Source organism: Rhodocyclaceae bacterium (genome assembly GCA_020248265.1).
Lineage (GTDB): Bacteria > Pseudomonadota > Gammaproteobacteria > Burkholderiales > CAIKXV01 > CAIKXV01.
This window is the reverse complement of the sequence record JADCHX010000004.1, coordinates 228,252-284,325: the sequence shown is the minus strand read 5'-3', so window position 1 is coordinate 284,325 and position 56,074 is coordinate 228,252. Positions and strand designations below refer to the sequence as shown.

The 56,074-nt window shown below is 68.4% G+C and carries 58 protein-coding genes (2 of these 58 only partly in view); 30 read left to right on the top strand and 28 right to left on the bottom strand.

Going from position 1 to position 56,074, the window contains the following annotated elements:
* From ING98_05090 to ING98_05070, 5 genes are all read left to right on the top strand, one after another.
* On the top strand, positions 1-1,024 hold the 3' portion of the coding sequence (locus ING98_05090) for an ATP-binding domain-containing protein (protein MCA3101228.1). The gene continues 668 nt to the left of window position 1, outside the view; the window shows 1,024 of its 1,692 coding nt (coding positions 669-1,692); its start codon lies off the left edge, out of view; its stop codon occupies positions 1,022-1,024.
* A 106-nt stretch (positions 1,025-1,130) separates the two neighbouring features.
* Positions 1,131-2,420, top strand: a complete 1,290-nt coding sequence (locus ING98_05085; GenBank protein ID MCA3101227.1) for a Zn-dependent hydrolase — start codon at positions 1,131-1,133, stop codon at positions 2,418-2,420.
* Positions 2,417-3,361 (top strand): polysaccharide deacetylase family protein, encoded by a 945-nt coding sequence (locus ING98_05080; GenBank protein ID MCA3101226.1) that lies wholly within the window; start codon positions 2,417-2,419, stop codon positions 3,359-3,361. The genes ING98_05085 and ING98_05080 overlap by 4 nt, the downstream gene beginning before the upstream one ends.
* Before the next feature lie 97 nt (positions 3,362-3,458).
* Positions 3,459-4,484, top strand: a complete 1,026-nt coding sequence (locus ING98_05075; protein ID MCA3101225.1) for a tripartite tricarboxylate transporter substrate binding protein — start codon at positions 3,459-3,461, stop codon at positions 4,482-4,484.
* A 36-nt stretch (positions 4,485-4,520) separates the two neighbouring features.
* A complete protein-coding gene (locus ING98_05070) occupies positions 4,521-4,961 on the top strand; it encodes a PIN domain-containing protein (protein MCA3101224.1) in 441 nt (146 codons plus the stop codon).
* Positions 4,962-5,063: 102 nt separating this feature from the next.
* On the opposite strand, the gene ING98_05065 is transcribed toward ING98_05070, so the two are convergent.
* From ING98_05065 to ING98_05055, 3 genes are read right to left on the bottom strand one after another with little or no spacing between them, the layout of a single operon-like run.
* Positions 5,064-6,707, bottom strand: coding sequence for a GMC family oxidoreductase N-terminal domain-containing protein (locus ING98_05065; GenBank protein MCA3101223.1), 1,644 nt, complete (start codon positions 6,705-6,707; stop codon positions 5,064-5,066).
* Entirely contained in the window at positions 6,704-7,591 is an 888-nt protein-coding gene (locus tag ING98_05060) for a TauD/TfdA family dioxygenase (protein ID MCA3101222.1), read from the bottom strand. The genes ING98_05065 and ING98_05060 overlap by 4 nt, the downstream gene beginning before the upstream one ends.
* A gap of 10 nt (positions 7,592-7,601) precedes the next feature.
* Complete coding sequence (locus tag ING98_05055; GenBank protein ID MCA3101221.1) at positions 7,602-8,627, bottom strand: tripartite tricarboxylate transporter substrate binding protein; 1,026 nt, start codon at positions 8,625-8,627, stop codon at positions 7,602-7,604.
* 273 nt (positions 8,628-8,900) lie between these two features.
* On the opposite strand from ING98_05055, the gene ING98_05050 reads away from it, so the two are divergent.
* From ING98_05050 to ING98_05040, 3 genes are read left to right on the top strand one after another with little or no spacing between them, the layout of a single operon-like run.
* Positions 8,901-9,890, top strand: coding sequence for a tripartite tricarboxylate transporter substrate binding protein (locus tag ING98_05050; GenBank protein MCA3101220.1), 990 nt, complete (start codon positions 8,901-8,903; stop codon positions 9,888-9,890).
* Positions 9,887-10,873, top strand: a complete 987-nt coding sequence (locus ING98_05045; GenBank protein MCA3101219.1) for a tripartite tricarboxylate transporter substrate binding protein — start codon at positions 9,887-9,889, stop codon at positions 10,871-10,873. Before ING98_05050 ends, ING98_05045 begins: the two co-directional genes overlap by 4 nt.
* Positions 10,874-10,916: 43 nt before the next feature.
* Positions 10,917-11,612: a RidA family protein gene (locus ING98_05040; protein MCA3101218.1), complete on the top strand. Its 696-nt coding sequence runs from the start codon at positions 10,917-10,919 to the stop codon at positions 11,610-11,612.
* A 7-nt stretch (positions 11,613-11,619) separates the two neighbouring features.
* On the opposite strand, the gene ING98_05035 is transcribed toward ING98_05040, so the two are convergent.
* The 4 genes from ING98_05035 to ING98_05020 all read right to left on the bottom strand — a co-directional run bounded on the left by ING98_05035 (position 11,620) and on the right by ING98_05020 (position 15,775).
* A complete protein-coding gene (locus ING98_05035) occupies positions 11,620-11,985 on the bottom strand; it encodes a YkgJ family cysteine cluster protein (GenBank protein ID MCA3101217.1) in 366 nt (121 codons plus the stop codon).
* Positions 11,986-12,019: 34 nt separating this feature from the next.
* Positions 12,020-13,159, bottom strand: a complete 1,140-nt coding sequence (locus ING98_05030; protein MCA3101216.1) for a hypothetical protein — start codon at positions 13,157-13,159, stop codon at positions 12,020-12,022.
* 43 nt (positions 13,160-13,202) lie between these two features.
* Positions 13,203-14,237, bottom strand: coding sequence for a tripartite tricarboxylate transporter substrate binding protein (locus ING98_05025; protein MCA3101215.1), 1,035 nt, complete (start codon positions 14,235-14,237; stop codon positions 13,203-13,205).
* Between the two features lie 155 nt (positions 14,238-14,392).
* A complete protein-coding gene (locus ING98_05020; protein MCA3101214.1) occupies positions 14,393-15,775 on the bottom strand; it encodes an MmgE/PrpD family protein in 1,383 nt (460 codons plus the stop codon).
* 88 nt (positions 15,776-15,863) lie between these two features.
* On the opposite strand from ING98_05020, the gene ING98_05015 reads away from it, so the two are divergent.
* From ING98_05015 to ING98_05000, 4 genes are read left to right on the top strand one after another with little or no spacing between them, the layout of a single operon-like run.
* Complete coding sequence (locus tag ING98_05015) at positions 15,864-16,760, top strand: alpha/beta fold hydrolase (protein ID MCA3101213.1); 897 nt, start codon at positions 15,864-15,866, stop codon at positions 16,758-16,760.
* The gene (locus ING98_05010) at positions 16,739-17,743 is read left to right on the top strand and encodes a tripartite tricarboxylate transporter substrate binding protein (protein ID MCA3101212.1); all 1,005 of its coding nucleotides are present in this window, start codon (positions 16,739-16,741) and stop codon (positions 17,741-17,743) included. The genes ING98_05015 and ING98_05010 overlap by 22 nt, the downstream gene beginning before the upstream one ends.
* Positions 17,744-17,759: 16 nt before the next feature.
* Entirely contained in the window at positions 17,760-18,218 is a 459-nt protein-coding gene (locus ING98_05005) for a GAF domain-containing protein (protein ID MCA3101211.1), read from the top strand.
* A gap of 27 nt (positions 18,219-18,245) precedes the next feature.
* The gene (locus ING98_05000) at positions 18,246-19,178 is read left to right on the top strand and encodes an NAD(P)-dependent oxidoreductase (GenBank protein MCA3101210.1); all 933 of its coding nucleotides are present in this window, start codon (positions 18,246-18,248) and stop codon (positions 19,176-19,178) included.
* A 36-nt stretch (positions 19,179-19,214) separates the two neighbouring features.
* Here the strand turns inward: ING98_05000 and ING98_04995 are convergent, their stop codons facing one another.
* From ING98_04995 to ING98_04960, 8 genes are all read right to left on the bottom strand, one after another.
* Positions 19,215-20,210, bottom strand: a complete 996-nt coding sequence (locus ING98_04995) for a tripartite tricarboxylate transporter substrate binding protein (GenBank protein ID MCA3101209.1) — start codon at positions 20,208-20,210, stop codon at positions 19,215-19,217.
* A gap of 132 nt (positions 20,211-20,342) precedes the next feature.
* Positions 20,343-21,332: a tripartite tricarboxylate transporter substrate binding protein gene (locus tag ING98_04990; GenBank protein ID MCA3101208.1), complete on the bottom strand. Its 990-nt coding sequence runs from the start codon at positions 21,330-21,332 to the stop codon at positions 20,343-20,345.
* Position 21,333: 1 nt separating this feature from the next.
* Entirely contained in the window at positions 21,334-23,055 is a 1,722-nt protein-coding gene (locus ING98_04985) for a CocE/NonD family hydrolase (protein ID MCA3101207.1), read from the bottom strand.
* Positions 23,056-23,124: 69 nt separating this feature from the next.
* Positions 23,125-23,817 carry a cysteine hydrolase gene (locus ING98_04980; protein MCA3101206.1) on the bottom strand — a complete coding sequence of 231 codons (693 nt, stop codon included), beginning with the start codon at positions 23,815-23,817 and terminating at the stop codon, positions 23,125-23,127.
* A 27-nt stretch (positions 23,818-23,844) separates the two neighbouring features.
* Complete coding sequence (locus tag ING98_04975) at positions 23,845-24,690, bottom strand: cupin domain-containing protein (protein ID MCA3101205.1); 846 nt, start codon at positions 24,688-24,690, stop codon at positions 23,845-23,847.
* A gap of 42 nt (positions 24,691-24,732) precedes the next feature.
* Complete coding sequence (locus ING98_04970) at positions 24,733-25,176, bottom strand: RidA family protein (GenBank protein MCA3101204.1); 444 nt, start codon at positions 25,174-25,176, stop codon at positions 24,733-24,735.
* A gap of 32 nt (positions 25,177-25,208) precedes the next feature.
* Complete coding sequence (locus tag ING98_04965) at positions 25,209-26,147, bottom strand: tripartite tricarboxylate transporter substrate binding protein (GenBank protein ID MCA3101203.1); 939 nt, start codon at positions 26,145-26,147, stop codon at positions 25,209-25,211.
* 277 nt (positions 26,148-26,424) lie between these two features.
* The gene (locus ING98_04960) at positions 26,425-27,423 is read right to left on the bottom strand and encodes a tripartite tricarboxylate transporter substrate binding protein (protein MCA3101202.1); all 999 of its coding nucleotides are present in this window, start codon (positions 27,421-27,423) and stop codon (positions 26,425-26,427) included.
* Between the two features lie 192 nt (positions 27,424-27,615).
* Here ING98_04960 and ING98_04955 point away from each other — a divergent pair, with 192 nt between their 5' ends.
* Positions 27,616-28,128, top strand: coding sequence for a carboxymuconolactone decarboxylase family protein (locus ING98_04955; GenBank protein ID MCA3101201.1), 513 nt, complete (start codon positions 27,616-27,618; stop codon positions 28,126-28,128).
* Positions 28,129-28,157: 29 nt separating this feature from the next.
* On the opposite strand, the gene ING98_04950 is transcribed toward ING98_04955, so the two are convergent.
* Positions 28,158-28,961: a class II aldolase/adducin family protein gene (locus tag ING98_04950; GenBank protein MCA3101200.1), complete on the bottom strand. Its 804-nt coding sequence runs from the start codon at positions 28,959-28,961 to the stop codon at positions 28,158-28,160.
* 55 nt (positions 28,962-29,016) lie between these two features.
* On the opposite strand from ING98_04950, the gene ING98_04945 reads away from it, so the two are divergent.
* The 7 genes from ING98_04945 (at position 29,017) to ING98_04915 (ending at position 36,512) form a co-directional block, all read left to right on the top strand.
* The gene (locus tag ING98_04945) at positions 29,017-30,018 is read left to right on the top strand and encodes a tripartite tricarboxylate transporter substrate binding protein (protein ID MCA3101199.1); all 1,002 of its coding nucleotides are present in this window, start codon (positions 29,017-29,019) and stop codon (positions 30,016-30,018) included.
* A gap of 8 nt (positions 30,019-30,026) precedes the next feature.
* Positions 30,027-31,367 (top strand): amidase, encoded by a 1,341-nt coding sequence (locus ING98_04940; GenBank protein ID MCA3101198.1) that lies wholly within the window; start codon positions 30,027-30,029, stop codon positions 31,365-31,367.
* 132 nt (positions 31,368-31,499) lie between these two features.
* Positions 31,500-32,273: an SDR family oxidoreductase gene (locus tag ING98_04935; protein ID MCA3101197.1), complete on the top strand. Its 774-nt coding sequence runs from the start codon at positions 31,500-31,502 to the stop codon at positions 32,271-32,273.
* 49 nt (positions 32,274-32,322) lie between these two features.
* Positions 32,323-33,312 (top strand): tripartite tricarboxylate transporter substrate binding protein, encoded by a 990-nt coding sequence (locus ING98_04930; protein ID MCA3101196.1) that lies wholly within the window; start codon positions 32,323-32,325, stop codon positions 33,310-33,312.
* Positions 33,313-33,345: 33 nt separating this feature from the next.
* The gene (locus tag ING98_04925; protein MCA3101195.1) at positions 33,346-34,176 is read left to right on the top strand and encodes a phytanoyl-CoA dioxygenase family protein; all 831 of its coding nucleotides are present in this window, start codon (positions 33,346-33,348) and stop codon (positions 34,174-34,176) included.
* Between the two features lie 63 nt (positions 34,177-34,239).
* A complete protein-coding gene (locus ING98_04920; protein ID MCA3101194.1) occupies positions 34,240-35,622 on the top strand; it encodes an MmgE/PrpD family protein in 1,383 nt (460 codons plus the stop codon).
* Entirely contained in the window at positions 35,616-36,512 is an 897-nt protein-coding gene (locus ING98_04915; GenBank protein MCA3101193.1) for a polysaccharide deacetylase family protein, read from the top strand. The genes ING98_04920 and ING98_04915 overlap by 7 nt, the downstream gene beginning before the upstream one ends.
* A 78-nt stretch (positions 36,513-36,590) precedes the next feature.
* Here the strand turns inward: ING98_04915 and ING98_04910 are convergent, their stop codons facing one another.
* Genes ING98_04910 through ING98_04900 form a run of 3 tightly spaced genes read right to left on the bottom strand, consistent with a single transcriptional unit; the run spans position 36,591 to position 39,653 of the window.
* Positions 36,591-38,003 carry an amidase gene (locus ING98_04910; protein ID MCA3101192.1) on the bottom strand — a complete coding sequence of 471 codons (1,413 nt, stop codon included), beginning with the start codon at positions 38,001-38,003 and terminating at the stop codon, positions 36,591-36,593.
* The gene (locus ING98_04905; GenBank protein MCA3101191.1) at positions 38,000-38,194 is read right to left on the bottom strand and encodes a hypothetical protein; all 195 of its coding nucleotides are present in this window, start codon (positions 38,192-38,194) and stop codon (positions 38,000-38,002) included. Before ING98_04905 ends, ING98_04910 begins: the two co-directional genes overlap by 4 nt.
* A 22-nt stretch (positions 38,195-38,216) precedes the next feature.
* On the bottom strand, positions 38,217-39,653 hold the full coding sequence (locus tag ING98_04900; GenBank protein MCA3101190.1) for a class II aldolase/adducin family protein: 1,437 nt from the start codon (positions 39,651-39,653) through the stop codon (positions 38,217-38,219).
* A 188-nt stretch (positions 39,654-39,841) separates the two neighbouring features.
* Between ING98_04900 and ING98_04895 the strand changes: the two genes are divergently transcribed.
* From ING98_04895 to ING98_04885, 3 genes are all read left to right on the top strand, one after another.
* Positions 39,842-40,867, top strand: a complete 1,026-nt coding sequence (locus ING98_04895) for a tripartite tricarboxylate transporter substrate binding protein (protein ID MCA3101189.1) — start codon at positions 39,842-39,844, stop codon at positions 40,865-40,867.
* Between the two features lie 63 nt (positions 40,868-40,930).
* Positions 40,931-41,911, top strand: coding sequence for a tripartite tricarboxylate transporter substrate binding protein (locus ING98_04890; protein ID MCA3101188.1), 981 nt, complete (start codon positions 40,931-40,933; stop codon positions 41,909-41,911).
* Between the two features lie 12 nt (positions 41,912-41,923).
* Complete coding sequence (locus tag ING98_04885; GenBank protein ID MCA3101187.1) at positions 41,924-42,715, top strand: alpha/beta hydrolase; 792 nt, start codon at positions 41,924-41,926, stop codon at positions 42,713-42,715.
* On the opposite strand, the gene phnN is transcribed toward ING98_04885, so the two are convergent.
* Together phnN and ING98_04875 are read right to left on the bottom strand one after the other, a co-directional pair.
* Positions 42,643-43,269: a phosphonate metabolism protein/1,5-bisphosphokinase (PRPP-forming) PhnN gene (phnN, locus tag ING98_04880; protein MCA3101186.1), complete on the bottom strand. Its 627-nt coding sequence runs from the start codon at positions 43,267-43,269 to the stop codon at positions 42,643-42,645. The genes ING98_04885 and phnN overlap by 73 nt on opposite strands.
* Entirely contained in the window at positions 43,266-43,976 is a 711-nt protein-coding gene (locus ING98_04875) for a DUF1045 domain-containing protein (GenBank protein MCA3101185.1), read from the bottom strand. Before ING98_04875 ends, phnN begins: the two co-directional genes overlap by 4 nt.
* A 104-nt stretch (positions 43,977-44,080) precedes the next feature.
* Between ING98_04875 and phnG the strand changes: the two genes are divergently transcribed.
* Genes phnG through ING98_04840 form a run of 7 tightly spaced genes read left to right on the top strand, consistent with a single transcriptional unit; the run spans position 44,081 to position 49,790 of the window.
* Positions 44,081-44,548 carry a phosphonate C-P lyase system protein PhnG gene (gene phnG / locus ING98_04870; protein ID MCA3101184.1) on the top strand — a complete coding sequence of 156 codons (468 nt, stop codon included), beginning with the start codon at positions 44,081-44,083 and terminating at the stop codon, positions 44,546-44,548.
* Positions 44,545-45,156 carry a phosphonate C-P lyase system protein PhnH gene (phnH, locus tag ING98_04865; protein ID MCA3101183.1) on the top strand — a complete coding sequence of 204 codons (612 nt, stop codon included), beginning with the start codon at positions 44,545-44,547 and terminating at the stop codon, positions 45,154-45,156. Before phnG ends, phnH begins: the two co-directional genes overlap by 4 nt.
* A 1-nt stretch (position 45,157) precedes the next feature.
* Positions 45,158-46,249 (top strand): carbon-phosphorus lyase complex subunit PhnI, encoded by a 1,092-nt coding sequence (locus ING98_04860; protein MCA3101182.1) that lies wholly within the window; start codon positions 45,158-45,160, stop codon positions 46,247-46,249.
* Positions 46,246-47,118, top strand: a complete 873-nt coding sequence (locus ING98_04855) for an alpha-D-ribose 1-methylphosphonate 5-phosphate C-P-lyase PhnJ (protein MCA3101181.1) — start codon at positions 46,246-46,248, stop codon at positions 47,116-47,118. The genes ING98_04860 and ING98_04855 overlap by 4 nt, the downstream gene beginning before the upstream one ends.
* A complete protein-coding gene (phnK, locus tag ING98_04850; GenBank protein ID MCA3101180.1) occupies positions 47,108-47,887 on the top strand; it encodes a phosphonate C-P lyase system protein PhnK in 780 nt (259 codons plus the stop codon). Before ING98_04855 ends, phnK begins: the two co-directional genes overlap by 11 nt.
* A complete protein-coding gene (gene phnL, locus ING98_04845; protein MCA3101179.1) occupies positions 47,887-48,636 on the top strand; it encodes a phosphonate C-P lyase system protein PhnL in 750 nt (249 codons plus the stop codon). Before phnK ends, phnL begins: the two co-directional genes overlap by 1 nt.
* Positions 48,633-49,790, top strand: coding sequence for an alpha-D-ribose 1-methylphosphonate 5-triphosphate diphosphatase (locus ING98_04840; protein MCA3101178.1), 1,158 nt, complete (start codon positions 48,633-48,635; stop codon positions 49,788-49,790). Before phnL ends, ING98_04840 begins: the two co-directional genes overlap by 4 nt.
* 20 nt (positions 49,791-49,810) lie before the next feature.
* Here ING98_04840 and ING98_04835 read toward each other — a convergent pair whose 3' ends face one another.
* The 7 genes from ING98_04835 to ING98_04805 all read right to left on the bottom strand — a co-directional run.
* Positions 49,811-51,304 (bottom strand): alkaline phosphatase family protein, encoded by a 1,494-nt coding sequence (locus tag ING98_04835; protein MCA3101177.1) that lies wholly within the window; start codon positions 51,302-51,304, stop codon positions 49,811-49,813.
* 10 nt (positions 51,305-51,314) lie between these two features.
* Positions 51,315-52,187, bottom strand: a complete 873-nt coding sequence (phnE, locus tag ING98_04830) for a phosphonate ABC transporter, permease protein PhnE (GenBank protein ID MCA3101176.1) — start codon at positions 52,185-52,187, stop codon at positions 51,315-51,317.
* Entirely contained in the window at positions 52,184-53,062 is an 879-nt protein-coding gene (phnE, locus tag ING98_04825) for a phosphonate ABC transporter, permease protein PhnE (protein ID MCA3101175.1), read from the bottom strand. Before phnE (ING98_04825) ends, phnE (ING98_04830) begins: the two co-directional genes overlap by 4 nt.
* A gap of 2 nt (positions 53,063-53,064) precedes the next feature.
* On the bottom strand, positions 53,065-53,970 hold the full coding sequence (gene phnD / locus ING98_04820; protein ID MCA3101174.1) for a phosphate/phosphite/phosphonate ABC transporter substrate-binding protein: 906 nt from the start codon (positions 53,968-53,970) through the stop codon (positions 53,065-53,067).
* 1 nt (position 53,971) lies between these two features.
* Positions 53,972-54,889, bottom strand: coding sequence for a phosphonate ABC transporter substrate-binding protein (gene phnD / locus ING98_04815; protein MCA3101173.1), 918 nt, complete (start codon positions 54,887-54,889; stop codon positions 53,972-53,974).
* Between the two features lie 40 nt (positions 54,890-54,929).
* Positions 54,930-55,748: a phosphonate ABC transporter ATP-binding protein gene (phnC, locus tag ING98_04810; GenBank protein MCA3101172.1), complete on the bottom strand. Its 819-nt coding sequence runs from the start codon at positions 55,746-55,748 to the stop codon at positions 54,930-54,932.
* Positions 55,749-55,843: 95 nt separating this feature from the next.
* Positions 55,844-56,074, bottom strand: partial view of an MFS transporter gene (locus ING98_04805; GenBank protein ID MCA3101171.1) — the 3' end only. It continues 966 nt past the right edge of the window; only the last 231 of its 1,197 coding nucleotides appear in the window; its start codon lies off the right edge, out of view; the stop codon is at positions 55,844-55,846.

Below are 56,074 nucleotides of genomic sequence, written 5' to 3'. Positions count from 1 at the left end.
GTTCCGGCTGCGCGTGATCGGCACCGCCGGCTCGGGCAAGACCCAGCTGGCACTCGCGGTGTTCCGCGATGCGGTGGCGGCCGGGCTGAAGCCGCTGTTCGTCTGCTACAACCGGCCGCTGGCCGACCATGTCGCCCGCATCGTCCCGCACGGCGGCGACGTCCTCACCTACCACCAGCTCGGCGACCGCGTCGCCCGCTCGCTCGGCTTGCGTCCGGACTTCAGCCAGCCCGGCGCCTTCGCCCGGCTGGAAGAGACGCTCGACGCGTGGCAGCCGGACGAGGCATCCTGCGTCGATGTGCTGATCATCGACGAGGGCCAGGATTTCCAGCCCGGCTGGGCGACGAACCTGCTGCGGCTGCTGCGTCCCGGGGGCCGCGCCTGGTGGCTCCAGGATCCGATGCAGAACCTGTACGGTCGGCCGGAAGTCCCGCTGCCCGGCTGGACCAGCCTGCGCTCGGAGATCAACTACCGTACGCCGCGCAGGATCGTCGATACGCTGAACCGGATGCTGCCGCTGCCGCGTCCGATGGAAGCTGGCAGCCCGGTCGACGGCTACGAGGTCGAGATCCTCACCTACGCCGACACTGCCGAACTGATCGCGAAGACGATCACTGCGGTCACCCGATGCATCGGGCTGGGCTTCCGCCGATCGCATGTGGCAGTGGTCACCTACCGCGGCCGCGAGAGTTCACGCCTGGCGCCGTTCGACCGGCTGGGCCCCTACCCGCTGCGCGCACCGACGGGCCGCTACGACCTGCTCGGCAACCCGACAGTCACAGAAGGCGACGTGCTGATCGATTCGGTGCACCGCTTCAAGGGCCAGGCTGCGCCCTGCGTGGTACTGACCGAGATCGACTTCGACACGCTCGACGAACGCGCGGTGCGGCGCATCTTCGTCGGCGCTACCCGGGCCACGATGAAGCTCGTGCTGGTCGCATCGGAGGCGTCGGCGAAGACGCTGCAGGCCCGGCTCGACGGTTGGTCTTCCGGGCTGGCCGGCACGATGCCCACCCAGCCCTGAACCGTCCTGCGCCACGGCAGGGCCGCGCTTCGCAGCGCCCGGGCAGGCAGGCATGCGTGCACGCCCCATGCGCTAGACTGGCTGCCCGTGCATCAACGGAGCACCGATGAGTCCGTCCACTTCGACCGCACCGATCGAGCTGTCCGCGGAGATCGCGCGCGCGTCGCGCCTGTTCGACGAGATGCGCGCAGGCAGCGCGGATCCGCCCGGGGTGTCGCGTGCCTCCTGGGGGCCCGGCGAGCAGATGGCGCACGACCTCGCGCGCGGCTGGGCGGGCGAGATCGGGCTCGAATGCAGCGTCGACTTCGCTGGCAACCTGTACATGACGCTGCCCGGCCGCGACCGCAGCGCACCCTGCGTGATGTTCGGATCGCACATGGACGCAGTCCCGCATGGCGGCAACTTCGACGGAGCCGCAGGCGTGGTGGCCGGCCTGGTGTCACTGGCCTGGTTGCGGCGCACCGGCATCGCGCCGCGCATGGACGTGACCGTGATGGCGATCCGCGGCGAGGAGCTGTCGTGGTTCCCGGCACCCTACCTTGGCAGCCGCATGGCCTTCGGCCGGGTCGAGCCTGAGGTCGTCGACACCGTGGTCCGCTTCGATTCCGGTCGCACCCTGGGCGAGCACATGCGCGAAGGCGGCTTCGATCCGGACGCAGTGAAGGCGGGCCGGCGCCAGCTCGATCCGTCACGCATCGCCGCCTACATCGAAGTGCACATCGAGCAGGGCCCATGGCTGGTCGACATCGGGCGGCGCTGCGCGGTCGTCACCGGCATCCGCGGCAACCATCGGTACAAGCACGGCCGCGCGCTGGGCCAGTACGGCCATGCCGGCGGCGTGCCCCGGCTGGCTCGACGCGACGCGCTGCTGGCGGCGGTCGAGTGGGCCCATGGCGTCGAGGCGCGCTGGAAGGCGTTCGAGGCAGCCGGGCGCGACCTGGTCTGCACGATCGGACAGTTCCATACCGACGCGGCGCACCACACGATGACCAAGATCCCGGGTGAGGTCCGCTTCTCGCTCGACATCCGCAGCTACGACGATGCGGTGCTGGCCGACCTGCACGCAGCACTGTCGGCCGATGCCCGCCGCATCTCGCAGGAGCGCGGCGTCACGCTCGAACTCGGGCCGTACACGAAGGCCGCCGCGGCGGTGATGGATCCGGCGCTGGTCGCGCTCGCCCGGCGCAAGGCCTCGGAGCTGGGCATCGATGCGCCCGACATGGCGAGCGGTGCCGGGCACGACTGCATGATCTTCGCCGCCGAGGGCGTGCCCTGCGCGATGGTGTTCATCCGCAACGACCACGGCAGCCACAACGCGGACGAGGCGATGGAGATCGACGATTTCGCCGAGGCCTGCCGCCTCGCCACCGGGATGCTCGAGGAGCTCGTACGATGACACTGCCCGCAACCGCCCGCCAGCCGGGTGCCCGCGACCTGGTCGGCTATGGCGGCCGGCCACCATTCGCCGCCTGGCCCGGCGGCGCGAAGCTGGCCGTCTCCGTCTGCGTGAACTTCGAGGAAGGCGCGGAGAACTCGCTCGAAGCCGGCGATGCGGCGGGCGAGGCGATCGGCGAAGTCACTACCGTCATCAAGCCCGGGGTGCGAGACATCGGGCAGGAGCAGCTGTTCGCCTACGGCATGCGTTCCGGCGTCTGGCGCATCCTCGATGCACTCGGGCGGCATGCGGTCCCGTCCACCTGGTGGATGTGCGGCCACGCGGTCGAACGGGTGCCGGAGATCGCGCGGGCCGTCGTGGCCGCCGGCCATGAGCCGGCCGTGCACGGCTGGCGCTGGCGCCCGCATTCGGACTTCACCGATCCGGACACCGAGCGCGCGTCGATCGTGCGCACCGTCGACACCATCGAATCAGCCACCGGCCAGCGGCCGACCGGCTTCTTCTGCCGCGGCTCGCAGAGCGCCTGGACGCGCGACCTGCTGATCGACCTGGGCTTCGGCTACGACAGCAACGCACTGGACGACGACCTGCCCTACTGGGCCGAGAGCGCGACCGGCCGGCGCATCCTCGCCGTGCCCTACTGCTACGACACCAACGACATGAAGTACACGCATCCGAACGGCTTCGTGACGGTGGGCGAGTTCGTCGAGTACGTGACCGGCGCGATCGACGCGCTGGTCGACGAGGGCAGCCGCGGCGCACCGAAGATGCTCACGATCAGCTACCACCTGCGCATCGCCGGGCGGCCGGCGCGGATCGCGGCGCTGTCGCGGGTGCTCGACCACCTGGCGGCGCTGCGTGGCGATGTCTGGCTCGCCACGCGCGGGCAGATCGCTGCGCACTGGCGCGACGTGCATCCGCTGGCGACGCCGCCGGGCTGAACCCGCGGCAGGCGCCTTGCGCAGTGGCATGCAGGTTGCTTTGATCGGCAAGGCGCCCGGCGAACCGGTGCGCAGACGAATGCCCACAGGAGGCAACATGAACCGGAACACCCACCGTCCGAACGTCCGCCAGGCTGCCGGCACCGCTGTGGCCACCGCTGCGGCGGCGCTGCTGCTGCCCGCGCTGCTCGCCTGCGCAACGCCCGCATCGGCACAGGCCTGGCCGGCGAAACCGATCCGCCTGATCAGCCCGTTCGTGGCCGGCGGCGCGATCGACCTGATCGTGCGGCCGATGCAGCCGCATTACGAGAAGGCGCTCGGCCAGCCGGTGGTGATCGAGTACCGCCCCGGGGCGGGCGGGTCGATCGGCGCCGCAGTGGTGGCGAAGGAACGGCCGGACGGCTACACGCTGCTCGGTACCACCACCGGACCGAACGCGGTGGCGCAGAGCCTGTTCCCGGACCTGCCCTACCATGTGGCGAAGAGCTTCAGCTGGATCGCCGCCTGGGGCGGGTTCCCGATCCTGATCGCCGTGCACAACCAGACGCCGATCCGGTCGCTGAAGGAGATGATGGATGCCGCCCGCGCCAAGCCGGGCGCGCTCACCTACGGCACCAGCGGCATCGGTTCGGTCGGCCACCTGGCGGGCGTGCTGGTCGGCATGGAGACGAAGGTCGACATCTCGCATGTCGGCTTCAAGGGCGCCGGCGATGCGCAGCGCAGCCTGCTCGGCCAGGAGATCACGATGCTGATCAACACGCTGGGCGCACACATCGCCCAGCTCGAGCCGAAGGGACCGTTCCGTGCGCTGGCCGTGACCTCGGCGCAGCGGGCCGCGGCGGCACCGCAGATCCCGACCATGACCGAGCTCGGCTATCCCGGAGTGACGGTCACCAACTGGTTCATGCTGGCCGGCCCGGCAGGGATGCCGCCCGACATGGTCAAGCGGCTGGGCGATGCCACGTATTCCATCATGCGCGAGCCCGCGGTGCGTGCAGCCCATGCGCAGATCGGCCTGGAGTCGCTCGGCGAACTGACGCCGCAGCAGATGTTCGCCTTCGTGACCCGGGAAGCCGAGCGGTGGGCGCCCGTGGTGAAGGCGTCCGGCGCAAAGGCCGAGTAGCCCGCCTCCGGGCACCAGGCCCACCCGCGGAGCGGCATGCAGGATCCGGCGCAAGGACCCGTGGTCGTCGACACCAACGTGCTGATCGGCGGCCTGCCGACCGCGAACGGCCCGGGCACGCTCGCGCCGATCGTCGAGGGCATGCTGGACGGGTCGATCGCGTTCCTCGTGTCCGATGCGCTGCTGTCCGAGTACCGGGCGGTGCTGCTGCGTCCGGCCCTGCTCGCCCGCCTGCAGCTGCAGCCGGCCGACGTGCTGGCGCTGGTGGAGCGGCTGGCAGCGCGCGGCATCGCCGTGCAACCAGTGCCCGCGCCGCCGGCACCGGACCCGGGCGACCAGCTGCTCTGGGAACTGCTCGCGGCCTGCCCCGCCGCGCGTCTGCTCACGCGCGACCAGCTGCTGCTGCGCAAGGGCAGGATGCGCCGGCGGGTGCTGCTGCCGGAGGCATTCGACCTCGCGTCCGCGCGGGTGGCATAGCCGGATCCCGTACGACGGAGGCCCGGGCCGGGCATCCATGGCCCCGGCCATGCTCCTGCATGAAGCCCGGTCCATGCAGGATGCCGCCCACCCAGGCCGCGCTCAGGCTGTCGCCAGCGCCTCGCCCTCGACCGTGGCCGGTGCTGCCTTGGTCGAGCGGATCAGGTCCGACGCCTTCTCCGCGATCATGAACACCACCGCATTGATGTGCGCCGATGGCATGTCAGGGATGACCGACGCATCGACCACCCGCAGCCGCTCGACGCCACGAACCCGCAGCTCGGTGTCGACCACGCTGCGCGCGTCGCTGCCCATCGCGCAGGTACCGGCCGGGTGGTGCGCGGTGATCACCGTGCGGCGGATCCACTCCTCGATCGCCGCGCGCGAGTCGAGCTTCGGATCGGGCGCGAGCTGCCGGCCGCGGAAACCGGCCATCGGCGCGGAATAGCCGACCTCGCGTGCGCACTCGTAGCCTTCGTAGAGTTCCGCCAGGTCTTGCGGGTCGTCGAAGGCGTTGAACGAGATGCGCACCTTGTCGCGCGGATCGGGCGAGCGCAGCCGGACGCTGCCCCGGCTGCGCGGATGCAGAAGCGTCGGCCGGATGCCGTAGCCGTCGGTGTAGCCGGGACGGATGCCGGGGAACCACAGGTAGGGATCGATCACCGCGCAGCGGAACATGAACTCGATGTTCGGCACGTCGATGCCGCCGCGGGTGCGCACGAACGCGAACAGGTCGCTCGGCAGCATCGTTGCCGGTCCGGTACCGAAGGCCCAGGCACGCAGCATGTCGACCGCCATCCGGTCGAAGCGCATCTGCGCGCGGAACGGCCCGTGGCCGGTGCGCTCCCAGCGGATCATCACCGCCAGATGGTCCTGCAGGTTGGTGCCCACCGGCAGGTCGGCGCGCATCCGGATGCCATGGGCCTTCAGTTCGTCCGCAGGGCCTATGCCGGACAGCATCAGCACCTGCGGCGTGTTGAAGCTGCCTGCAGAGAGGATCACCTCTGCATCGGCCAGCGCACGCACGGTCGCGCCGTCCTGCACGTACTCGATGCCGGTCGCGCGCGTGCCTTCGAACAGCACCCGCACCGCATGCGCATGCGTGGCCACCGTGAGGTTGGGCCGCTGCATCGCCGGGCGCAGGTAGGCGCGCGCGGCCGATACCCGCTGGCCCTCGTGGATGAAATACTGGCCGAGCCCGAAACCCTCGTTGGTCTCGCCGTTGTAGTCGGTGTTGGTCTCGAAGCCGTGCAGCTTGCCGGCCGCCTTCCAGGCCTCGTTCAGCGGATCGCGGAAGCGGCCGCGCCGCACCTGCACCGGGCCGCCCGCCGCACGATACTGGCTGTCGCCGCCCTCCCAGTCCTCGAGCCGGCGGAAGTACGGCAGTACCTCGTCGTAGGACCAGCCGGTGGCACCGTTGCGCGCCCAGCGGTCGTAGTCGCCGCGCGCCCCCCGGGTGTGGGTCATCATGTTGATGCTGGACGAGCCCCCGAGCAGCTTGCCGCGCATCGCCTCGAGCGTGCGACCGTGCAGGTTCGGCTCGGGCTCGCTCGACAGTCCCCAGTCGAACATCTCGTGCTCGTACAGCTTCCCGACGCCGAGCGGGATGCGCACCAGCGGATGCCGGTCGTCTGCGCCGCCGGCCTCGAGCAGCAGCACGCGCACGGCCGGGTCTTCGCTCAGCCGTGCGGCGAGCGTGCATCCGGCGGTACCGGCGCCGGCGATGATGTAGTCGTAGGTATTCACTGGAGCAGGTCTTCCGTATCCACCGTCACGCGGCGAAGCTTGCGCGCCTCGCCCGCATCGAAGTTGCTGCGTGCATGCAGCACGCAGCGGTTGTCCCAGATCAGCACGTCGCCCGGCGTCCACTTGTGGGCGTAGATGAACGCCTGCTGTTCCTGGTGGTCGAACAGGCTTTCGAGCAGCGCGTCGCTCTCGGCGCGCGGCATGCCGACGATGTATTCGGTCATCAGGCGGTTCACGTACAACGCCTTGCGACCGGTGCCGGGATGGGTGCGCACCACCGGATGGGCCCAGGTATACGCCGTCGGCGACGGCGTTGCCTTGCTGATCGGCGTGGCGTAGGTATCGATGCCGCCGGGCTCGTAGGTGTTCACCGCGGACAGGCCCTCGAGGCGCTGCTGCATCGTCTCCGGCAACGCGTCCCAGGCCTTGTACTGGTTGGCAAACAGCGTGTCGCCGCCCGAGGACGGCACCTGCATCGCGTAGAGCATGGTGGCGACGCACGGATGCTCGACGTAGCACTTGTCGGAATGGAAGAACATCTCGCCATCGGGCAGTGCACCGATGTACTTGCCGTCGGCCTTCTCGTTGGTCACGTACATGATGGCCGGATGCACGTTGCGCAGGATGTCGAACGTACCCAGCGTGCGCCCGAGCGCGCCGAAGCATTCGCCGAACCGCACCTGCTGCGCTTCATCGAGCGATTGCCCGGGCACCAGCAGCACGCAGTGCTCGTACAGCAGTCCGCGGACCAGGCCGACCGCCTCGCGGTCGAGCGGCACCGACAGGTCGAGGCCGCGCACTTCCGCGCCCAGCGCCGGCGACAGCGCACGCACGGCCACGCCTGCCGGCAACGCGACCTTCGTCATTTCAGGGATGCCAGCCATCAGTGCCTCCTCACTCGACCACGATCGAACGCTGGCGGGCGATGCCGCGCCACTTCGCGATGTCCGCACGATAGAACGCGTTCGACTCCGCGGCATTCATCGCGGCAGGCTCTGCGCCTTCGCGATCGAAGGTCTCGCGCATCTCGGGCGAGCCGACTACTGCGCGCAGCTCGCCGTTCAGCCGGTCGAGCAGCGCCTGCGGCGCCGTGCCCGGCGCGAACACGCCCCACCAGATGTCGACCTGGTAGCCGGGCAGGGTCGCCGCGAGGGTCGGCAGTTCCGGCAGGAAGCGCGAGCGGTCTGGCGTGGTCACCGCCAGCGCACGAAGGCGGCCGCCCTTGATGTGGCCGATCGTCGCCGGGATGCTGGCCACCATCGCCTGGATGCGTCCCGCGATCAGGTCCTGCACTGCCGGTGCGCTGCCCTTGTAGGGAACGTGCGCCATCTCGACCTTCGACAGCGCAGTCAGCAGTTCGCCCGACAGGTGGTGCAGCGATGCGATGCCCGCCGAACCGTAGTTGAGCGATCCCTTTGCCTGCCGGGCCGCATCGAGCAGCTGCTCGACGCTGCGGTAGGACGAATCGCCACCGACCACCAGCAGCATCGGACCGGTGGCCACCATGCCGACCGCGGCCAGCCCCTTCTCGGCATCGAACGGCAGGGTCTTGCGGGTGGCTGCACCGGTCGACAGGTCGGATGCGGTGAACATCAGCACCGAACCATCAGGTGCCGCCCGGCTCACGTACTCCGCGCCGACCATGCCGCCGGCGCCCGGCCGGTTCTCGACCAGCACGGTGCCGCCGGTGCGCAGCGCCAGCCGCTGCGCGAGGACGCGGCCGAACAGGTCGGTGCTGCCGCCGGGTGCGAACGGCACCACCAGCTGAACCTGCTTCGGCAGCTGCGGCCCGGATGGCTGTGCCAGCGCAGGCACCGCCGCCAGTGCAGGCAGCAGCGCGGAGACGGCAACACCGAAGGCGCGCGCAAGGCAGCCGGGCCGTGCAGGGTTGCAGCGCGTGTACTGGACGGTCGCATGCATCGAGGCTCTCCCGGGTGCTGCACGCGAGCGCGTGCAGCGTCCAAGGTACCGCGATGCACGTCGGCTTGGCAACTGTTGCCACCGGGACTGTGATCACAGATTGACGGATGCACTGGCACGGGCACGCCGGCGGCGGGGGTGCACCAGCGTGATGCACCGGCGTACCATGGCGGGCAGGGTCACGGCCCCGGCCTGCACGGTCGGCGCCGGCATGGACCCCGTGGTACGCATGTTGCTTTTTTGCTCGCAGCGACCATAGAGAGGAGCACCGCCATGACTGCCCGCAAGCGTTCCGCCGAAGCCGTCGCATTCCTCCTCGCTGCCGCGATGGCGGCCCCTGCATTCGCACAGAGTGCAGCCGGCGCCTATCCCGCCCGGCCATTGCGCCTGATCGTCCCCTACGGCGCAGGTGGCGTGTCCGACATCCTCGGCCGCACGCTCGCCGCCAAGATGTCCGAGCTGATCGGGCAGGCGATCGCGGTCGAGAACCGCGCCGGTGCCGCCGGCGTGATCGGCTCCGACTTCGTGGCGAACTCCACGCCCGACGGCTACACCATCCTGTTCTCCAGCATCGGCGCGCATGCGATCTCGCCGCACATGCTGAAGAAGCTGCCGTTCAATCCGTCCACCGCGTTCACCTCGATCGGCGGCGTGGCCCTCTCGACCAGCGCGATGGCGGTCGGTGCGAACCAGCCGATGAAGACGGTGAAGGACGTGATCGCGCGTGCGAAGGGCAACCCGGGCAAGGTGATCTACGGCTCGTCCGGCGTCGGCAGCATCGGCCACCTCACCGGCGAGATCCTCGGCCTGTCGGCCGGCGTCGACATGACGCACATCCCGTTCAAGACCGTCGCGGTCGCCTATCCGGATGCGATCAGCGGCTCGATCACGATGGTGATCGATACGCTGCCGTCGATGATGCAGCACCTGAAGTCCGGCAGCATCCGCCCGCTGGCGATGCTTTCCCCGAGCCGCTCGGCGGCCTTCCCGGACGTGCCGACGATCGCCGAGGCCGGCTTTCCGGATGCCACGCTGATCTTCTGGTCTGCGCTGCACGGCCCGGCCAACCTGCCGCAACCGATCGTGCAGCGGCTGGCGGACGTGCTCAACAAGTCGCTCGCCTCGCCCGACCTGCGCGAGCGGTTCGCGACGCTGGGCGCCGAGCCCTGGGTCGCGACGGCCAAGGAACTCGACAACCGGGTGCGCCTCGATTTCGATCGGCTGGGCAAGGTGATCAAGGCCGCGGGAATCCAGCCGGAATGAACGCCCGCGCGGCGGCGCTCGCGGCGACGGGCTTGCTTGCCGCCGGGCTGCCGACCTTGGCCGCCGCAGCCGATCCGGCGGCTGCATGGCCGAGCCGCCCGGTGCGCATCGTCATCGGCTCCTCGCCCGGCGGCGTGGTCGACATCTCCGCGCGCGTGGTCGGACAACGCCTCGCTGATTCATGGAAGCAGCAGGTGATCGCCGACAACCGTCCCGGTGCCGGCGGCATGGTCGCGGCAGCCCTGGTCGCCGGCGCCAACCCGGACGGCCACACCCTGCTGTCGATCTCGGCTTCGCACGTGATCGCCCCTTCGCTGTATGCCCGGGTGCCGTACGACACGCTGAAGGATTTCGCCGGCGTGGCGATGACCGTGCTGGTGCCCTCGGTGCTGGCGGTGAGCCCGGCGCTGGGCGTGCGCTCGGCGAAGGAACTGGTCGCCCTGGCGAAGGCGAAGCCGGGACAACTGCTGTTCTCCTCTGGCGGCATCGGCAGCGGCACGCACTTCGCCGCCGAACTGTTCGTCAATCTGTCCGCGATCGAGGCCCGCCACATCCCGTTCAAGGGCATCCCGGAAGCGATGACCGAGGTGGTCGCAGGGCGCGTGCAGTTCACGCTTTCACCAGTTTCGACTGTCGCACCGTTCATGAAGGATGGCCGCGCGCTGGCGCTGGGCGTGACATCGGGCAGCCGGATCGCCGCGCTGCCAGACGTGCCGACCCTGGCCGAGGCGGGCGTCGCCGGCTACCGCTGGGATCCCTGGTTCGGCCTGGTCGCCCCGGCAAGGACGCCACGGCCGGTGGTCGACCTGGTCAATGCCGCCGTGCGGCGCGCGGTCGCGCTGCCCGAATCGATGCAGCAGTGGGCATCGATGGGCGGCGAACCGATGCCCGCGATGTCCCCGACTGAGATGGACCGCTACCTCACCGCGCAGCTCGCGATGGTGGCGAAGCTCGCCGAAGCGGCGGGGATCCGGCCGGAATAGAATCGCAGCGCCGCCGCCCGCCATCCGGCCGCCGGGGGCCTGCATGGAGACCGCACCGATGCGCCTGAAGCTGTTCCCCTGGCTGGGCCGGGATTTCGTGTCGCTGTCCTGCGAGGGCACCGGCGAGGGCAGCGTCGAGGACGAGACTCGCGCCCTGCTCGCCCGCTTCGCGCAGGAACTGTCGGCGTTCGGCTTCGGGCTGGAGCAGGTCGTTCGCACCCGCATGTTCACCCGCGACATGGACACCTGGGTAGCCGCCAACCTCGCCCGCCGACGCGTGCTGGACGGCCCGGCCCGTTCGGTCAGCTCCAGCCATATCTGGACCGGACGGCTCGGCGACCGGGCAAGGATCTCGATCGACCTGCTGGCGATGGTGCCCCGCCCCGGTGACGGGCCGAAGGTGATGAAGGAGTACGACCCGCCGACCGTCGTGCTGCGCCGGATGAGCTGGGGCGGCATCCTGTTCCTGTCCGGTGTGACCGACATGACGAACCCGACCTTCGACGGGCAGTTCCCGGTGATCATCCAGCGCATCACGGATACGCTGGCCGACGGTGGGGCACGCTGGAGCGACGTCGCGAAAGCATCCTTCCTGCTGCACCATGACGAATCGCTGGTGATGCTGAAGACGCGCTTCGCAGAGGCGGTACCGGTCGCGATCCCGCAGGTGGACTACACCTTCGTCGGCACGCGCCAGGGCAAGCGGCTCGAGATCGAGGTCACGGCCAGGCTGACCTGAGCCGCGATCACTTCATTCCGTTCGCGATCTTGTAGCGGCGAACCAGTTCATGGCCCTCGGCGGCCGGCAGCGGCTCGAGCGGACCACGGCCATGCGGGCAGCGCATGTCCTCCACCGCGCCGTACAGCCGGCACATCAGCGGACGCCGTTCGTGGATGCCGCAGTGTCCGGCCAGCGAGAACACGCAGGCCTGGTCTGCGCGCTCGGCAGGGGGCTCCGCCAGCCCGGCCTGCTTCAGCTCCCACGCACTCCAGGGCACCGGGCCGCAGCAGTCGGTGCAGCCTTCGATGCACTCGAACGACGCGATCGCCGCATACAGGCGCTGGTGGAGCGCTGCAGCCGTCCCGGCCGCGGCCACCTTCGGCTTCTTCATCGCCGCAGGCAGCCGCAGGTCGGAAGCCGGCCGATCAGTCCGGCCATCCCTCGAGCAGGTCGACCGGATCGCCGAAGCGGCGCGCCGCCTCGATCACCTGCGGGCTGCGCAGCGCGGTGAGCAGGCCGTCCTGCACCAGCAGGTTCGGCCCGGCGGTGACGGTGGAGTCGAGGCAGACCAGGTCCATGTGGATCGGCGGCTCTTCCCAGTTCGGCATCGCGCGCTGGATGTATGCGCACGGCTTCTCGAGCTCGATGCCGAAGTGCAGCGCGCCTGGCGAGTTGGACCCGGCCGGGTAGATGCCCTGCCGCGGCGCCTTCGGGTTGAAGCCGCAGCCGAGTTCCACCAGCACGCCACCGACCAGCATGTCGCGCAGGATCACCGCCTCTTCCGAACGGCCGCGAACCTCGACGATGCGGTCGTTCTCGAACACGACGCCGATCTTCTCGGCGAACGGCTTCGGGAAGCCGACCGCGCTCTGCGGGTAGACGATGCCGTTCACGTCGTTGCGGGTCGCGCCACGATCCATCTTCTTGCCGAGCGTGGTGCGGTCATAGACGTTCGGCCCGTGCGTCGGTACCCAGTGCACGTAGGCACCGGCTTCCTCGGCCGTGGTCTGTCCACGCCAGCGGTTGGAGCTCAGCATGTTCTCGCGCATCTCGGGCGTGAAGTTCGCCGTCCAGTCGGTGCCGCGCGGGTCGGTGATCTTCAGCGCGAACGACTCGCCCTTCGGATACATGTCGCGCGTGGCGCGGGTGATCTCGCCGACCAGCTCCGCCGGGAAGCGCGCCTGCGGCGTCTTCAGCACGTCGATGTTGCGAAAGTAGGTCATCTTGACCGTACGCTGCCCAGTGTCCTTGCGCACCTTCAGGCAGTACGCATCGCCGATCGAGGCGAACCAGGTCGAGACGACCAGCGTCGCCTTCTCGTAGACCGGCTTCAGCTCTTCCGGGAACACGCCGGTGTTCCAGTCGCTGCTCATGTACATCTCGGGCCGGACGCCGCGTGCACGCGCGATGCCCTCGATGGCATGGAACACGCGCGGGTCGATCAGGAAGTCGGACAGGAACAGCAGCCTGTCATCCGGCCGGATCGCGAACACCTTGATCATGTTGTCCACCGCCTGGAAATACTGGGCGGTCAGGAAGGTCTCGTTGGCGTTCACCGGCGGCATCGCGTTGAATGCCTGCGGATCTGGGGTCAGCATGGTGTCTCCTCTACTCGGCCTTGATCTTCAACTGGCGGATCTGCCTGCCGAAGCGTTCATGTTCGGCCTTCATCAGCGCCGCGAACTGCTCCGGCGTGTCGCTGGTGGGCTCGTAGCCGAGCTTGGCAAAACGATCGCGCACATCCTGGCCCTTCACCGCCGTGGCCAGGATGCCGTGCAACCGCGCGATGATCTCCTTCGGCGTGCCGGCCGGCGCGAGGAAGCCGAAGCGGCCCTCGCCGACGACTTCCTTGTAGCCAGACTCGACCATCGTGGGCAGCGAAGGCTCGGCGATGGAACGGTTACGGCCCGACACCGCCAGCACGCGCAGCTTGCCGGCCTGCACCATCGGTTGCACCAGCCCCAGGTCGGCGAACATCATGTCGACCTCGCCGCTGGTCATCGCGGTGATCGCGGGCACCATGCCCTTGTAGGGCACGTGCACCAGGTCGATGCCGGTCGAGGCGGTCAGCGTTTCCATCGTGAGATGCGAAACCGAGCCGGCACCCGAGGTGGCGAAGGTCAGCGCCTGCGGCTTGCTGCGCGCGATCTTCATCAACTCGGCCACGGTCTTCGCCGGCACGCGCGCGTTCACGGTCAGCGCATACGGACCGAGCGCGACGTTCATGATCGGCGCAAAGTCGCGCAGCGAATCGTAGGACAGCTTCGCGTACAGGTGAGGCGCGAACGCGAGGCTGCTCTGGCCGGCCACCAGCAGGGTGTAGCCGTCCGGCGCCGCTCGTGCCACGTAGGCAGTGCCGATCGTGGCGCCAGCGCCACCCCGGTTCTCGACCGTGACCGCGACGCCCAGCGCCTCGGCGAGCTTGGCCGACATCGTGCGCGCGATAAGGTCGTTGGCACCGCCCGGAGCGAACGGCGACACGACGATGATGCCCCTGGCAGGCCATTGCTGGGCTGCGGCGGGCAGGGCCAGCGCCAGCGTCGCTGCTGCAGCGAACACGGCGCAGAGCAGCGGCGACGGCCGTGCGACATCGCGGCATGACCGGGCCGGTACCGGGAGGAGCCGGTTCACCGGCGAAGACATGTGCATCATCATCGGGCCAGCATAGCACCGCGAAAGTCAAACCGTGTGGGGGTCAGGTCTTGAGTTTTGCATCCTGGCCCGGTTGGGTTCTTGGGCCTTACGCCTGCGATGCAAAACTCAAGACCTGACCCCACGGCAGGTGACCCCACGGCAGGCTAAAGCCGGTTTTCGTCGGCGAACGCCTGGAACGAAGCACCGGGCGCCGCGCCCATGATCGCATCGTGCACCCGTGCCGCATGCGCCTCGCCCCAGGTATCGCGCGTGATCCGGATGAACTTCCCGCGCAGCGCCTCCGGCGGATGCGGGTTCTGCGGCTCGCCGCGGATGTAATCGGCATGGGCCTCGTAGGTGCGCCCGTCGCGGAAGGTGATCTTCATGTCGGTCTTCTGCATGCCGAGCGAGACCTTCGTGTACTCCGGGTTCTCGGTGACGAACACGCGCCGGGCGAGCGACTGGATCACCGGGTTGGCCACCGCCGCATCCTCGAAATTCTCGAGGTCCGGACCACCGTGGTAGATCATCGTCGCGACGCCGAACGGGATCGAGAAGCGCGCGCCGAAGCTGGTGTCGATGTCCTGCCGGTCGAGCATCTTCGCGTGGAAGTAGGTGCTGAAATCGATGCGCTCGATCGATTCAGGATCGATCTTCCCGCCCGGTGCGTCGCGCACCGCCTGCTCGGCGAGGTCGATGCCCGAGTGCGCATAGCGGCCGGACGAATGGATCTTGAAGTAGCTGCGCGCGATCACCCAGAACTCGCCCAGCCGCTCGACCACATGGTCACGGTCGATCACGTCGGAGAAGCCGCCCTTGCCATGCGCGCTGGCCACGCCGTCGAACTCGCCGGTGAAGCCGCACTGGACCATCTGCCGCGAGAACAGGCCCATGTAGTTGCTCAGGCCGGCATAGGCGTTGCGTACCGTCACGCCTTCGAGGATCGCATTGCGCGAGGTGGCGATGCCCAGCGTCGCGCCCACGTTCAGGGTGGTCATCATCTCGGCAGCGTCGACATGGTCGAGCTTCGCAACCGCCACTGCCGCGCCGATCGGGCCCGAGGTCGCATGCGGATGGAACACCAGCTTCAGCTTCGATGCACGGCTCACCCGCGACGAGGCCTCGTAGCCGAGGATGAACGCAAGCAGCATGTCGCCGAAGCTGGAATTGCGCTGCTGTGCGGCGGCGAGCGTCGCGGTGGCGAGCTGGATGCCGGGGTGGCCGCCGCCGGCATGCAGGTTGCCTTCGTCCTGCTCGAGCCAGGTGCCAGCCATGCCGTTCACCAGCGCGGCCTTCAGCGGTTCGGTGCGCCGGCCGCTGGCCAGCACCGAAGCCGGACAGGGTCCGCCGTCGGCGAGGTGCTTGTCCATGAAGGCCTGCATCTCAGGCACGCGCAGCCCGCCGACCACCGCACCGATGCAGTCGGCCATGATCCAGCGGCCGCGCTCGACGATCTCCGGCGGCAGGTCTTCCAGCCGGGTGCGCGCGAGCCAGGTCGACAGTGTCTGGAGGTAGGCAGGCCCGCGGGGCAATCCGTCGGCACTCATCATGGCGTCCTTTCCGTCGGTCTCGTGCGTCCGAGCGTACCGTAGTATGCTGATTCGTTCACAGGGACGGGACAGTACGGGACAACCCATGGCCGACTCCGAAGTCTCCTTCTTCAGCGATGGCCTGCGCATCGTTGGCTACCTCCACCAGCCGCCCGACTGGAAGGTCGGCGACCCGCCCCGTCCCGCCATCCTGGTGCTCGCCGGCTACGGCGGCAACCCGCACTTCGACTGCATCCACCTGGTGCGCCGGCTGTGCGCCGACGGCTGGTTCGTGTTCACCTTCGACTACCGCGGCCATGGCAAGAGCGAAGGCATCCGCGGCCGACACCGTCCGCTGGAGCAGGCACAGGACGCGTTCGATGCGCTGTCGTTCATGCAGACGATCCCCGGCATCGATCCGCAGCGGCTGGGCGTGTTCGGCACGAGCTTCGGCGGCGCGCACGGCATCTGGGTCACGGCCCACGACGAGCGGGTGAAGGTGCTGGTGACCAGCGCGGCCGTGACCAACGGCGAGCGCTGGCTGCGCCTGCTGCGGCGCCCCTGGGAGTGGCTGGAATTCCGCGACCGCGTGGACGCCGATGCGCGGCGCCGGGTGCGCGAAGGCACGCCGGCGATCGTGCAGCGTGGCGAGATCATGCTGCGCGACCCGGATGCGCTGCGCACCCGCGCCGCGCAGTTCCCGGAGGGACAGCCGCTGCCGGCGGAGGACATCGACCTGGAGAGCGCCGAGGCCTGCATGCGCTACCGCCCCGAATGGGTGGTCGACCGCATCGCGCCACGGCCGGTGCTTATGTTCTGGGCCGACCGTGACGCGCTGGTCCCGGTCGAGGAACAGCTCGCCTGCTTCGAGCGCTGCCGCGAACCGCGCCGGCTGGTGCGGCTGCCCGGTGCCGGACACTACGATACCTACGAGTTCCGCAACCCCGCCACTGCCAGCATCATCCACCAGGAGACCGCCGCATGGTTCAGACAGCACCTGTAGCAGGCTTCGCGAACACCGGGCTGGCACTGCTGGCCGGCCTTGCAGGTCTTGTCCCGCTGGCACCGGTCGATGCGCTGGCACAGGGCTTCCCCACCCGGCCGGTGCGCATCATCGACGCATTCCCGGCCGGCGGTGCCGGCGACGTGATCGCGCGCATCCTGTCGCCGCGGCTCGGCGAGGCGCTCGGCCAGACGGTGATCGTCGAGAACCGCCCGGGCGCGGGCGGCAACATCGGTGCCGAGGTCGCGGCGAAGGCACCAGCCGACGGGCACACGATGTTCATGGGCGTGAGCGTGGTGCTCGCACCCAGCCGCAGCCTGTACGCGAACCTGCCGTACGACGCCCTTCGCGACTTCATGCCGGTGTCGCGCGTGGGCACCGGCGCCTACCTGCTCGCCTCGCATCCGTCGCTGCCGGTGAAGACGGTGAAGGACGTGGTCGCGCTCGCGCGCGCGAAGCCGGGCGCGCTCAACTATGCATCGGGCGGCATCGGCTCCGGCCAGCACCTGGCGGGAGAACTGTTCAAGAGCCGGACCGGCAGCGCACTCACCCATGTCGCCTACAAGGGCGGTCCGCCGGCGGTGGCCGCGGTCGCGGCGGGCGAGTCCGAGATCGGCTTCGTGACCGTGACCGCCGGGCTCGGTCAGGTCAACGCGGGACGCCTGCGCGCGCTCGGCGTCAGCAGCCCGCAGCGCCTGCCGACGATGCCGAACGTGCCGACCATCGCCGAGTCGGGCTACCCCGGCTTCGAGGTGACGCCGATCTTCGGGCTGTACGTGCCCACCGGCACGCCGAAGGAGGTGATCGCCACGCTGAATGCAGCGGTTCGCAAGACCGTGGACAATGCCGAGGTCCGCGATCGGCTGGCGGCCCAGGCGGTGGTCGCGGGCAGCAGCACGCCGGAGGAACTGGGGCGCAGCCTCGCGGAAGAGATCGCCCAGTGGGCGAAGGTCATCAAGGCCGCCGGCATCAAGATCGAATAGACAACGGAGGCAGCACGTGGCAACGACAGCATCACTGGTCGCGGAATTCCAGGCACTGATGGACGACCTGCTGCGCAAGGTCGGCGCGAGCCGCACGACGATCCGCCTCGACGTGCCCGCGCACGGCTTCGCGGTCAACGGCGTGGTCGCGGAAGGGCGCGGCGAAGGCATCAACTCGATCGCGGTCGAGACCTCGCTGCAGCAGCGCAAGACCCAGACCGCGTCCTGGCTCGAGCGCGAGCGGCGCATCCTGGTGCAGGACGACTGTGCGAACGCCGAGTTCCAGCCGCCGAAGGAACTGATGCAGATCTACGGCACCAAGGCGCAGATCCTCGCGCCAGTGATCCGCGGCGAGGCGCTGACCGGGTGGATCTCGGTGCACTACAACCCGTCGCCGCGCAAGTGGACGCCGCAGGACGTGGCCGCGGTCGAGGACGCGATCCGGACGGCGCATGCGATCCTCGATCGCGCCTGACCGGCGATCGCCGGGCGCGAACCGCAAGTGACCGCTGCATCGGGGCGCCCGCCGGCGCGCCGCGTCGGCTTCATCGGCCTGGGCATCATGGGCTCGGCGATGGCCGGGCACCTGCTCGACGCCGGCTGGACGGTGGTCGGGCACGACGTGGATGCCGCACGCATGCAGGCGTTCACCGCGGCCGGCGGCACGCCGGCGGCAACACCGGCAGCGGTTGCGCGCGCGGTCGATGAAGTCCTCACCGTGCTCCCCGGCGCGGACATCCTGCGCGCGGTGATCTCGGGCGAGCAGGGCCTGGTCACCGCGGGCAATCCGGCGCTGCTGGTCGCGGACTGCGGCACCTTCGATATCCCCGACAAGGAAGCGTGCCGCGAGCTGCTCGCCAGCGCCGGCATGCAGATGCTCGACTGCACGATCAGCGGCACCGGCGCGCAGGCGCGCACGCGCGACCTCGTCGTCTATACCAGCGGTCGGGCCGAGGACCATGAACGGATCGCGCCGGCCTTCGCCGGCTGCGCGCGGGCCAGCCACCATACCGGCGCGTTCGGCAATGCCAGCCGCGTGAAGTTCATCGCCAACCTGCTGGTGGCGGTGCACACCGTGGCCACCGCCGAGGCGATGGTGCTGGCCGAACGGGCCGGGCTCGACCTGTCGGCGATCTACGACCTGGTGCGCAGCGGCGCCGGCAACTCGCGCATGTTCGAACTGCGCGCCCCGCAGATGGTAGAGGGCCTCTACGACCGGGATGTCGCTTCAAAGATGGACGTGTGGCAGAAGGACATGCAGGTGATCGGCCGCTTCGCGAAGTCGCTGGAATGTGCGGTGCCGCTGTTCTCGGCGTCGGCGCAGGTGTTCACCGCTGCGATGGCGCAGGGCATGGACAAGGAAGACATGGCCGCCGTGTGCAGGGTGATGGAGCGCCTGAACGGCATCGATCGCCCGGCGCCGGGCGGCGACTGATCCCGGGCGAGGCGCTGCTGCCTGGCCGACGCGGCGCTACTCGGGCTTGATCCCCACCTGCCGGATGATCTCGGCCATGCGTGGCAGTTCGTTGCGCACCGCGCGCGCGAGGTCCTCCGCGCTGCCGCCCTGCGCCTCGAGGCCGAGCTGCGACAGCTTCTCCTTCACGTCCGGCGACTTCAGGATGCGCGCCGACTCCGCGTTCAGGCGGGCGACGATCTCCGGCGGCGTCGCTGCTGGCGCGAACAGCCCGGCCCACTGCTCGTACTCGTAGCCGGCCACGCCTGCTTCCTGCACCGTCGGCAGCTCGGGCAGGAGGTCGGAGCGGCGTGCACCCGCCATCGCCAGCGCGCGCAGCTTGCCGGAACGGATGTGCGGCAGCGGCGTGGCCAGCCCGTTGAACATCAGCTGCACATGGCCGCCGACCAGGTCGGTGGTCGCCGGCACCGCGCCCTTGTACGCGACATGGGTCATCCGGATGCCGGCCATCGAGCCGAGCATCGCCATCGACAGGTGCTGCGGACTGCCGACGCCACCGGACGAGTAGAGCAACTGGTCCGGCCGCGCCTTCGCCAGCGCGACGAGTTCCTTCACCGTCTTCACCGGCAGGCTGGGATGGACGACCAGCACCGTCGGGATGCTCACCACCGTGGTGATCGGCGCGAAGCTCTTCAACGGGTCGTAGTCGATCTTCGCGTAGACATGCGGCAGCGTGGTCATGATGCTGCTGTTGAGCAGCGCCAGCGTATGGCCGTCGGCTGCCGCGCGCGCAGCACGCGCCGTCCCGGGCAGGCCAGCCGCGCCCGGCAGGTTCTCGACCACGAACGGCTGCTTCAGCACGGACGACAACCGCTCGGTCAGTACCCGCAGCGAGACGTCGGCGGCGCTCCCGGCCGCGAGCGGAACGATTACCGTGATCGGCCGCGACGGCCAGGCAGGCTGTGCCGCGACAGGGCCCGCGACGAGCAGGGTGGCGGTGCCGGCAAGCGGCAGCCAGGCGGCAGCGCGGCGGCTAATCGGACAGTGAACCATGCAGTGACTCCACGGAGATGCATTGCCAATCATCATGCGGCACGGGGCGCCGGCCGTCCAGTCGGGAGTAGTTGGGGTCAGGTCTTGCCTTTTGCCTCTACGAGGCAAAAGGCAAGACCTGACCCCGCCCCGTCACTCCGGCTCTATCGCCGCATCCTTCACCATCTTCGCCCAGCGCTGGGTCTCGCTGCGCACATACGCGGCGAACTCGACCGGGTTCATCGGCTCGACGCTGAAGCTGAGCGAGTTGAGCGACTTGCGCACGCCCTCGTCGGCCAGCGCCTTCGACGACAGCGCCCACAGCTGGTCGATGATCGGCTTCGGCACGCCCGACGGTGCGGCGAGCCCGGCCCAGACCGTCACGTCGTAGCCGGGCACCACTTCGCCGATCGCCGGCACCTCGGGCAGCGTCGGGCTGCGCCTCGCGGTGGTGACGCCGAGCGCGCGCATCTTGCCGGCGCGCACCAGTTGCAGCCCGGCGGCGAAGTCGGAGAAGGTGGAATCGATCTGGCCACCGATCACGTCGGTCACCGCCTGTGGCGTACCCTTGTACGAGACCTCGAGCAGTTCGGCGCCGCCGAGCGAACGCATCATGCCGATCGACACCCGCATGCCGGCCGATGCCTGCCCCGCGGTGAGCTTTCCCTGGCGCGCCTTCGCCAGCGTGATGAACTCGCGCAGGTCCTTCGCCGGCAGGTCGTTGCGCACGGCGAGGATCAGCCCGGTGGTGATGAAGCGCGCCACCGGGGTGAAGTCCTTCTGGATGTCGAACGGCAGCTTGCGATAGAGGCTCACGTTGCCGGCGAAGGTGGTGTTGTTCGCGCTGACCAGCGTGTAGCCATCCGGCGTCGCACGCGCCGCGACCTCGACGCCGATGTTACCGTTGGCGCCCGGCCGGTTGTCCATGATGAACGGCTGGCCCGAGGTCTGCGCCATGTGCTGCGTCACGAAACGCATGATCTGGTCCGGGGCGCTGCCCGGCGGGAACGGCACGATCACGCGTACCGGGCGCGACGGATAGGACTGGGCAAGCACGCCGCTGGACAGGGCTCCGGCCAGCGACAGCAGGGCCACCGCTGCCACGGTCGATCCGCGCAGGGCGACGTTCTTCGATGAAGCCATTTCAATCTCCTCCGTTCCGCGCGTGCGGGATCACCGGCAGCAGCACGTACGGCTGTCTGCCCGGTTCGAAATGCAGGACATTCGTGCCGCCGAAAACTTCCGGCGGCCGGTCTTCGGGATGGTCGTGCAGGAAGGGCCCGACACCGGTCAGCGTGTAGTGCACGCCGGGGATGCTCAGCGGCGGACCGGGGTAGGCGTAGTCGCAACCGCGCACCGACAACGCCAGTCGATACCCGGCCGGCACCACGATGCAGGTCGGCCAGATCTCGACATCGAGGTCCACCGGTACGCCAGGCACCAGTGGCTGCACCTCGTCATGGACATGCCATGGGCGGTACGGCAGCGAACGCGAGGGATCCAGCTTGCGATGCGAGGCACGCAGCCAGCCCAGCCCGACCGGCGTCCTCGGATCGTTCGATCCCTGGAACGCGACCTCGGTGCCGTCCGGTGCGAACACGCGCAGCACCAGGAACACGTCGGCATCGGTGCTGTCGGAACTCAGCCGCAGCTTCGCGGCCACCGGCCCGGTGATCTCCATCGGCGCCTCGAGCGGCGGCGTGCTGAACAGAAGGCCGTCTCCCCCGGTCTGGTAGGCGAGCGATGTCGCCACGCCGGGTTCACCGGTGCCGAACGCCATCGTCGTCGGATCGAGGTAGTACTTCGTCCACTGAGTACGCGCGATCGGCCATTCGCCTTCAGCCCGCTCCTCGAACCGGTCGGGATGGCGAACCTGCAGCAGCACCCGCGGCTGCGTATCCCAGCCGGTATCTTCGCCCTTCAGAAAGTGCCCGAAGAAGCGCTTCTGCATCCGTTCGCAGCGCGTGGTGTGGAAGCTTTCCCAGTGCGCGCCGCCATGCGCTTCGAGCCACTTCTGCTTCGCCGGAGCGCACACGAAGGCTTCGAAATTGCCGCGGGTATGAAGCCCCTGCCCGCCCCAGTTGGCCGCAGTGAGGAACGGCACCTCGACCTGCGACAGGTCGGGCGATCGTTCGCGATGCGCCTCGTCGTCGAACGGATGATCGAGGATCCACTGGTTGAAGTCGATCCGGTTACGTGCCAGTTCATCGTCCGGCAACGTCTCCGACCCGGCGATCAGTTCCCCGGTGGCCCGGCTTCGGAAGCCGCGCTCGCCGTAGCCGTGCTGCGACCGATGCACCGCGCGCGGGAACCAGTTGGTGAGGAAGCGCGAGAAGATGCCGCCGTGGCGCGTCGCCTCGCGATAGAAGTCGGACGAACCTTCCCAGGTGACGATCGCCGTGAGGTGCGGCGGCTTCAGGCACGCCACCTGCCAGGCATTCATCGCGTAGTACGAGATGCCGTTGAGCCCGACCTTGCCGCTGCTCCACGGCTGCACGCCCGCCCACTCGATGCAGTCATGGAAGTCGCGCGTCTCGCGCGGCGACCATGGATCGACAGCGCCCGGCGAGCGACCGGTTCCGCGGCCATCGACGCGCACCACCGCGTAGCCATCGGGCACCCACTTCTCTGGATCGACCAGTTCCCAGGTCTGGTAGAGGTTGGTCGAGCCCTCCGCCACGTCCGGGTGCAGGGCGATCAGCCGCTCCCATGCCGCCTTGTTGCCGTCCTGGAAGGCGAGTCCCTTGCCGTATGGCCCATAGGACAGGATCACCGGATACCGGCCCTCGCCCGGTGGCAGGAATACGTCGGCGCGCAGCACGATGCCGTCGTCCATCGGGATCGGTGCATCCCACAGGATGCGCATCCCGTCGCGCAGTTCAGTCTTCTCCAACACCTTCCCCCTGCCGTCGGCTCCCGCCGTGCCGGCGCCGCCTCAGCGATTCCACGTTGCGCGCAGCTCCGCGATCGACGGCGTCACGCCGAAGAAGCGCCGGATGTTGCGCATCGTCTGTACATGGTCTTCCGGCACGTAGGCGGCACAGCCGTCCTCGGCCATCACGACATAGTAGTCGTGTACGAAAGCCGCACGCGCCGTCGTCTCGACGCAGACGTTGGTGACCACGCCGGTCAGCACCACCGTGCGGATGCCGTGCGAGCGTAGAACGAGATCCAGGTTCGTGCCCTGGAACGCGTCGTAGCGGTTCTTGACCACCACGATGTCTCCGTCTGCCGGTCGGATGTCTTCATACCAGTCACCCGCCCACGAGTCCTTCGTGCACACCGGGATGGTGGTGAAGCCACCCTTGCGTTCGCGCACCGCCTGCTCGAGCCAGGGGTCCGACAGGTAGGCATTGCCTTCCGACGTGTACTCGCAGCGCACGAAGATGCACAGCACGCCGGCCTCGCGCGCGGCCGACAGCAGCGGCGGCAGGCGGGCTGCCATGCGCTGTGCCTCGGAGATGTCGCGCCCGTCCTTCGACACCATGCCACCACTCGCACAGAAGTCGTTCTGCATGTCGATCACCAACAGCGCGGTGTGCGCCGGCTCGACCTTCTGCTCGAGCGTCACCAGCAACGGGCGGTGGGCGAGCCGCTGCGCGGCTTCAAGGTCCTGTTCGATGCTCAACGGTGGCTCCGGCGCATGCTGCGGACTTCAGAGATCTTCCGGTACGGCCACTGCCGCTGCCTTCGAATCGTGCGCGGCGATCTCGCGCGAGGGCTTTCCACCACGCGAATCGCGGCCGGTCGGCGTCCAGGTGCAGACCCGCGCATCGTCCACCCAGACCGTACGGTACTCGGCGGGCACGAAGAATTCGATGAAGGTCTTGCCCACCGCGCCGGTCGATGTGTAATGGCGTTCGCCGTCCGGATGGTAGACCAGGTCGCCGGCCCGGTACGCATGCGGCACCTCGTCCGAATAGCCGGTCGACTCGCCGGCGATCACGTACATGAAATGCTCTGCACCCTCGTGGTGGTGGTTCGATCCGTCGGTGTTTGGCGGATAGACGATGATCTCGGCCTTCAGCGCCTTGTTGCCAGTGAGCTTCGGCGTCGCGACGTAGATGCGCCGGCGGGCATCGTGCTTCGAATCGAGCACCGGCTCGTGCGCCCAGTCGACGATGCGCAGCCGGGGCGGGTTTGCGGCGATGCCCGGGTCGAGGCTGTGCGCCTGCGGCACTTCAGCCAGCAGCAGGCGGGCGCCGCCCGATCCTGCCGACAGCGATCCGCGGCATCCGATCGGCAGCACGACCGCATGGGCCTCCTGCAGCGCATGCACTGCACCGTCGAGTTCGAGCTGCAATGCGCCGTCCAGGACGAGGAACCAGCCGAGGCTGTCGGCCGGCAGCGAGAGGTCGAGGCGGCCACCCGCATCGAAGTCGATGCGGTCGGCCAGCACGCGCGTCGCCGGAATGCGCGCCCGGTCGAGCATCGCGCGCCGGCGCACGCCGCGCCCGCAGGCCGTCGACTCGACCTCGCCTTCATGGACGATACAGACCACGTTGCTCCTCCCTTCGTTGCCGGCTCTTCGGCCGGCTGCGCTTCAGCGCGGCCTGACGGCAGTAACGTCGATCTCGATCCGGGCACCCGGCTGGTTCAGGCAGTGCACGCAGATCGTCGTGCTGGCCGGCTTCCAGTCGCCGAGGTACTCGCGCACCGTGTTCGAGGCACCTTCCTGGTCGCGCATGTCGGTCAGGTACTTCGTCATCTTCACGATGTGGCGCAGCGTCAGCCCTTCCTTCTCGAGGATCAGCTTGATCTTGTCCATCGCCCGGCGCACCTGTGTCTCGATGTCCGGCGCATGGAAATGCTCTTCGCGGATGTGCGGATGCGAGTGGTACAGCGGAGCGGCGGTCATGCCGGACAGATAGATCGTATCCACGGGGCCACTGATCACGACAGCCGGTGAGTACGGCAGCTCGGCGCTGCGCTCCGGGATCGGATGGCTGCTGCGGGTGATCTCTTCGATGCGTTTAGTGTCGCCCATGCATGTCTCCGGGAATGATCGGTCGCGGGAGGTCAGTCGACCTGCACGCGTGCGTCGCGCGCCACCCGCGCCCATTTCGCGATGTCGCTCTTTACCCGCTCGTCGAAGAAGGCCGGCGTGCCCCCGACCGGATCGAGCCCGGCCAGCCGGTAGGCTTCCCGGATCTCGGGCGTCTTCAGCACGCGATCGAGCTGGTCGGCGATGAAGGCGATGGTTTCCCTCGGCGTGGCAGCCGGCGCGAACATACCGTACCACGACTGAGCGTCGAATCCGGCGAGGCCAGCCTCGGCCATCGTGGGCACCTCGGGCAACTGTCCGAAACGCGCAGGGGTGGTCACCGCGAGTGCACGCATCCGGCCCGACTGCACATGCGGCAGCACCACTGCCGGGCTGGAGAACATCATGTCGACTTCCCCGCCGAGCAGCGCGATGCCTGCCGGCGCCCCGCCCTTGTACGGCACATGCAGGGTCTTGATGCCGGCCATCAGGTTGAGCAGTTCGGAAGCCATGTGGAAGCCGCTGCCCGGACTGGCCGAGGCATAGGTCATCTTTCCGGGCAGCCGTCGGGCGAGCGCGACAAGTTCCTTCATCGAGCGGGCCGGCACCGACGGATGCACGACGAACACGTAGGGGCCGATGGCCAGCATGCTGACCGATGCGAAGTCCTTCACCGTGTCGTACGGCACCTTCGCGTACACGCTCAGGTTGATCGTGTGCTGCCCGGCGGTGGCAAGCAGGGTGTAGCCGTCGGGCGCGGCCTTCGCGACGGCCGCCGAGCCGATCATCGAGCCCGCACCCGGGCGGTGGTCCATGATCACCGGCTGGCCGAGTGCGATGCGCAGGCGGTCGAACACCGGACGGCCCACGACATCGACCGGGCCGCCGGGCGGGAACGGGTTGATCACCCGTATCGGCTTCGACGGAAAGGCAGGCTGGGCCATCGCGGTGGCGGCCACGAGCAAGCCAGCCAACAGCGTGGACCACCGAACGGAATGCCTCTTCATCGCATGCAGCGCCATGCAGTCCTCACCCAGGAAATGTTGTGATCACACTACACGGGCGCAAAAACCGGGTCAAGGCGACGGCCGGCGGGTTGGGGTCACGGGTTGGGGTCACACGGGTTGGGGTCACACGCGGGTTGGGGTCAGGTCTTGAGTTTTGCGGGTTGGGGTCAGGTCTTGAGTTTTGCATCTGCGATGCAAAACTCAAGACCTGACCCCAACCCGCAACCCGCCCAGCAGCCTGCGCTCATTCGATACGGATCTTCCCGGTGCGGATCACCTTGGTCCAGAGCGCGATCTCGCTCTGGATGAACCGAGTGAAATCCTGCGCGGTGGCCGCCGGCGTCGGCTCGACGACGTCCGCGCGCAACCGCTCCTGTACCTCGGGCCTCTCGAGCACGCGCTTCATCACCTGGCTCATCCGGTCGACCACCGGCTTCGGCAGCCCGACCGGACCCACCAGCCCGTACCAGGTGCTGGACGAGAAGCCGGGGACTGTCTCGCTCATCGCCGGCAGCTCGGGGGCACCCGGCGCGCGCTTTTCGGTGGTGACACCGAGCGCGCGCAGCTTGCCGCCGCGCACCTGCGGTACGGCAGACGCACCGGCGGCGAACGCGGCGGTGATGTGGTTGCCCATCAGGTCGGCCATCGCCGGGCCGTCGCCCTTGTATGGCACATGCGAGAGCTGGATGCCGGTGAGCTGCTGCAGCAGTTCGCCGGACAGGTGCGGCGTGCCGCCGATGCCGGACGACCCGAAGCTCACCTTGCCCGGGTTGGCGCGCGCGAACTCGATCATTTCCTTCAGCGTCGTGATCTTCGAGGCTGGATGCACCAGCATCACCAGCGGACCGATGCCGATCAGGCTGATCGGCGTGATGTCCTTGATCGGATCGAAACTGAGCTTGTACAGCGGTGCGCTGCTGGCATAGCTGGACGGGATCACCAGCTGGGTATAGCCGTCCGGGTTCGAGCGAACCACGAGTTCGGTGCCGATGGTCCCGCCGGCGCCTGGCCGGTTGTCGAGCACGACCGGCTGGCCAAGTTCTTCGGAGATCCGGGGCGTCAGCAGGCGCGCCACGACGTCCGTGCCGCCGCCGGGTGCATAGGCGACGATGGTGCGGATCGGCCGCTCCGGCCACTTTCCGGACTGGGCCGCGGCATCGGACGGGCCGGCGAGCCAGCCAACGCCGGCCGAGAACAGGACGGCAGGCACGACGGCCCGGGCGGGGTGCGGACGACGATGCATGTCACTTCCTCCATTGGCGCCGGACTGTCTGCGCCCGGTCGGCATCCAGTGTAGCAGCAGCGCGCCGCCTCGATCAGGGACGATCCTGAAGCGAGTTAACATGATGAGTGCCGAATGCCCGCGGACGCGGTCGGGTACGCGGCAGGGATGCCAGAGTTGGACGATCCGCGCCTGAATGAACGGAGGAACGACATGTCAAGGCTTGGCCAGGTAGACCTCGATACCGCGCCCGCGCTGTCGCGGCCGATGCTCGAAGGGGTGCAGCGCAAGCGCGGCTTCCTGCCGCAGATGTACCGCGCACTGGGAAATTCGCCGGCTGCGATGTCGGCCTATGCCGCCTTCGGCGGCGCGATGGCCGGCAGCACGCTGCCCGTCGCCGTTAAGGAACAGGTGTCGATCGCGGTCGCCACGTCGAGCGACTGCCGACAGTGCATGGAAGCGCATACCCGCTTCGGCCGCGAGGCTGGCCTGTCCGACGCGGAGCTCGATGCCGCGCGCCGGTTCGAATCCGCCGATCCGCTGGCTGCCGCCGCCCTCGCGTTCGCACGCGCAGTGAAGGATCGCAGCGGCCATGTCCCGGACGCAGCGGTCGATGCCGCGCGCGCGGCCGGTATCGACGATGCGCGCATGGTCGACATCGCCGCGCTGGTGGCGATCAACCTGTTCACCAACTACGTGAACAATCTGGCGAAGCCGCAGGACTGAGACCCGACCGAGCGCCGCGAGCACTCCGCTCAGTCGCGGTACGAAGGATCGGTGCGGTCCAGTGCGCGGCGCAGCGCGCGCCATTCGGTCTGCTTCTTCTTGTACGGCAGGTTGGCGAACTGCGCCGCCACCTTCGCGGCGACAGGGGCCGACGGGATGCGCAGCTTCGAACCGCCGGCGAGTGCATCGACCTGTGCCGTGCAGGCACGCTCAAGGTAGTACATCAGGTCGAACGCCTGGGCGATCGTCTCGCCTGCGGTGAGCAGCCCGTGGTTGCACAGGATCATCGCGCGGTGCACGCCCAGGTCGCGAACCAGTCGCTGCTGCTCGTCGAGGTCGAGCGCGACGCCCTCGTAGTCGTGGTACGCGAGCGCGCCATGGAAGCGCATCGCGTGCTGGGAGATCGGCAGCAGGCCCTGTTCCTGCGCGGACACCGCGATGCCGGCGGCGGTGTGCGTATGCATCACGCAGGCCACGTCGGGACGGGCCCGATGCACTGCGCTGTGGATCACGTAGCCGGCGCGGTTGATGCCCAGCCCGGTCGGGTCGTCGATGATCTCGCCGTCGAGATTCACCTTCACCAGCGAGGAGGCGGTGATCTCGTCCCAGGTCAGGCCGAACGCATTGATCAGGAAGTATTCGTCGGGGCCGGGGACACGCGCCGAGATGTGCGTGTAGATCAGGTCGGTCATCCGGTACAGCGCGGCGCAGCGATAGCAGGCCGCCAGGTCGATACGCGCGGCCCACTCCTCGGCCGACACCCGCGCGCGCACGCTGCCGGGTTCGATCACGTATGCAGGCGGCTCGAAGGCCGGATCGGTCAGGTCGTTCATGGGCTCCTCCGTGCGGTGGCATCATTGTGCACCTTCGAGCAACCAGGGGTCGTCGATGCAGAGCCACCAGTGGTGCACCCGCGCGCGCCGCGCTACCGCAGCACTTCCAGCGCTGGCCGCCGGGCTGCTGGGCACGGCAGCCGCCGCGGCATCTGCGCAGTCGTATCCGTCGAAGGCGATCCGGATCATCGTGTCCGCGACGCCGGGCGGCGGCGTCGACACCAGTTCGCGCATCGTCGGCCAGGGCATGACCGAGCGCTGGGGACAGCCGGTGCTGATCGAGAACCGCCCCGGAGGCGGTGGCGCGGTCGCGGGAGACATCGTGGCGCGCGCCGCCCCGGACGGCTACACGCTGAAGACCATTTCCATCGGGCACGCCGTGCTGCCGAGCACGCATCGTAATCTGTCCTATGACCCCGAGCGCGACCTGGTCCCGGTCAGCGTGATGGTCAACGGTCCGAACGTGCTGGTCGTGCATCCCTCGCTACCGGTGAAGTCGGTGAAGGAACTGGTGGCGCTCGCGCGCGCCAAGCCGGGCGAACTGCTCTATGCCTCGTCCGGCAACGTGGGGCCGCCACATATGGCGATGGAGTCGTTCCAGATGCTCGCCGGGATCCGGCTCGTGCACATACCGTACAAGGGCACCGGCCCCGGCATGGCCGACCTGGTCGCAGGCCGCGTGTCGATGACCTTCGCCAGCGTGATCTCGGTGCGCCAGCATGTCGACGCGGGACGGTTGCGGCTGCTCGCCACCTCCGGTGCGAAGCGCTCGGCGAGCATCCCCGAGGTGCCGACGATGGCCGAGGCCGGCGTGCCGGGCTATGCGGTCGATGTCTGGTACGCGATGTTCGCGCCCTCGGCCACCCCGCGCGACATCCTGCAGGCGCTGAACGGCGAGGTCGCACGCATCCTGAACCAGCCGGCGATCCGCGCGAAGCTGGCCGGACAGGGCCTGGAGCCGGTCGCCGAGGGGCTGGAGCCGACTGCGGCCTACATAAAGGCCGAGACCGCCAAGTGGGCACGCGTGGTCAAGGCCGCGAAGATCACCGTCGAGTGAAGGCATCCATGGACCGTACCCTCCCGTCGTTCTCCTCGGTGCTGCCGAAGTTCCGCAGCCGGCGCGACACACCGAGCGCCTACCTCGAACGATGCATCGCGACCATCGCCGCGCGCGAACCGCAGGTGCATGCGTTCCGCACGCTCGCGCTCGACGGCGCCCGGGCGGCGGCGGCGGCCTCGACCGATCGCTACCGGCGCGGCGAACCCCTGTCGCCGGTGGACGGCTGCCCGGTCGGCATCAAGGACATCATGGACACGCGCGACATGCCGACGCAGATGGGCAGCCCGGCGTTCGCCGGCTGGCAGCCCGCCTGGGACGCAGCCTGCGTGCAGGCGCTGCGCGACGGCGGCGCGGTGCTGCCCGGCAAGACGGTGACCACCGCGTTTGCCTGCGGCATGTCCAACGAGACCACCAATCCGCTCGATGCCCGACGCACCCCGGGCGGCTCATCCAGCGGATCGGCGGCCGCGGTCGGCGCCGGCATGCTGCCGGCTGCCCTCGGCACCCAGACCCAGGGATCGCTGCTGCGTCCGGCCTCCTTCTGCGGCATCGTCGGCTTCAAGCCGACCTGGGGCACGCTGTCGATGCAGGGCGTGCATCCGATCTCGGCGACCCATGACCATCTCGGCGTGCTCGCCTCTTCGCTGGAGGACACCTGGCGCATCGCATCGTACCTGTCCGATGCACAGGGCCATCCGGCGCGACCGCCGCTGCAACGCGCGGCAGAGGCCCTGCCGCGTGCCACCGCACCGAAGCGGCTGCTGTGGCTGCGCACCGAGGCGTGGGCGCGCGAGGTGGACGCAGCCACGTCCGCCACCTTCGGCGACCTGATGCAATGCTTCGCCGCAGCCGGGGTCGAGATTGCCGACGCATCGACCGACGCCGCTGCAGCCACGCTCGAAGCGTCGCTGACCCCGGCCTTCGCCGACCGCTGCCTCGGCATCACTGCCTACGAGATGCGCTGGCCCTATCGTCAGTATGTCGAACGGCATGGCGACCTGATCGAGCAGCGGGTCCACGACCGGATGAGGCAGGCGTTCGCGATGACCCCGGCTGACTATGGAGAACGCCTCGCCGGACGCGAGGCGATGCAGCGCAAGGTCGCCGCGTTGATGCGTGGCTTCGATGGCATCGTCACGCTGTCGGCGTCGGGCCCGGCCCCCATCGGGCTGTCGGCGACCGGAAGCCGCAGCTTCCTCGTGTACGCGACGTTCCTCGGGCTGCCGGCGTTCAGCCTGCCGCTGATGCAGGTGGACGGCCTGCCGGTCGGCCTGCAGCTGATCGGGCGCCAGGGCCGCGATGGTGACCTGTGTGCGAGGGCGCGCTGGATGATGGCGCTGCGCTGAGATGGGGCAGCTCATCCAACCGTGAGCGGATGAGCCCCGCACCTTGAGGCAGTCGGGTTTGTGAGGCATGCTAGCGGACTTCGAAAGCCGCTCGCGCCCTTGCCCCGAAGCAGGCGCAGCCGCGCCGTGGGGATGTCAGTGCCGTCACTCGAAGGCCGATTCGCAATCGTCACCGGAGCTTCCTCCCCCGGAGGCATCGGGCGTGCGATCGCCCGGCGCTTCGCGCGCGAAGGCGCTTCGGTGCTGCTGGTGGCCGATGGCACGCCGGCGCAGCTCGACGATGCGCGGGCCCTGTGCGCGGCCGAGGGCGGATCCGGTCGTATCGAAGTCCTGCCGATCGACCTCTCCCTGCCCGAAGGACCGGCGTCGATGATCGGCGCGGCCGTGCACCTGTTCGGCCGGGTCGACATCCTGGTCAACAATGCGGCCACCCGCGCACCGATGCCCTTCGGCGACTACACGCGCGAGCAGTTCGACCGAGTGGTTGCGGTGAACCTTGCTGCACCCTTCTTCGCGAGCCAGGCGGTGCTGCCGCTGATGCGCCGGCAGGGTGGCGGGCGAATCATCCACATCGCGAGCCAGCTCGGGCACGTGGCTGGCGCGGGCCGCGCGCTCTATGGGCTGACCAAGGCGGCGCTGATCCACCTGACCAAGTCGATGGCGTTCGAACTGGGCCGGGAGAACATCCTCGTCAACGCGATCAGCCCGGGGCCGGTAGCCACGCCTGCCGTGGTCGGAAGCCGCTCGGACGCGGAGCTGGCGGCGCGCTTCGCGCAATACCTTCCGGCCGGCCGCCTCGGACGGCCGGAGGAGATCGCCGAGCTTGCACTGTTCCTCGCCGCGTCGTCGCCAGCCTTCCTGCAGGGGCAGGACGTGCTGGTCGACGGTGGCTACACCCTGCACTGACCCGGTCATCGTTCACAGTTCCTCTTTTCCCTATCGACAGGAGAGCCTCATGGATTCCCTGATGCGCAGTACCGGACGCTGGAGTTCAGCGCTTGCCCTCGGCGGCCTCGTCCTGGCCGTGGCGCCAATGCAGGCTACGGCGCAGGCCTTCCCGTCGAAGCCGATCCGCTGGGTAGCGCCGTTTGCGCCCGGCGGCACCAGCGACATCGTCGCGCGCGCGGTCGCGCAGCGGCTGTCGGCGACGATCGGGCAGCAGGTCGTCATCGACAACCGCGCGGGTGCCGGCGGCAACATCGCCGCCGACCTCGTGGTGCGCGCACCGGCCGATGGCTACACGCTGCTCACAGGGTTCCCCGGCCTGGCGATCAACCCTTCGCTGTACGCGAAGCTCACCTACGACCCGCTGAAGGACCTCGCCCCCGTTACGCTGATGACCTCGGCACCGCTGGTGCTCGTCACTTCGCCGGCCATCGCGGTGAAGACGGTGAAGGAACTCGTCTCCCTCGCACTGGCGCAGCCCGGTACCCTCAACTTCTGTTCGGCAGGCAACGGCACCTCTTCGCACCTCGCTGGCGAACTGTTCAAGAGCATGGCGAAGATCGACATCGTGCACGTGCCGTACAAGGGGTCGGTCGAATGCATGGCCGACCTGATGGGCGGGCGCATCAGCCTGATGGTCAACCCTCTGCCCGAGATGCTTCCGATGATCAAGTCGAACAAGCTGCGCGGCATGGCGGTCAGCAGCCTGCAGCGCGCGCCGAGCGTCCCCGAACTGCCGGCGGTGACCGACGCGGGCGTGAAGGGCTACGAAGTCAGCACGTGGAACGGCGTGATGGTCCCGACCGGCACGCCCGGGCCGGTCATTTCACGGCTGCATGCCGAGATCTCCGGGCTGCTGAAGGGCGAACTGCGCAAGCAGCTCGAGGAGCAGGCGCTGACGGTGATCGCCAATACACCCGAGGAATTCGGCGCCTTCCTGCGCGCCGAGACGACCAAATGGGCCGCCGTGGTGAAGGCGTCCGGTGCGCGCATCCAGTAGCGCCCTGCAGCGCACGGCAGAGGAGGAGCATCGATGAAACACCTGACCGAGGCACAGGCCGAGGCCTACCGCACCCAGGGCTTCGTCTCGCCGCTCACCGCGATGAGCGAGACGGAGGCCCGGCGCTTCCGCGACCGGCTGGAAGCCTCGGAGCAGGCGTTCGGGCCGCTGAAGATCGGCGGCATGGGCTCCAAGTCGCACCTGCTGTTCACCTGGGTCGACGAGATCGCACGCCATCCGCGCGTACTCGATGCGGTCGAGGACCTGATCGGTGGCGACATCCTTATCTATACGCTGACCCTGTGGCTGAAGGGCGCGAAGGACGGTGCGTTCGTCGATTGGCACCAGGACGCGTCGTATTTCGGGCTGGAGCCGAAGGAGCAGGTCACCGCGTGGATCGCGCTGTCGGAAAGCTCGGCCGAGAGCGGCTGCGTGCGGGTTATCCCGGGCAGCCACCTGACCGGTGGCTTCCGTCACAGCATCCGCGAGGGCTCGGGCAACCACATGCTGCCGCGGCGGCAGGCGATCGACACCCTGGTCGACGAATCGAAGGCGGTACAGATGCCGCTCAAGCCCGGCCAGTTCTCTCTGCACCACACGCTGGCGATCCACGGCTCGGAGCCGAACCGTTCGGACGATCGCCGGCTCGGGGTGGGCATCAGCTACATCCCGACGCGCTGCCGCTTCACCGGCAAGACCCGCCTCACCGGCATGCTGGTGCGCGGGGCCGACCACCACGGTCATTTCGACCACGAGCGCCGTCCCCAGGGCGACCGTACGCCGGAGTCGATCGAGTACCACGCGGCCGTGATGAAGAACTACTTCGGATCGAAGAAGGAACTGAACCTTGCAGATGCAGAATGAGAATGCACGCCCCGGGCGCGTACCGATGAGCGCCGCGCCGCCCCGGATGCAGGCGGCGTCCCGATGAGCGACCGCACCCCACCCGACTGGCTGGTCACGCTCGCCGACTTCGCCACCCGCACGCCGCTGTCCGCCCTGTCGCCGGCCGCGCTGCACAAGGCACGCTGGATCCTCGCCGACTGCATCCCGGTCATCGCCGCCGGCATGGCGCAGCCCGAGATGCAGACCTTCGTCGAGCGCCACCTCGAGGGCCGCGCGCCCGGCCGTGCCTGGGTGATCGGCACCGCCCGCAGGGCCGATCCGCTCGATGCAGCGCTGCTCGGAGGCAGCGCGGGCACCTGGCTCGAACTCGACGAAGGCAACCTGTTCGCCCACGGGCATCCGGGCATCCAGGTCGTGCCGGGTGCGGTCGCACTCGCGCAGCAACTGGGTTCGAGTGGCGCAGACCTGCTGCGCGCGGTGGCGCTGGGCTACGAGGTCTCCTCGCGCGTGAGCCGCGCCACCGCGACGCGTATCGCGGTGCATCCGCACGGCACCTACGGCGTGATCGGCACCGCCGTCGCCGCAGCCTGCCTGCGCGGCTTCAGCGCCGCGCAGATGCTCGAGGTGCTGAACGTCTCGGCCACGATGGGCATGGCCTCGAGCCGGCAGACGCTGCTCGACGGTGCGACGGTACGCAACATCTTCACCGGCCACTCAGGCTTCATGGGGCTCACTGCGGCACGCCTGGTCGAATGCGGCTTCACCGGAGAGGTCGACAGCTACCGTACTGTCTACGGGCGCATCTACGGCGAGGCCTTCGATCCGCAGAAGGCCGTGGACGGCCTTGGCAGCGAATGGCTCATCGCGCTGAATTACTTCAAGCTGTACCCGACCGGCCGCTACGCACACTCCGCGATCGATGCCCTGCTCGACCTGCTGCGGGCGGTGCCCGGTGGCCGCCTCGACCCGGCCGCGATCGAACGCATCGAGGTTCGAGCCTATGCACGCTGCGCGATGCTCGCCGAGAAGGCGGTGGTGTCCAGCTTCGGCGCGCGCTTCTCGGTGCCGTTCATCCTGGCGACGCTGCTGCACCATGGCCGTTCCAGCCTGGCCGCCTACGAGCAGCCCGCGGTCGACAACCCGGCGATCCAGGCGATCGCGAAGAAGGTCGACCTGCAGGAAGACCCGGCCTACAGCGCGCGCTATCCGGCCGAGCAGCCGGTCGACCTGAAGATCGTCATGCGCGACGGCACGGCATACGAAGGCCACTCGGTAGTGACCAAGGGCGAGCCGGCCACGCCGCACTCCGACGACGAGCTCAAGGCCAAGTTCCGGGAACTCGGCATCCCTGCCTGGGGCACGGACGCCACCGAACGCCTGCTCGATGGGCTGATGGCCATCGAACGCATCGATGATTTCGCCACGTTCTCGGACGTGCTGGATACCGGAGGCCGTACATGCTGAAGCTTAAGACACACGGTCGCTACGACTACTCGGCAATCACGCGCCGCCCCGACTATTCCTGGCCGGGGGGCAAGCGGCTCGCGGTGCACCTGTCGCTGAACGTCGAGCACTTCTCCTTCGGCGAAGGGCTGGGCAACGACTACGGCCCGCCGTCGCCGCAGCCCAACAGCCGCAGCTATGCCTGGCGCGACTACGGCAACCGGGTGGGTGCCTGGCGCCTGCTCGAGATGGCGCAGAAGTACGAACTGCCGATGGCGCTGCTGATCAACACCGCGCTGTACGACTACTGCCCCGAGATGATCGCCGCCTTCCGCGAGCGCGGCGACGAGATCGTCGGCCATGGCCGCAGCAACGTCGAGCGGCAGAGCGACATGACGCCCGAGCAGGAACGCGAATGCATCTTCGAGGCGACCGCGGCGATCGAGCAGCACGAGGGGAAGAAGCCGCTCGGCTGGCTCGCGCCGTACATCGCCCAGACCCACCAGTCGCCCGACCTGCTGAAGGAGGCCGGCTACCGCTACATGATGGACTGGCCGCTCGACGACCAGCCAGTGTGGTTCCGCACGAAGCACGGGCCGATCCTCTCGGTCCCGTACGCGCATGAGCTCAACGATTCGTTCGAGGCCGTTTCGCGCCGCACCCCCTCGCAGCTCTACTGCGAGAGCCTGATCGACCAGTTCGACGAACTGCTCGAGGAATCAGAGCGCCGGCCGCTGGTGATGCCGCTCGTGCTGCACAGCTTCATCCTCGGCCAGCCGTACCGTGCACGCCAGTTCCGGCGCGTGATCGAGCATGTGTTGAGGCACCGCGACAAGATCTGGCTGACCCACCCGGGAGGCATCTGCGAGTACGTCGAGTCTCTGCCGGCGGGGATCGTGCCGGGCAGCTGAGCCGCACTTGGGCGCCTGCAGGTCTTCGACCATCCGGAACACCGCCCGGCAGTCGAGGATGATCGGGCGCTTCGCGGCTCAGAGCCCTGGATGCCGCCGGTGCCAGTCGGTCACCCGCTGGTAGGCATCGGCCACGCGCAGCAGCCCGCCCTCGTCGAACGGCCGGCCGACGAGCTGGAACCCGGCCGGCATGCCGTTGGCCGTGAAGCCCATCGGCACGCTGGCGGCCGGCAGCCCGAGGTAGTTGATGCCGCGCGTGGCATGCGTGATGGCACCCAGCCGGGCATTCACCCGATCGGGTGTATCGGTGGTGGTCTCGTCGATCGTCGGCACCGGGATGGTCACCGCCGGCAGGTGCAGCACGTCCGCCTGGCCCAGCGTGGCGTCGATGAATTCCGACGTGATGCGCGCACGGAGGTTGAGCGCCTCGCAGTAGCGCACGGCCGGCACCAGCAGTCCGGGCTCGACCCGGCTGCGCACGATCGCCCCGTAGTCGTCGCGCCGCTCCGCCAGCCACTTGCGATGCACGGTCGCAGCCTCGACGGCCATCACCAGCTGCGCGAGCGAATTGACCTGAGGGATATCCGGCACGGTCACGCGCACCACGCTCGCACCCAGCCCGCGCAGCACGTCGAGGCTGGCCTCGAGCAGCACCCGCACTTCATCGGCCACGGTGTCGTAGTAGTAGTTGTCCGGCACCGCGATGCGCAGCCCGCGAATATCGCCATCGAGCAGCGACTCGTAGTCGGGCACCGGCTGCGTCGACGCGGTCGCATCGCGCACGTCCGCGCCGGCGATCACCGACAGCAGCCGTGCCACGTCGCGCGCGGCCGGTGCCAGCGGGCCGACGCAGTCGAGCGAATGCGACAGGGGCAGCACGCCGAAGCGCGGCACGCGGGTCTGGGTCGGCTTCAGGCCGGAGAGCCCGCACAGCGAGGCCGGATGGCGCAACGAACCACCGGAGTCCGAACCCAGGGAGCCGTGCACCAGCCGCGCGCCGACCGCAGCACCGGAGCCGCTGGATGAACCACCGGGCACGCGCTCGCGATCCCATGGATTGCGGGCATGACCCATCTGCTGGTTGAAGCCGGTCGGGCTGTAGGCGAATTCGCACATGTGCAACGAGCCGAGGTCGAGCGCACCAGCGCCATCGAGCCGCTCCAGCACGGTGGCGGTGCTGTCGGGCACGAAGCCCGCGCGCACCTTGCTGCCCGACGCGACGACGCGGCCCGCGCGATAGAACAGGTCCTTGTGTGCGAGCGGCACGCCATGCAGCTTGCCACGCAGCTTGCCGGCCGCGCGCTCGCGGTCGCGCGTTTCGGCCTGCGCGAGCACCGTGTCGTCCGACAGCACCGCGATGCAGTTGAGCTGCGGTCCGATGCGGCGCAGCCGCTCGAGCGACCATGCGGTGGCCGCAACCGAGGTAATGCTGCCATCCGCGATCGCAGTCGCGAGTTCGACCAGCGTGAGCCCGGCGAGATCCTGGGTCATCGCTTCCCGCCCGTGGCGAGGAGCGTCAGGTAATGCGAGGGCTCGTCCTCGAACGCGAGCTTCGCGGTCGCCGCATCGCGTACCGTGGTATTGAGGCCGGCGACGAGGCCTGCCGCGGCAAGTGCCGAAGCGGGGTCGATGGCGATGCCGTGCGTGAGCTTCATCTGCGCGGCGAGTTCCTGGTCGGTCATGGACGTTGCTTTCCTGGTTGCTTCAGTTCAGGCCACCGGCACTGCGGCGCACGGCGCCGATCTCGGCCGTGTGGAACCACCACCAGTCGTCGGCGGACGGCTCGACCTCAGCGAGGCGCTCGACGGTCGCTGCAGGCAGCGGACGGGGCGTACCGAACCGCTCGGCGAGGTTGTGCAGCGAGAGGAACTGTTCGCGTTGGATCGCATCGACCGTCGCCTGCTCGAGCGTGGTCGCGACGAAATCGGTGCCATGCCCGACCTCGTGCACGATCGGGCCGGTGCCCAGCGCATCGAGCGTCTGCCGGCGCACCTCGACATCGACGATCAGGTCGCAGCGCGGATACACCGGCAGCGAGAGGGTGGCGATGCGCAGGCCGATCGGGCTGGCCGGCACCAGCCGGTCGATCGATCCGGCATAGGCGCGTCCGTACAGGTCGTGGGTATGCACCACTGCCTGCGCATCGGTGCGCTCGGCCAGCAGCTGTGCATGGAACCACTTGAAGTTCGGCGGCTTCGGGCCACCGAGCCAGTTGGCGCGGAAGTCGAGCAGCACGAGGTGTTCCGGCAGCATGTCGCGGAAGCTGTGCGCGGCGCTCATCAGGAAGCGGTCGGGCTCGGGCAGGCGATGGCTGATGTGCTCGAGGAAGGCGACCAGCGTGTCGCGTGTCCACAGCGCGCGGCAGCTCAGCGCGATCGCCGCCTTCAGTTCGCCATGCGGATCGTCGGGACGAACGTGCGCGGCGACGAACGAATGCCACGGATGCGCGATCGGCCCCGGATCCAGCGACTGCAGGAACTCGATGTAGTGGTGCTGCCCGGAGAACTGCGACCAGAGTCGCTCGGAATCGGGCTGCGCGACCGCTGCCACCGGCCGCGCGGTGCCCGCAAGCACCAGGTTCGCCTGCGCCAGGTATTCATGGTGGTACGCGACGGTCAGCGCGTCGAACACATCGACGCCGCTGGTCCAGACGGCGATGCCGCGCTGCTGTACCAGGCCGGCGCGCTTCAGTTCGGCGGCAAGGGCCGCGGTGGCATCGCCAGCTTCGCCGGTCGCCAGGTCGCCCGGCAGGTTGGCCGGCTTGCGGAACAGCGTCTCGCTTTCCATGTGGGTGATCGGCTGGAAGCTCGCCCCCGAGATACCGGCGGCCAGCGCGGTCTTCGGTGAACTGGCGATGCAGGCCCCGGTTTTCGGCGACGCGCGATACAGCGCGAGGTCGACCGCGAACTGCAGCGGCAGTTCGCCCCGCCCTTCCAGCACGCGCCCGTCGAGGTCGCACACCAGGATGTCGTCGCCGGTGATCGTCTGCGGCAGCACGCCCTTGTGGAAGCGCGGCGTCACCGCGATCACCTCCGACCGTGGCACGCGCAGGCTGGCATGCCCCCAGAGGTCGAGCATCCGGTGCTGCGCAAGGATGCGGCAGACCTGTGCGAGGTCTTCGTTGAAGCGTGTTCCGATCATGACGGCGGGCCCGGTTCCGCGCATCGCCGATGCGCAACAGTGAGCCGCGCAGGCTAGCATCGGCAAGGTGTGATCGCAACATGACATCACACATGGCATCAGGCGCACGCCCGCGCGAAAGCCTACTGCCGGGCAGGAAGTTTGCTTATAGTTGCGCTCCGTCCGCAGCCAGATCGGGAGTCCCGACGATGATCCAGATACGCAAGCCCCATTCGGTCCGTTCACTGTCCCTGATCTCGCTGCCACCGCTGGTTGCCGCACTTGCTGCTGCATTGTCTGCATCAGCGCCTGCGCCTGCAATGGCGCAGGACAGTTTCCCGACGCGGCCGGTCACGGTCATCGTGCCCTTCCCGCCCGGCGGCGGCGCCGACCTCGCGATGCGCCCCCTGGCGGCGCTGGTGGAGAAGGTCCTCAAGCAACCGTTGTTGATCGTCAACCGCCCGGGTGCGGCTGGCGCGCTGGGGATGACCGCCGCCGCCGCCGCCAAGCCCGACGGTTACACACTGCTCGCCACGCTGCCGTCCTACAACATCCTCCCCGAGGTAGACGCGCTCTTCAAGAAGGCGCCCGCCTTCACCCGCGACCAGTTCATACCCATCGCGCGCCTGACGGCCGACCCGTCGATCCTGGTGGCCAATCCGGCCGCGCAGTGGAAGTCGGTCAAGGAACTCGTCGCTGCGGCGCGGCGACTGCCCGGCGAGATGATGTACTCGCACTCGGGCGTCTACGGGCCATCGCATATCCCGATGGAGATGTTCGCGAAAGCGGCCGGCATTCGCCTGCAGGACGTTCCCTACGTAGGCGGCGCGCCGGCAATGACGGCCGTGCTCGCAGGGCAGGCGACCATGTGGTCCTCGCCACCGGCGCTCGCCGCGCCCCACGTCAAGGCGGGCAAGGTGCGGGTGTTTGCCACCTGGGGTGCAGAGCGCAATCCCATGTTCCCCGAGGCGCCGACGCTGATCGAGTCGGGCTACAACGTCGAGTTCTACTTCTGGGTTGGGCTGTTCGCGCTGCGTGGCACGCCCGATGCCGTGGTCCGGCAGTTGCGCGACGCAGTGCGCCAGGTGGCCACCGGCGAGGACTATCGCAACGCGATGTCGAAGGTGCTCACGCCCGTGGCCTATCTCGATGCGCCGGAGTTCCAGAAGTTCCTGGACGCCGACGCGCGCCGCATCGGCGACGCAGTGCGCGCGATGCCCAGGTTCACCCAGTAGCGGGGTCGGCGCGCCGCATCCGTACGGCCGCCGATCAGCACATCCGATCGCCGGAGGATCCCCTTGTCGAACCCTGAAGCCGCGTCGGTCATCGCGATCGCCCTCGCCACGCTGCCTGTCCTCCCCGGCGTGGCCAGCGCCGCCGAACCTTATCCGTCGCGTCCGATCCGCTTCGTCGTGCCTTCCGGCGCCGGTGGCGTCACCGACATCCTCGCCCGCGCGATCGGGCAGCGCCTGACCGAACGCTTCGGCCAGCAGGTGATCGTCGACAACCGGCCCGGCGCGAGCGGCATCGTCGGCTCGTCGATCATCGCCAAGGCACCGGCAGACGGCTACAACCTGCTGATGGTGTTCCCGACCCATGTCGTGAATCCGAGCCTGTATGCCAGCCTGCCCTACGACACGCTGCGCGACTTCGCGCCGATCACCCTGGTGAGTGCGGTATCGACGACGCTGCTGGTGCCGGGCAACAGCCACGCAAAGACGGTACAGGAACTGATCGCGATGTCGAAAGACCCGGCATCCAGGCTCAACTACGGATCAGTTGGCCGCGGCAGCATCGGCCACCTGGCCGCGGAACTGCTGTCATCGACCACGGCGCTGAACGGCACCCATGTCGCGTACAAGGGCAGCCCGCAGATCCTGACCGCGCTGATTCAGGGCGAGATCCAGTACTACTTCATTGCCTCGGTCGCCTCGGCGCTGCCGCACATCCAGTCCGGACGCATCCGTGCACTGGGCGTGAGCAGTCCGAGGCGGCTGCCGTCGCTGCCCGACGTGCCGGCGATCGGCGAGTCGGTGCCCGGCTATGAAGCCCTGGGCTGGAACGGGCTGCTCACACCCACCGGGACGCCCGCGTCGATCATCGACCGGATGAACCGTGAAGTGGTGCAGGTGGTGAACTCGCCCGACTTCCTCAAGCTGCTGGCCAACGAAGGCGCGATGCCGGTCGGCAACACGCCCGCCGAGTTCGCGAAGGTGATCCGCACGGACATCGACAAGTGGGCGAAGGTGATCCGCCACGCCGGCATCAAGCCCGAATAGAAGGAACGGAACATGCCTTTCCTGGAACTGCCCGACGCGAAGCTGTACTACGAGATCGACGACCACACCGACGCTTGGACCACGCCCGAGACGGTGCTGTTCGTGCACGGGTTCACCGAGAACCTCGACGCGTGGCGCGCCTGGGTGCCGCACTTCTCGCGCCGCTACCGGATGATCCGGATCGACCAGCGGGGCTTCGGCAAGTCAGGCCCGGTCGCGGAGGACTTCCCGCTGTCGACCGAGCTGTTCGTCGATGACCTGGTGCGCATCGTGAACCACGTCGCAGGTGGTGGCCCGGTGCACGTGGTCGGCGGCAAGAGCGGCGGCATCAGCAGCGCGATGCTCGCGGCGAACCGGCCCGACCTGGTGAAGACGCTCACGCTCTGCAGCTCGATCGTCACCCCGCCCAGCGGTGACGGATGGATCGAACACATGGAGCAGCACGGCATGCGCAGCTGGGCGCGCAAGACGATGCGCAACCGGCTCGGCAGCCGGATGCCCGAGCGCGGCATCGACTGGTGGGTCGACATGATGGGCGCCACCGCGCTGTCCACCGCCAAGGCCTACCTGCGCTGGGTCGGTGCGATCGACATCCGCGAGGATATCCCGCGCATCCAGTGCCCGACGCTGGTGATCGGCACCAACGCCGCCGGCAAGGACCGCGCGACGATGTCGCGCTGGCAGCAGACGATCCCCGGCTCGCAACTGGAGATCGTGCCGATCGACGGCTATCACGCCGCCGGCACCGATCCGGATGCGACGGCGAAGGTGGTGCTGGCGTTCCTGGCGAGTCGGTCGACGTAGGGAGGCCGCAGCAGGCAATCGAGCAGAACCGCACCGGCTTCCTCGAGCGTCCGGTCGTTGATGATCGTGATGCCCGGCAGATCCGGGGCGACCGTCACGCTGCGTGCGCGTTCAAGCCGCGCATCGACCTCGTACGGCGATTCGCGTCCGCGCTCGAGCAGCCGCTGGCGCAGCAGGGCTTCCGGGGCGGTGATGGTGACCACTTCAAGTCCCGGGAAGCGCGCGGCCGCGTCGCGCAATCCGGCACGTGAGCCGCTGACTACCACGGTGTATCCGGCGGCAAGCCACTCGACGATCTCGACGCCGATGCCGTAGGCATGTCCGTTCGCCCGCCACCAGAGTGCGAAAGCCCCAGCCTCGCGCATCCGATCGAACGTTTCGTCATCGACGGCGACATGCCGTTCGCCCCCCGCATCTTCGGGGCGGTTGATGGTGCGCCGGGCGAAGCGTACGTGCGCGACCTCTGCGGCTGCCAGGCGCGCGCTTGCCCAGTCGATCACGCTGTCCTTGCCGGCACCCGACGGACCGACCACCAGCACCAGGCGCCCGTTCATGCCCGGAATCCGATGCGCTCGACGAGCCGCAGAGGCAGGCCGGGCTGCGCTTCTTCGAACAGGCAGACGGCATCGAAGCGCATCGGAACGGCAGGCAGCAGGCGCGCGATGTCCTCGAGCAGCGGACCTGATCGGGCGGCCTGACCGGGGTCGAGCGCACCGGTTAGCGAGAGATGGAAGCGGAAGCGATCGAGCACCCACGGATAGCCCCATCGCGACAACAGTTCGGATGCGCGGGTATCCGCGGGATCCACGGCACGGCGTGCGATCTCCGCTGCGTTGAGCGGCGCGCGCCACGCATCGAAGGCCATCACGCAGCGGGCAGCGATCGCCGCCACGTCATCGTTGCGCGGATCTCCCTCCAGGGGCACCAGAGCGATGAAGTCCTCCAGGCACCGCGGTTCGAGCGGTGGCAGATCGAAAGCCTCGCAGGTTTCGAACTCGGCATGCAGTGCCTGCACGAGTGATTCGCGGTCCTTGCCATCGGCAAGCCTGAACGGCGGCTTCAGCGTGGCATGGAACCCGTATCGGCGCGGTGCCGCAGTCATCTGCTCGATCTCCAGTTCACCGGCGCTGCGTACCTTGAACGGGACGCGCGGCAGGCCATCGGCCGCACAGCGGCCGAGCCAGGTGCTTCCGAACTGACCCCATCCGCAATGCGGGTCGGGCGCGAAGTAGATCGCGTAGCGATGTCGCGCATCCGTCATCGCGTAACCGGACAGTCACGAGACAGCAATGATTGCGGCATAACCTCTTCCTTCTTCTGGAGCGGCAGGTCTGCCGCACTTTGTGGATGGACGATAGCGTGGCCATGTTGCAATCGGTTGACGGGTCCCCGGAAGTGAACGGACGGCGTCACTGGATGGGCCTGCTGGCTCGTGCAGCCCTCGATGAACTCGAGCAGGGCATCGGCGCCCTGCCCCCCCCGGCCCATGAATGGCTGCGCCGGCCCGAGACGGGTCTGTTCATGCTGCGCGGCAGGATCGGTGGCACCGGGGACAGGTTCAACCTCGGCGAAGTAACCGTCACGCGCTGTGCGTTGCGCCTCGCTACCGGCGAGACCGGCGTGGCCTATGTGCGAGGCCGCTCGCACCGGCATGCCGAACTCGCCGCGCTCGCAGACGCACTGCTGCAGTCACCCCTGCATCGGGAGGCCGCGCAGCAGACGCTGATCGCTCCGCTCGAACGTTCTGCGGAAAGCGCCCGCATGCGCATGCAGCAGCAGGCGCAGTCGACACGCGTCGAGTTCTTCACCGTGGCGCGGGAGGCCAGCGCATGAACGCTTCGATCGACCTGTCCGGGCTCGGCGCCGGATTCGAAGATGCCTCGATCGGCAGCCAGACGGTCTTCCGCCATTGCCTGGATGCCCTGTCGCATCCCGGAAAGGTGATCGCGGTGGAGCCGTCTCTTGCGCTGTCCACGCCCGCCGGGATGCACCGCCCCGCTGCGGCCATCCTGCTTGCACTGCTCGACCAGGACACGCGGCTGTGGCTGTCGCCGGCGCTGCGCGGCGGCAACGCCGGCTCATTCCTTCGTTTCCATACCGGGTGCACGATCGTGGAGACGCCGGCGTCGGCCGACTTCGGGCTCGTCGCCAGCGGCGCCGATCTGCCGTCCCTCTCGGACTTCGAAGCCGGCAGCGAATCGTATCCGGATCGTTCGGCCACGCTGGTCGTTCAGTGCGCTGCGCTGACTGCCGCTGGCGGCTGGACCCTGACCGGCCCGGGCATCCGGGAACGTGCACGGCTGTCGGCAGAAGGTATCGGCAGCACCTTCGCCAGCCAGTGGGCTGCAAACCGCGCCGGCTTCCCGTGCGGTGTCGATGTGTTCTTCGCCAGTGCCGATGCGCTGGCTGCACTGCCGCGCACGACGCGGCTGGAAGGCTGACGTGTACGTTGCAGTCAAGGGTGGCGAACGCGCGATCCTCAATTCCTATGCGCTGCTCGCGCAGGCGCGCCGCGGCGATGCCTCGGTGCCGGAGTTGACCCTGGATCAGATCCAGCAGCAGTTGCGGCTGTCGGTCGATCGCGTGATGTGCGAAGGGTCGGTCTACGATCCCGAACTGGCCGCGCTGGCGATCAAGCAGGCCGCCGGTGACCTGGTGGAAGCGATCTTCCTGCTCAGGGCCTATCGCGCCACGTTGCCCAGGCTCGGTTACTCGCGGCCGCTCGACACCGCCGACATGCGCCTGTGGCGAAGGATCTCTGCCACGTTCAAGGACCTGCCCGGCGGGCAGGTCCTCGGGCCCACCTACGACTACACCCAGCGCCTGCTCGACTTCACGCTGGCAGCCTCGGGCGAGGCACACGCGAGTCCCGTGGCTTCGCCGCAGCCGGAGGCAGGGCCGGTACCCCGCGTGGTCGATCTGCTCGGCAACGAGGGGCTGATCGAAAGCCACGAACCCTCGCCCGGCGATCCGGAGCCGGTCGACCTCACCCGCGTACCCATCAGCTTCCCCGCGGACCGTGCCGCGCGGCTGCAGAACCTGGCGCGCGGCGACGAAGGCTTCCTGCTCGCGATGGGTTACTCGACGCAGCGCGGCTATGCGAACTCGCACCCGTTTGCCGGGGAGATCCGCTTCGGACTGGTCGACGTCGAGATCGAGCCCGAGGAACTCGGCTTTCCGGTGTCGATCGGGGAGATCGAGATCACCGAATGCCAGATGGTCAACCAGTTCGCCGGATCGAAGACCGAAGCGCCGAAGTTCACCCGAGGCTACGGGCTCGCCTTCGGCGCGAGCGAACGCAAGGCGATGGGCATGGCGCTGGTCGACCGGGCGCTGCGCGCCTCCGAACTCGGCGAGGCCGCCGATTCGCCCGCCCAGATGCAGGAGTTCGTGCTCTCCCACACCGACAACCTCGAGGCCTCCGGATTCGTGCAACACCTGAAGCTGCCTCATTACGTCGACTTCCAGTCGGAGCTCGAGCTGGTGCGCAAGATGCGCGCAGCGATGCCGGAAGCCGGTTCGGAGGCGGCATGAAGGTCAGCGACCTGCCGCCGCCCGTCGAGCGCGATGCGAACTTCAACTTCGCCTACCTGGACGAACGCACGAAGCGGATGATCCGCCGCGCGATCCTGAAAGCCGTCGCGATTCCGGGCTACCAGGTGCCGTTCGGTTCGCGCGAGATGCCCCTGCCCTACGGCTGGGGGACCGGCGGCATCCAGGTGACCGCATCCATCATCGGTCCGGACGATGTCCTCAAGGTGATCGACCAGGGTGCCGACGACACCGTCAACGCCGTGAACATCCGGCGTTTCTTCCAGCGCACGACGGCCGTGGCGGTGACCTCGGTCACGACCGAGGCGACGATCATCCAGACCCGGCACCGGATTCCGGAAACACCGCTGCAGGATGGACAGGTCCTCGTCTACCAGGTGCCGTTGCCGGAGCCGCTGCAGAAGCTGGAGCCACGCGAGGCCGAGACCCGCGTGATGCACGGCCTGGCCGACTACGGGCTCATGCATGTGAAGCTCTACGAAGATATCGCGCGCTTCGGCCATATCGCCACCACCTACGACTATCCCGTGATGGTCGATGGCCGGTTCCTGATGGCGCCGTCGCCGATCCCGAAGTTCGACAACCCCAAGATGCACATGAACCCGGCGTTGCAACTGTTCGGGGCCGGGCGCGAGAAACGCATCTACGCGATACCACCCTGGACCAGCGTCGAGAGCCTCGCCTTCGACGACCACCCGTTCGAAGTACAGCGCTGGACCGAGCCATGTGCACTGTGCGGTGCGACCGACAGCTTCCTCGACGAGGTGATCACCGACGACAGCGGTGGGCACATGTTCGTCTGTTCCGACACCGATCATTGCAGACTCAACAGGCAGGACGATGACCGATAACCCCCCGCTGCTTCGCGTCCAGGGCGTCACGATGCACTACGGTGCCCGGCGGGCCGTGGACAATGTCTCGTTCGACCTGTGGCCGGGCGAGGTACTCGCGGTGGTCGGCGAGTCCGGCTCCGGCAAGACGACCCTGCTCAATGCAGTCGCGGCGCGCGTGAAACCGGATGCCGGGCGGGTCGGATTCATGACCCGGCACGATGGCATGGTCGACGTGTATTCGATGTCCGAAGCCCAGCGCCGCTTGCTGGCCCGCACCGACTGGGGCTACGTGCACCAGGATGCGGTACAGGGCCTGCGCATGAACGTCTCCGCCGGGGCGAATGTCGGCGAGCGGCTGATGGCCCTGGGCGAGCGACACTACGGCCGCATCCGCACCGAGGCGGCCAACTGGCTGCAGCGGGTCGAGATGGACGCGGGACGGATCGACGATACGCCGGCCACCTTCTCCGGGGGCATGCGCCAGCGCCTGCAGATTGCACGCAACCTCGTCACGCGGCCCCGGCTGGTGTTCATGGACGAGCCCACCTCGGGACTGGACGTGAGCGTCCAGGCCAAGCTGCTCGATCTGTTGCGCACGCTCACCCGCGGCCTGTCGCTGGCAGCGATCGTGGTCACGCATGACCTCGCCGTGGCGCGGCTGCTGGCGCACCGGATGATGGTGATGAAGGAGGGCCGCGTCGTGGAGACCGGCCTGACCGACCAGGTTCTCGACGATCCCCAGCACCCGTACACGCAGTTGCTGGTGTCCTCGGTGCTGCAGCCATGATGCCCGCTGTCGGCGTGAGACCCGTGCTCCGTGCCTCCGGCCTGTCGAAGCGGTTCGTCCTGCACAACCAGGGAGGCGTCGAACTTCCTGTACTGGAAGGCGTCGCGTTCGAGGCCTTCCCCGGCGAATGCATCGCCCTGGACGGACCTTCAGGCGCAGGCAAGAGCACGCTTCTGAAACTGATCTATGCGAACTATCGCGCGAGCACCGGGTCGGTCCATGTGCGGCACGACGACGGGGAGCAGGCCGGCACCGAGGTCGATGTGACCCGGGCCAGTGCCCAGACCCTGCTGGCCATACGCCGTTCCACGATCGGCTACGTCAGCCAGTTCCTGCGCACGGTGCCGCGCGTGGGTTCGCTCGACGTGGTGGCTGAACCGCTACTGACCGGCGCGGGGGCAGACTCCGACGCACTGCGCGACGCACACCGGCAGGCGCAGGACCTGCTGCTGCGCCTGCGCATACCGCAGCGCCTGTGGCACGTGGCGCCTGCCACGTTCTCCGGTGGCGAGCAGCAGCGCATCAACCTCGCCCGCAGCTTCGTGCGCGACTGGCCCGTGCTGCTGCTCGACGAGCCGACCGCGTCGCTCGACGCGGGCAACAGCGCGACCGTCGTGGCGCTGATCAACGAGGTACGAAAGCGCGGTACGACCGTGATCGGGATCTTCCACGATGCCCACATCCGCGAGCAGGTCGCCACGCGTGTACTCGACATGGGCTGCTTCCAGCCAGGACCGAGGTCAAGATGAACAGTGACATGGTTTTCAAGAGTGCCCGGCTCGTACTCGGCAACGAGGTCGTACAGGGCACGCTGGCGGTGGCCGGCGGCAGCATCGCGGCGATCGCCGCCGGCGGCACCAGCGTCTCCGGCACGCAGGACATCGATGGCGACTTCCTCATCCCGGGCCTGGTCGAACTGCATACCGACAACTTCGAGCGGCACCTGATGCCGCGTCCGAAGGTCCGCTGGCCGGCCCTGCCTGCGCTGTTTGCCCATGACGCGGAACTGGCCGCCTCCGGCATCACCACGGTCTACGACTCGCTGGGCGTGGGCGATATCGATGAAGAAGCGCTGCGTGGCCAGGGCTGGGGCGAAGTGATCGAGATGATCGACAGCGCCAGCGCAGCCGACCTGCTGCGCGTGGAGCACCTGCTGCACGTACGCTGCGAACTCGCGGCGACCAACACCCTGTCGCTGTTCGAGCCCTTCATCGACCACCCGCGCGTGGGCCTGATCTCGCTGATGGACCACACGCCTGGCCAACGCCAGTGGGAAGACCTCGAGCAGGCACGCATCTACTACACGGGCAAGAAGGGATGGTCCGACGCCAGGTTCGATGCGCAGGTGGTCAACGCGAAGCAGGTGCAGGAGCGCTACGCGGCCCCGCACCGCAGGCACTTCGTCGAATACGCGAGGCAGCGCGCGATCGCGCTCGCCAGCCATGACGACACACTGCCCGAACATGTCGACGAGGCCCATGCCGACGGCGTTGCCATCTGCGAATTCCCGACCCGCGAAGGCTCGGCACGGGCGGCGCACGCATTCGGCATGTCGGTGCTGATGGGTGCCCCGAACGTGGTGCGTGGCGGCTCGCATTCGGGCAACGTGGCGGCGATCGAACTGGCGCGGCTCGGCCTGCTCGACATCCTGTCCTCTGACTACATCCCGGTCAGCCTGCTGATGGCCGCGTTCCGGCTGGTCGACGATGCCGGCTTCGACATCCCGCAGGCCGTCAATCTGGTGACGCGGAACCCGGCCCGGTCGGTCGCGCTCGACGATCGGGGCGAGATCGCCATCGGCAAGCGGGCCGATCTGGTGCAGGTCAGGCTGGTCGAAGGGCAAGCGGGCCGCATGCACCCGGTCGTACGCGCGGTCTGGCGATCGGGCCGCAGAGTGGTGTGATCGGCGCGGCAGGTCGGGCGTCAGGTCAGCGTCCGGTCGGCGTGACCGAGGCGCCAGTCGAGCATCCGTCTGGCCATGTCCAGCGCCACGTCGCGCCACCCGGGATCGTCAGCCCTGTTCACCAGCCAGCCTGGATCCCGGCGCAGGTCGAACAGCAGCGGCGGCAGCGCGGCAAAGTGCACGTAGGCGTGGTCGGCGTCGCGGATTACCGCGAGGCTGCACTGGTGGCGTGCGATGCCCAGGAGCAGTGGCGCTTTTCCGCCAGCGAGATCGCGGAAGTCGTATTCCCAGTGTGTTTCCCTGCGCCAGCCTGAGGGCACCGTGTCCCGCAGGAACGCGAGCAGCGAACGTCCGTCGCACTGTTCGGGGATCGGCTGGCCGAGCCATTCGAGGATCGTCGGCAGCAGGTCGACATTCTCGCTGAAGGCGGTGACCGTGCTTCCCCGTGTCGCATCCGCCTCGGGCCGTGGGTCGACCATTATGCATGGCACATGGTACGAGGACGGGTAGTAGCCGCGTTTGCTCAGCATGTGATGGTCGCCCAGCTGCTCGGCGTGATCGGCGGTCAGGATCACCAGCGTATTGCCGGACTGCCCGGTCGCGTCGAGATGGTCCAGCACGCGGCCGAGGTGATGATCGACCTCGGCCACCAGACCATGATAGGCGACAGCGATGCGGCGCAGGTCTTCGGCCGAGACCTCGCAGGACAGTCCTGCCATGCCGGTTACCGACGTGCCAGCCCTGAGCGTTTCGAGCATCAGCCGGTTCAACGGATGTATCGCCGCTTCATGCTCCACGCTCGCAGCGCGTACCGGCAGCGGGATCCGGCCGGGATCGATCAGCGCGTCGAAGGGGGCAGTAGCCATGAATGGCGGATGCGGCCGGAAGAACCCGAGTTGCAGGAACCAGGGGCGCCCGGCGCGGACGCGGAGGTAGTCGAGCGCGCCATCGGCGCACCAGGCGGTGTCGGTATGTTCGGCTGCAATCGGCGCGGCCGGGAATCGGCTGGCATCGTCGGCTGTCGCGGCACAGCGGAACAGTTCGGCGTAATCCGGACCCACGGAATAGCCTTGCCCTGAAAGCCAGGCCAGGTAGTGCCGTCGATCGCCTTCGAAGTCGCGCACCACGTCCCATCCGGCCGCGATCGAATGCGTGCGCGGCCGCGCCAGGCCCGGATGCAGGGCACGCAGGTCCGGCAGCGTCGTGGTGTAGCCGACCAGCGCCGGTTCATGGCCGGCTTCGCGCAGGAACCAGGGCAGCGTCTTCAGATGCGCCGCGGTCGGCGTCTCGTTGTTGACCACCCTGTGGCTCATCAGGTACTGCCCGGTGGCGATCGAGGCACGGCTCGGCCCGCACGGCGCACCCTGGGCATGGTGCCGTGCGAACAGGATGCCGCGCCGTGCCAGCCGGTCGATGTTCGGCGTGTGCGCGCAGGGGCTGCCCATGCAGCCGAGCGCGTCTGCACGCAACTGGTCGATGATCACCAGCAGGACGTTCGGCTGCCCGGGTTTCACTTGCGAACGGTCAATGGATGACGGTTGGGGCGTCGGTACCGCCAGTGATCTTCGCGCGCAGGCGTTTCGAGAACCAGTCGATCACGTATACCGTGGCGAGGATCATCAGCATGATGAAACAGGCCTCTTCCCACAGCATCGTCCGTATACGGTCTGCGAGGAAGAATCCGATCCCGCCCGCACCGACGATGCCGAGGATCGTCGCGGAACGCGTGTTCGACTCGAAGATGTACAGGATGTTCGACAGCATGATCGGAAGCACCTGAGGGATCACGCCGAAACGCATGGTCTGCAGCGGGCTTGCACCCGACGCGCGCAATCCCTCGACGGGCTTGCGATCGATGTTCTCGATCGCCTCGGAGTACAGCTTCGCGAGAGTCCCGGTGTCGGCGATGATGATCGCGAGAATGCCGGCCAGCGGGCCGAGGCCGACCGCACGCACGAAGATCAGTGCCCACACCAATTGATCGACGCCGCGCATGACGTCGCTGGAGCGCCGGAACACGAAGCGGACGATCCAGCCGGGCACCATGTTGCGTGCGCAGGCGAATCCCAGCGGTATCGCGAGCACCGCCGCGATGACCGTGCCGATCAGCGCCATCGCCACCGTCTGCAGCATGGCATAGGCATAGTCGAGCGCCGCGCCCTTCGCGGTGGGCGGGAACATGTGGCCGACCACCTCCAGCAGCTTGCCGAACCCCGCCCAGAGCCGGACGGGAGACATCTCGAACAGCACGATGCAGTAGGCGGTGAGGCCCAGGAAGAATGCGCCTGCCGCGAGGGTGGGGATACGCTCGCGCAGGGGCTGCGAGAATGCGCCCGGGCTTATCGCGCGCGCGCGCGCGATCGCTGCCGCGTCGATGCCGGATATGCGCAGGGTCATGCGAAACCCTCCTTGCCGATCAGGCGGTGCCGCACCCGCTCGCACACCATGTCGATCAGGATCACGGTGCAGACCATGAGGATGATCAGTGCGCTGATGTCTTCGTAGTAGAGGCGGCTGATGGCCGTGTAGAACTCCTGACCGATGCCGCCGGCACCGACGAAACCGATGATCGAGGCCGAGCGTACGTTGATCTCGAAGCGCCAGAGGCTGAAGGAGGTGAAGTTCGGCAGCACCTGCGGCAGCACCGCGAAGCGGATGGTCTGCACCCAGTTCGCGCCGGTCGCGCGCAGGCCGTCCACCGGCTTCATGTCGATGTTCTCGACGGCTTCGGCGAAGAGCTTGCCGCTGCCACCCATGGAATGGATGGCAATGGCCAGGATGCCGGCCAGCGGCCCGATGCCGAAGGCGAACACGAACACCAGCGCGAACACCAGTTCCGGGATGGTCCGGGCAACCTCGAACACGCGCCGGGCAATCCAGTAGCTGGTGCCGCCGCGCGACAGGTTGCGCGCCGCGTGGAAGCACAGGGCAAGGGCGCCCAGCGTGCCCAGCAGCGTTGCGATGTAGGCGATCAGGATGGTCTCCCAGAGCAGCATGAGCCACTTGGGAAGGCCATAGAACCATTCGGACAGATCGCCCCAGAGGTTGTCGAGGGTCAGTACCGGAAGGGTCTTGGCAACATACTCGTGAATACGCGGCAGCCCCTGGAACAGCTTCACCAGGTTGAACTCGCCGACCCAGGCCGACGCGGCGAACACGGCGGCGAACAGCAGTCCGTAGCCGAGCGTGAGCCAGCGCTTGCGCACCTGCAACGCTCGCCAGTTCGTCTCGAACGCGCGGACCGCTTCCAGGCCGCTGGCCGTACTGGACATGGTCATCCCTTCCGCCGCATGCGACGCTGCTCCTGCACGGCATCGAGCAGGGGCTGGTACATGTCATGGGTCACCGGGACATAGCCCTGGGTCTTGCCGCGCGCGACGATCTCGGCCATCCGGGGGTCGATCGAGTACAGATCGACGAACAGCTTCTGGATGTCGCGCTTCATGTCCGCCGGCAGGTCCTTGCGGACGGTGACCGGCGAGCCGGGGATCAAGGGCGAACGCCAGACCACGCGCAGCCGGCTGGTATCGAGTACCCCGCGCTGGGCCATCATGTGCAACACGCCGCGCGCGAGCGGATCGCGCGCACCGAACACGAATGCGCTGTCGAACTGGCCGCCGACCACGCCCAGCGCGCTCTGCTCATGACCGCCGGAGAACACGGTACGCCCGAAATGCTTCGTCGCGTCGATGCCGGCCGCGCGCAGCGAGACCAGCGGAATCAGGTAGCCCGAGGCCGAGTTCGGATCCGCCCAGGCGAGGCTGCGCCCCTTCAGGTCCTCGATCTTCTGGAAGGGCGAGTCCGACCGTACGATCAGGTGCGAGTGGTAACCGATATCGCCATCGACCTCTTTCGCCGCCGCCAGCGGCTCCACGCCGCCGTCGGAGTCGATCCATGCGGCTGCGTATGCGGCAGGGCCGAGGTTGGCGAACTGGATCTGCCCGGAAGTCAGTGCCTGGATTGTTCCCGAGTAGCTCGACGCGATATGGATGCGCAGCTCGACCCCGAAACGATCCTTGAAGACCCTGGCGAAGTCCTTGAACCGCGCTTCGGTGGCACCCTGGCTCTCGGAGCTGACCGCACTCATGGAGACCACCGGATACCTCGCCCGCCAGTCCTGCGCCGAGGCCGACGCGGCAAGCAGGGCGAGCAGCGGCGCTGCGATCCAGGCGAGCCTCACGTCACCGCTTCCGGTTCTTGCGCACTTCGAGAGCGGCATCGAGCACCGGCTTGTACATCTCGTGCGTGGCCGGGACGAAACCGGCGGTCTTGCCACGCGCAGCCAGTTCCGCGATCTGCGGATGCGTCTTGGCCAGGTCGGTCCAGAACGCGAGCAGGTCGCGGCGCATGTCGGCCGGGAGATCCTTGCGCACGATCACCAGCGGGTTCGGGATCAGCGGCGACTCCCAGATGACCCGGAACTGATCCATCTTGAGCACGCCGCGGTCGACCATCGCGCGGATCTGCCCAGCGTTGTGACCCTTCGACGACCAGGTGAAACCGGAATCGAACTGCCCGTTGATGACGCCGAGCACGCTCTGCTCGTGGCCACCCGAGAACAGCGTCTTGCCGAAGAACTTGTCCGGCTCGATACCGACGGCGCGCAGCGAAACGAGCGGAATCAGGAAGCCGGACGTGGAGTTCGGATCGGCCCAGGCGAGCGACCTTCCCTTGAGATCCTCGATGCGCTTGAACGGGCTGTCCGCCTTGACGATCAGGATCGAGTGGTAGCCGAGCGACCCGTCGACTTCCTGGTTGGTCACCAACGGCTCGACCTGGCCGTTGGAATCGATCCAGGCCGCGGCGTAGGCGCTCGCACCGACCTGCGCCATCTGGATCTGCCCCGACGTCAGCGCCTGCACGGTACCAGCGTAGTCGGTGGCGGTGAAGATGCGCAGTTCGACGCCCAGCTTCTCCCGGAACACATCGGCCAGTTGCTTGTATCGGGCCTGGGTCGCTGCCTGGTTCTCGGAACTCACCGAACTGAACCCGACCACCGGAAACTTCTTCTTCCACTCCTGCGCGTGGCTGGCAGCGGACGACAGCGCCACGCCGATGCCGAGCAGGCCTGCGGCCAGGAGGCGATTGCTTGCGAACATTGGAACTTCTCCCTGTGAGTGTTGCGGTATGGGGGGCGGATCAGGCGGCAGCAGCCTGGGCCACCGCTGGCAGCTCGAATCCGGCCGCGGTGGAGGTCGCCGATTCGTCGAACCCGGCCGCGTCGCCCTCGACGCCATAGATGCGGCGCACCGTTTCGGTGGTGAGTTCGGCCGGGCTGCCGTCGAACAGCACTTCACCGCTGGCGATGCCGACGATCCGGTCGCAGTACTGGCGAGCCGTGTCGAGGGTGTGCAGGTTGCAGATCACCGTGATGCCATCGTCGCGGTTGATCGAGCGCAGGGCCTGCATCACCTGGATGGCGCTGCGCGGATCGAGCGAGGCGATCGGCTCGTCGGCCAGCAGGATGTCCGGGTCCTGCATCATCGCGCGCGCGATCGCCACGCGCTGCTGCTGGCCACCGGACAGGGTTTCGGCGCGCTGCAGCGCCAGGTGCGCGCAGTCGAGCCGCTCCAGCGCCAGCACGGCCATCGCGCGCTCCGCCTCGGTGAAGCGCTTGACCAGCGAAGGCAGGGTGCCATGCCGGGACACGCAACCCATCAGCACGTTGGTGATCACGTCCAGGCGCGGCACCAGATTGAACTGCTGGAAGATCATCGCGCAGCGCGCACGCCACTGCAGCAGGGCCCTGCCCCTGAGCGCACTGACCGCCTCACCCTTCCAGGTGATCGTGCCCGAGGTGGGTTCGGCGAGGCGATTGATCATGCGCAGCAGCGTCGACTTGCCCGCGCCGGACCGGCCGATGATCCCGACCATCTGGCCCTGCGGAATGTCGAGGCTCACGGACTTCAGCGCGTGAACCTTTCCGAACGCCTTGCCAATCTGCTGGATCTCGAGCATCGCCTGTCTCCGTCGATAACCGACGCAAGGTAGCAACCGCTCGTGACAGGACTGGGACAGTTATGTGTCAGGAAACCCCAGGGCGATCGGTGTGCTCAGCGCGGACCCACCTTCGGCATCAGCAGCAGGGCCCCCAGGGCCGCCGCACCCAGGAGGGCGGACAGCCAGAGTGCGCCAGCCCCCCAGCGGTCGATGGCCGCACCGAACGCGAGCGGGGCTATCGCCTGCGACAGACGTGCCGGCAGCGTCAGCCAGCCCTGGCGCAGCCCATAGCCCTGGGGGCCGAACAGCACCAGCGGCAGCGTTCCCTTGGCGATGGTGAGGAT

Coding starts and splice junctions, on each gene's coding strand:
- ING98_04905 (MCA3101191.1), bottom strand. CDS start 38,194: ATGACCGACCAGGAACTCGCCGCGCAGATGAAGCTCACGCACGGCATC.
- ING98_04915 (MCA3101193.1), top strand. CDS start 35,616: ATGCTGAAGCTTAAGACACACGGTCGCTACGACTACTCGGCAATCACG.
- ING98_04985 (MCA3101207.1), bottom strand. CDS start 23,055: ATGCGCATCCTGTGGGATGCACCGATCCCGATGGACGACGGCATCGTG.
- ING98_04840 (MCA3101178.1), top strand. CDS start 48,633: ATGAACAGTGACATGGTTTTCAAGAGTGCCCGGCTCGTACTCGGCAAC.
- ING98_04940 (MCA3101198.1), top strand. CDS start 30,027: ATGGACCGTACCCTCCCGTCGTTCTCCTCGGTGCTGCCGAAGTTCCGC.
- phnG (MCA3101184.1), top strand. CDS start 44,081: ATGTTGCAATCGGTTGACGGGTCCCCGGAAGTGAACGGACGGCGTCAC.
- ING98_05035 (MCA3101217.1), bottom strand. CDS start 11,985: ATGAAGAAGCCGAAGGTGGCCGCGGCCGGGACGGCTGCAGCGCTCCAC.
- phnL (MCA3101179.1), top strand. CDS start 47,887: ATGCCCGCTGTCGGCGTGAGACCCGTGCTCCGTGCCTCCGGCCTGTCG.
- phnH (MCA3101183.1), top strand. CDS start 44,545: ATGAACGCTTCGATCGACCTGTCCGGGCTCGGCGCCGGATTCGAAGAT.
- ING98_05045 (MCA3101219.1), top strand. CDS start 9,887: ATGAACGCCCGCGCGGCGGCGCTCGCGGCGACGGGCTTGCTTGCCGCC.
- phnE (MCA3101175.1), bottom strand. CDS start 53,062: ATGTCCAGTACGGCCAGCGGCCTGGAAGCGGTCCGCGCGTTCGAGACG.
- ING98_04945 (MCA3101199.1), top strand. CDS start 29,017: ATGCAGAGCCACCAGTGGTGCACCCGCGCGCGCCGCGCTACCGCAGCA.
- ING98_05085 (MCA3101227.1), top strand. CDS start 1,131: ATGAGTCCGTCCACTTCGACCGCACCGATCGAGCTGTCCGCGGAGATC.
- ING98_05055 (MCA3101221.1), bottom strand. CDS start 8,627: ATGCATGCGACCGTCCAGTACACGCGCTGCAACCCTGCACGGCCCGGC.
- ING98_04925 (MCA3101195.1), top strand. CDS start 33,346: ATGAAACACCTGACCGAGGCACAGGCCGAGGCCTACCGCACCCAGGGC.
- ING98_04875 (MCA3101185.1), bottom strand. CDS start 43,976: ATGACGGATGCGCGACATCGCTACGCGATCTACTTCGCGCCCGACCCG.
- ING98_04950 (MCA3101200.1), bottom strand. CDS start 28,961: ATGAACGACCTGACCGATCCGGCCTTCGAGCCGCCTGCATACGTGATC.
- ING98_05030 (MCA3101216.1), bottom strand. CDS start 13,159: ATGCCGCCGGTGAACGCCAACGAGACCTTCCTGACCGCCCAGTATTTC.
- ING98_04855 (MCA3101181.1), top strand. CDS start 46,246: ATGAAGGTCAGCGACCTGCCGCCGCCCGTCGAGCGCGATGCGAACTTC.
- ING98_04885 (MCA3101187.1), top strand. CDS start 41,924: ATGCCTTTCCTGGAACTGCCCGACGCGAAGCTGTACTACGAGATCGAC.
- ING98_05080 (MCA3101226.1), top strand. CDS start 2,417: ATGACACTGCCCGCAACCGCCCGCCAGCCGGGTGCCCGCGACCTGGTC.
- ING98_05050 (MCA3101220.1), top strand. CDS start 8,901: ATGACTGCCCGCAAGCGTTCCGCCGAAGCCGTCGCATTCCTCCTCGCT.
- ING98_04960 (MCA3101202.1), bottom strand. CDS start 27,423: ATGCATCGTCGTCCGCACCCCGCCCGGGCCGTCGTGCCTGCCGTCCTG.
- ING98_05025 (MCA3101215.1), bottom strand. CDS start 14,237: ATGTCTTCGCCGGTGAACCGGCTCCTCCCGGTACCGGCCCGGTCATGC.
- ING98_04995 (MCA3101209.1), bottom strand. CDS start 20,210: ATGGTTCACTGTCCGATTAGCCGCCGCGCTGCCGCCTGGCTGCCGCTT.
- ING98_05015 (MCA3101213.1), top strand. CDS start 15,864: ATGGCCGACTCCGAAGTCTCCTTCTTCAGCGATGGCCTGCGCATCGTT.
- phnE (MCA3101176.1), bottom strand. CDS start 52,187: ATGACCCTGCGCATATCCGGCATCGACGCGGCAGCGATCGCGCGCGCG.
- ING98_05010 (MCA3101212.1), top strand. CDS start 16,739: ATGGTTCAGACAGCACCTGTAGCAGGCTTCGCGAACACCGGGCTGGCA.
- ING98_04920 (MCA3101194.1), top strand. CDS start 34,240: ATGAGCGACCGCACCCCACCCGACTGGCTGGTCACGCTCGCCGACTTC.
- ING98_05060 (MCA3101222.1), bottom strand. CDS start 7,591: ATGGCTGGCATCCCTGAAATGACGAAGGTCGCGTTGCCGGCAGGCGTG.
- ING98_04910 (MCA3101192.1), bottom strand. CDS start 38,003: ATGACCCAGGATCTCGCCGGGCTCACGCTGGTCGAACTCGCGACTGCG.
- ING98_04900 (MCA3101190.1), bottom strand. CDS start 39,653: ATGATCGGAACACGCTTCAACGAAGACCTCGCACAGGTCTGCCGCATC.
- ING98_05075 (MCA3101225.1), top strand. CDS start 3,459: ATGAACCGGAACACCCACCGTCCGAACGTCCGCCAGGCTGCCGGCACC.
- ING98_05070 (MCA3101224.1), top strand. CDS start 4,521: ATGCAGGATCCGGCGCAAGGACCCGTGGTCGTCGACACCAACGTGCTG.
- ING98_04930 (MCA3101196.1), top strand. CDS start 32,323: ATGGATTCCCTGATGCGCAGTACCGGACGCTGGAGTTCAGCGCTTGCC.
- phnK (MCA3101180.1), top strand. CDS start 47,108: ATGACCGATAACCCCCCGCTGCTTCGCGTCCAGGGCGTCACGATGCAC.
- ING98_04990 (MCA3101208.1), bottom strand. CDS start 21,332: ATGGCTTCATCGAAGAACGTCGCCCTGCGCGGATCGACCGTGGCAGCG.
- phnN (MCA3101186.1), bottom strand. CDS start 43,269: ATGAACGGGCGCCTGGTGCTGGTGGTCGGTCCGTCGGGTGCCGGCAAG.
- ING98_04935 (MCA3101197.1), top strand. CDS start 31,500: ATGTCAGTGCCGTCACTCGAAGGCCGATTCGCAATCGTCACCGGAGCT.
- ING98_04970 (MCA3101204.1), bottom strand. CDS start 25,176: ATGGGCGACACTAAACGCATCGAAGAGATCACCCGCAGCAGCCATCCG.
- phnD (MCA3101173.1), bottom strand. CDS start 54,889: ATGTTCGCAAGCAATCGCCTCCTGGCCGCAGGCCTGCTCGGCATCGGC.
- ING98_05020 (MCA3101214.1), bottom strand. CDS start 15,775: ATGAGTGCCGACGGATTGCCCCGCGGGCCTGCCTACCTCCAGACACTG.
- ING98_04955 (MCA3101201.1), top strand. CDS start 27,616: ATGTCAAGGCTTGGCCAGGTAGACCTCGATACCGCGCCCGCGCTGTCG.
- ING98_05040 (MCA3101218.1), top strand. CDS start 10,917: ATGGAGACCGCACCGATGCGCCTGAAGCTGTTCCCCTGGCTGGGCCGG.
- ING98_04895 (MCA3101189.1), top strand. CDS start 39,842: ATGATCCAGATACGCAAGCCCCATTCGGTCCGTTCACTGTCCCTGATC.
- phnC (MCA3101172.1), bottom strand. CDS start 55,748: ATGCTCGAGATCCAGCAGATTGGCAAGGCGTTCGGAAAGGTTCACGCG.